At 65.1% G+C, this 57671-nt stretch carries 51 protein-coding genes (1 of these 51 running past the window's edge); 28 read left to right on the forward strand and 23 right to left on the reverse strand.

Going from position 1 to position 57671, the window contains the following annotated elements:
- Positions 1-193 precede the first annotated feature (193 nt).
- Positions 194-1138: an aldo/keto reductase gene (locus VNN77_19090; GenBank protein HXG53510.1), complete on the forward strand. Its 945-nt coding sequence runs from the start codon at positions 194-196 to the stop codon at positions 1136-1138.
- A 32-nt stretch (positions 1139-1170) separates the two neighbouring features.
- On the opposite strand, the gene VNN77_19095 is transcribed toward VNN77_19090, so the two are convergent.
- A complete protein-coding gene (locus VNN77_19095) occupies positions 1171-1698 on the reverse strand; it encodes a 6-carboxytetrahydropterin synthase (protein ID HXG53511.1) in 528 nt (175 codons plus the stop codon).
- Positions 1699-1991: 293 nt separating this feature from the next.
- Between VNN77_19095 and yqeC the strand changes: the two genes are divergently transcribed.
- A complete protein-coding gene (yqeC, locus tag VNN77_19100; GenBank protein HXG53512.1) occupies positions 1992-2750 on the forward strand; it encodes a selenium cofactor biosynthesis protein YqeC in 759 nt (252 codons plus the stop codon).
- A 16-nt stretch (positions 2751-2766) separates the two neighbouring features.
- On the forward strand, positions 2767-3354 hold the full coding sequence (locus tag VNN77_19105) for a nucleotidyltransferase family protein (protein HXG53513.1): 588 nt from the start codon (positions 2767-2769) through the stop codon (positions 3352-3354).
- A gap of 94 nt (positions 3355-3448) precedes the next feature.
- Here the strand turns inward: VNN77_19105 and VNN77_19110 are convergent, their stop codons facing one another.
- From VNN77_19110 to VNN77_19120, 3 genes are all read right to left on the reverse strand, one after another.
- Positions 3449-4558: a quinone-dependent dihydroorotate dehydrogenase gene (locus tag VNN77_19110; GenBank protein HXG53514.1), complete on the reverse strand. Its 1110-nt coding sequence runs from the start codon at positions 4556-4558 to the stop codon at positions 3449-3451.
- Positions 4559-4581: 23 nt separating this feature from the next.
- On the reverse strand, positions 4582-5559 hold the full coding sequence (locus VNN77_19115) for an ABC transporter substrate-binding protein (protein ID HXG53515.1): 978 nt from the start codon (positions 5557-5559) through the stop codon (positions 4582-4584).
- 115 nt (positions 5560-5674) lie between these two features.
- Positions 5675-6292 (reverse strand): NIPSNAP family protein, encoded by a 618-nt coding sequence (locus VNN77_19120; GenBank protein ID HXG53516.1) that lies wholly within the window; start codon positions 6290-6292, stop codon positions 5675-5677.
- A gap of 257 nt (positions 6293-6549) precedes the next feature.
- On the opposite strand from VNN77_19120, the gene VNN77_19125 reads away from it, so the two are divergent.
- The gene (locus VNN77_19125) at positions 6550-7995 is read left to right on the forward strand and encodes a glycosyltransferase family 2 protein (protein HXG53517.1); all 1446 of its coding nucleotides are present in this window, start codon (positions 6550-6552) and stop codon (positions 7993-7995) included.
- Positions 7996-8090: 95 nt separating this feature from the next.
- The gene (locus VNN77_19130) at positions 8091-9677 is read left to right on the forward strand and encodes a hypothetical protein (protein ID HXG53518.1); all 1587 of its coding nucleotides are present in this window, start codon (positions 8091-8093) and stop codon (positions 9675-9677) included.
- A gap of 61 nt (positions 9678-9738) precedes the next feature.
- On the opposite strand, the gene VNN77_19135 is transcribed toward VNN77_19130, so the two are convergent.
- The 7 genes from VNN77_19135 to VNN77_19165 form a co-directional block, all read right to left on the reverse strand.
- A complete protein-coding gene (locus tag VNN77_19135) occupies positions 9739-10599 on the reverse strand; it encodes a xanthine dehydrogenase family protein subunit M (GenBank protein ID HXG53519.1) in 861 nt (286 codons plus the stop codon).
- A gap of 50 nt (positions 10600-10649) precedes the next feature.
- The gene (locus VNN77_19140; GenBank protein ID HXG53520.1) at positions 10650-12947 is read right to left on the reverse strand and encodes a xanthine dehydrogenase family protein molybdopterin-binding subunit; all 2298 of its coding nucleotides are present in this window, start codon (positions 12945-12947) and stop codon (positions 10650-10652) included.
- The gene (locus VNN77_19145) at positions 12944-13411 is read right to left on the reverse strand and encodes a (2Fe-2S)-binding protein (GenBank protein HXG53521.1); all 468 of its coding nucleotides are present in this window, start codon (positions 13409-13411) and stop codon (positions 12944-12946) included. Before VNN77_19145 ends, VNN77_19140 begins: the two co-directional genes overlap by 4 nt.
- A gap of 41 nt (positions 13412-13452) precedes the next feature.
- Positions 13453-14475, reverse strand: coding sequence for an LLM class F420-dependent oxidoreductase (locus VNN77_19150; protein ID HXG53522.1), 1023 nt, complete (start codon positions 14473-14475; stop codon positions 13453-13455).
- A gap of 9 nt (positions 14476-14484) precedes the next feature.
- Positions 14485-15402, reverse strand: coding sequence for an alpha/beta hydrolase (locus VNN77_19155; protein ID HXG53523.1), 918 nt, complete (start codon positions 15400-15402; stop codon positions 14485-14487).
- 85 nt (positions 15403-15487) lie between these two features.
- Positions 15488-16477, reverse strand: a complete 990-nt coding sequence (locus VNN77_19160) for an LLM class flavin-dependent oxidoreductase (protein ID HXG53524.1) — start codon at positions 16475-16477, stop codon at positions 15488-15490.
- Positions 16478-16496: 19 nt separating this feature from the next.
- A complete protein-coding gene (locus VNN77_19165) occupies positions 16497-17360 on the reverse strand; it encodes a MurR/RpiR family transcriptional regulator (protein ID HXG53525.1) in 864 nt (287 codons plus the stop codon).
- Between the two features lie 126 nt (positions 17361-17486).
- Between VNN77_19165 and VNN77_19170 the strand changes: the two genes are divergently transcribed.
- Positions 17487-18542 carry a cupin domain-containing protein gene (locus VNN77_19170; protein ID HXG53526.1) on the forward strand — a complete coding sequence of 352 codons (1056 nt, stop codon included), beginning with the start codon at positions 17487-17489 and terminating at the stop codon, positions 18540-18542.
- A 28-nt stretch (positions 18543-18570) separates the two neighbouring features.
- Here the strand turns inward: VNN77_19170 and VNN77_19175 are convergent, their stop codons facing one another.
- From VNN77_19175 to VNN77_19200, 6 genes are all read right to left on the reverse strand, one after another.
- Positions 18571-20910: a xanthine dehydrogenase family protein molybdopterin-binding subunit gene (locus VNN77_19175; GenBank protein HXG53527.1), complete on the reverse strand. Its 2340-nt coding sequence runs from the start codon at positions 20908-20910 to the stop codon at positions 18571-18573.
- A 105-nt stretch (positions 20911-21015) separates the two neighbouring features.
- Positions 21016-22026 carry an ornithine cyclodeaminase family protein gene (locus tag VNN77_19180; GenBank protein HXG53528.1) on the reverse strand — a complete coding sequence of 337 codons (1011 nt, stop codon included), beginning with the start codon at positions 22024-22026 and terminating at the stop codon, positions 21016-21018.
- A gap of 19 nt (positions 22027-22045) precedes the next feature.
- Positions 22046-23182, reverse strand: a complete 1137-nt coding sequence (locus tag VNN77_19185) for a Xaa-Pro peptidase family protein (GenBank protein ID HXG53529.1) — start codon at positions 23180-23182, stop codon at positions 22046-22048.
- Positions 23183-23234: 52 nt separating this feature from the next.
- The gene (locus VNN77_19190) at positions 23235-23942 is read right to left on the reverse strand and encodes an isochorismatase family protein (protein ID HXG53530.1); all 708 of its coding nucleotides are present in this window, start codon (positions 23940-23942) and stop codon (positions 23235-23237) included.
- Between the two features lie 34 nt (positions 23943-23976).
- Entirely contained in the window at positions 23977-25044 is a 1068-nt protein-coding gene (locus VNN77_19195; protein HXG53531.1) for an ornithine cyclodeaminase family protein, read from the reverse strand.
- A gap of 170 nt (positions 25045-25214) precedes the next feature.
- Positions 25215-25487, reverse strand: coding sequence for a ferredoxin family protein (locus tag VNN77_19200; GenBank protein ID HXG53532.1), 273 nt, complete (start codon positions 25485-25487; stop codon positions 25215-25217).
- A 164-nt stretch (positions 25488-25651) separates the two neighbouring features.
- On the opposite strand from VNN77_19200, the gene ybeY reads away from it, so the two are divergent.
- From ybeY to pgl, 14 genes are all read left to right on the forward strand, one after another.
- Complete coding sequence (ybeY, locus tag VNN77_19205; protein HXG53533.1) at positions 25652-26098, forward strand: rRNA maturation RNase YbeY; 447 nt, start codon at positions 25652-25654, stop codon at positions 26096-26098.
- A 16-nt stretch (positions 26099-26114) separates the two neighbouring features.
- Positions 26115-27225, forward strand: a protein-coding gene (gene prfB / locus VNN77_19210; protein ID HXG53534.1) for a peptide chain release factor 2 whose coding sequence is annotated in 2 segments (ribosomal slippage) — positions 26115-26183 and positions 26185-27225 — 1110 coding nt in all. Because the reading frame shifts where the segments join, the coding sequence is not laid out codon by codon here.
- 167 nt (positions 27226-27392) lie between these two features.
- Positions 27393-28586, forward strand: coding sequence for a methyltransferase domain-containing protein (locus VNN77_19215; GenBank protein ID HXG53535.1), 1194 nt, complete (start codon positions 27393-27395; stop codon positions 28584-28586).
- A gap of 80 nt (positions 28587-28666) precedes the next feature.
- On the forward strand, positions 28667-29629 hold the full coding sequence (arsS, locus tag VNN77_19220) for an arsenosugar biosynthesis radical SAM (seleno)protein ArsS (GenBank protein HXG53536.1): 963 nt from the start codon (positions 28667-28669) through the stop codon (positions 29627-29629).
- Positions 29630-29704: 75 nt separating this feature from the next.
- On the forward strand, positions 29705-31960 hold the full coding sequence (locus tag VNN77_19225) for an FAD-containing oxidoreductase (GenBank protein ID HXG53537.1): 2256 nt from the start codon (positions 29705-29707) through the stop codon (positions 31958-31960).
- A gap of 76 nt (positions 31961-32036) precedes the next feature.
- Positions 32037-32714 carry a TIGR04283 family arsenosugar biosynthesis glycosyltransferase gene (locus tag VNN77_19230; GenBank protein HXG53538.1) on the forward strand — a complete coding sequence of 226 codons (678 nt, stop codon included), beginning with the start codon at positions 32037-32039 and terminating at the stop codon, positions 32712-32714.
- Positions 32698-33381, forward strand: coding sequence for a TIGR04282 family arsenosugar biosynthesis glycosyltransferase (locus tag VNN77_19235; GenBank protein ID HXG53539.1), 684 nt, complete (start codon positions 32698-32700; stop codon positions 33379-33381). The genes VNN77_19230 and VNN77_19235 overlap by 17 nt, the downstream gene beginning before the upstream one ends.
- Before the next feature lie 127 nt (positions 33382-33508).
- Positions 33509-35554, forward strand: a complete 2046-nt coding sequence (gene tkt, locus VNN77_19240; GenBank protein HXG53540.1) for a transketolase — start codon at positions 33509-33511, stop codon at positions 35552-35554.
- Positions 35555-35677: 123 nt separating this feature from the next.
- Positions 35678-36151: a ribose 5-phosphate isomerase B gene (rpiB, locus tag VNN77_19245; GenBank protein HXG53541.1), complete on the forward strand. Its 474-nt coding sequence runs from the start codon at positions 35678-35680 to the stop codon at positions 36149-36151.
- Positions 36148-38907, forward strand: coding sequence for a bifunctional transaldolase/phosoglucose isomerase (locus tag VNN77_19250; GenBank protein HXG53542.1), 2760 nt, complete (start codon positions 36148-36150; stop codon positions 38905-38907). Before rpiB ends, VNN77_19250 begins: the two co-directional genes overlap by 4 nt.
- Positions 38908-38929: 22 nt before the next feature.
- Entirely contained in the window at positions 38930-39826 is an 897-nt protein-coding gene (gnd, locus tag VNN77_19255) for a decarboxylating 6-phosphogluconate dehydrogenase (GenBank protein ID HXG53543.1), read from the forward strand.
- A gap of 5 nt (positions 39827-39831) precedes the next feature.
- Positions 39832-41376, forward strand: coding sequence for a glucose-6-phosphate dehydrogenase (gene zwf / locus VNN77_19260; protein HXG53544.1), 1545 nt, complete (start codon positions 39832-39834; stop codon positions 41374-41376).
- Between the two features lie 42 nt (positions 41377-41418).
- Positions 41419-42420 carry a glucokinase gene (gene glk / locus VNN77_19265; protein ID HXG53545.1) on the forward strand — a complete coding sequence of 334 codons (1002 nt, stop codon included), beginning with the start codon at positions 41419-41421 and terminating at the stop codon, positions 42418-42420.
- Positions 42413-43153, forward strand: a complete 741-nt coding sequence (gene pgl, locus VNN77_19270; protein ID HXG53546.1) for a 6-phosphogluconolactonase — start codon at positions 42413-42415, stop codon at positions 43151-43153. Before glk ends, pgl begins: the two co-directional genes overlap by 8 nt.
- Positions 43154-43170: 17 nt before the next feature.
- Here the strand turns inward: pgl and VNN77_19275 are convergent, their stop codons facing one another.
- The 3 genes from VNN77_19275 to VNN77_19285 all read right to left on the reverse strand — a co-directional run bounded on the left by VNN77_19275 (position 43171) and on the right by VNN77_19285 (position 46010).
- Positions 43171-44169 (reverse strand): ABC transporter substrate-binding protein, encoded by a 999-nt coding sequence (locus VNN77_19275; GenBank protein ID HXG53547.1) that lies wholly within the window; start codon positions 44167-44169, stop codon positions 43171-43173.
- Entirely contained in the window at positions 44166-44969 is an 804-nt protein-coding gene (locus tag VNN77_19280; GenBank protein ID HXG53548.1) for an SDR family oxidoreductase, read from the reverse strand. The genes VNN77_19275 and VNN77_19280 overlap by 4 nt, the downstream gene beginning before the upstream one ends.
- 135 nt (positions 44970-45104) lie before the next feature.
- Positions 45105-46010 (reverse strand): TIGR01777 family oxidoreductase, encoded by a 906-nt coding sequence (locus VNN77_19285; protein ID HXG53549.1) that lies wholly within the window; start codon positions 46008-46010, stop codon positions 45105-45107.
- Between the two features lie 112 nt (positions 46011-46122).
- Between VNN77_19285 and VNN77_19290 the strand changes: the two genes are divergently transcribed.
- From VNN77_19290 to VNN77_19315, 6 genes are all read left to right on the forward strand, one after another.
- Positions 46123-47400 (forward strand): beta-ketoacyl-[acyl-carrier-protein] synthase family protein, encoded by a 1278-nt coding sequence (locus VNN77_19290; protein ID HXG53550.1) that lies wholly within the window; start codon positions 46123-46125, stop codon positions 47398-47400.
- A 94-nt stretch (positions 47401-47494) separates the two neighbouring features.
- Entirely contained in the window at positions 47495-49153 is a 1659-nt protein-coding gene (locus VNN77_19295) for an FAD-dependent thymidylate synthase (GenBank protein HXG53551.1), read from the forward strand.
- Entirely contained in the window at positions 49150-49395 is a 246-nt protein-coding gene (locus VNN77_19300; GenBank protein HXG53552.1) for a hypothetical protein, read from the forward strand. The genes VNN77_19295 and VNN77_19300 overlap by 4 nt, the downstream gene beginning before the upstream one ends.
- A 49-nt stretch (positions 49396-49444) precedes the next feature.
- On the forward strand, positions 49445-50530 hold the full coding sequence (locus tag VNN77_19305) for an amidohydrolase family protein (GenBank protein HXG53553.1): 1086 nt from the start codon (positions 49445-49447) through the stop codon (positions 50528-50530).
- A gap of 160 nt (positions 50531-50690) precedes the next feature.
- Positions 50691-52439, forward strand: coding sequence for a thiamine pyrophosphate-binding protein (locus VNN77_19310; GenBank protein ID HXG53554.1), 1749 nt, complete (start codon positions 50691-50693; stop codon positions 52437-52439).
- Positions 52440-52500: 61 nt separating this feature from the next.
- The gene (locus VNN77_19315; protein HXG53555.1) at positions 52501-53502 is read left to right on the forward strand and encodes an ABC transporter substrate-binding protein; all 1002 of its coding nucleotides are present in this window, start codon (positions 52501-52503) and stop codon (positions 53500-53502) included.
- Positions 53503-53595: 93 nt separating this feature from the next.
- Here VNN77_19315 and VNN77_19320 read toward each other — a convergent pair whose 3' ends face one another.
- On the reverse strand, positions 53596-54243 hold the full coding sequence (locus VNN77_19320) for a hypothetical protein (GenBank protein ID HXG53556.1): 648 nt from the start codon (positions 54241-54243) through the stop codon (positions 53596-53598).
- Positions 54244-54381: 138 nt separating this feature from the next.
- Positions 54382-54804 (reverse strand): peptide chain release factor-like protein, encoded by a 423-nt coding sequence (locus VNN77_19325; GenBank protein ID HXG53557.1) that lies wholly within the window; start codon positions 54802-54804, stop codon positions 54382-54384.
- Positions 54805-54918: 114 nt separating this feature from the next.
- Here VNN77_19325 and VNN77_19330 point away from each other — a divergent pair, with 114 nt between their 5' ends.
- Entirely contained in the window at positions 54919-55959 is a 1041-nt protein-coding gene (locus tag VNN77_19330) for a DUF475 domain-containing protein (protein HXG53558.1), read from the forward strand.
- A 320-nt stretch (positions 55960-56279) separates the two neighbouring features.
- Positions 56280-56843 (forward strand): peptidoglycan-associated lipoprotein Pal, encoded by a 564-nt coding sequence (gene pal, locus VNN77_19335; protein ID HXG53559.1) that lies wholly within the window; start codon positions 56280-56282, stop codon positions 56841-56843.
- A gap of 76 nt (positions 56844-56919) precedes the next feature.
- Here the strand turns inward: pal and VNN77_19340 are convergent, their stop codons facing one another.
- On the reverse strand, positions 56920-57671 hold the 3' portion of the coding sequence (locus VNN77_19340; protein HXG53560.1) for a DNA topoisomerase IV subunit A. 355 nt of this gene lie beyond the right edge of the window; only the last 752 of its 1107 coding nucleotides appear in the window; its start codon lies beyond the right edge, outside the window; its stop codon occupies positions 56920-56922.

Genomic DNA, 57671 nt, shown 5'->3' on the forward strand with positions numbered 1-57671 from the left:
GACGTCCAGCTTGGGAAGCTGGCATTCTACCGCTGAATTACGCCCGCCCGGAACGCGGCAGCTAGGGGAATCTATATGGAATCGCTGGCGGGTTGTCAATGCGGGGCTCGATGCGGCGCGGGGCAGATCTTCGGGTGAAACCTTGCATCCACCCTTTTGATTGTCCTATGTTGGAGGCCGCAAAGGAGCGGTCATGCAATACAGGACACTGGGAAAGACCGGGCTGAGGGTGAGCGTCATCGGCCTCGGGACAATGGTTCACGCGGGCCACTTCGGGCCGATGGACGACGCGGAGTCGCTGGCTGCTATCGACACCGCGCTCGAGCTGGGCGTCAACTTCATCGATACCTCGGACGCCTACGGCGCGGGCTACGGGGAGACGCTGCTCGGCAAGGCGCTCAAGGGACGGCGGGACAAGGTCGTGATCGCAACCAAGGGCGGAAACGTCATGACGGGGCCGAACCGCGGCAAGCGCAATTTCGCTCCTGACTACATCGCGGGGGTGCTCGAGGGAAGCCTTCGACGGCTGCAGACCGATTATATCGATCTCTATCAGCTCCATAATCCAACGGTCGAGGTGATCGAGCGGGGCGAAGTGTGGGAGGTGCTGGAGCGCGCCAAGAAGGCCGGAAAAATCCTTCATTACGGCGTCTCGATCAACACGATGGAAGAGGGGATCGCGGCCGTCAAGGACGGGCGCGCCGAAACCATTCAGATCGAGTACAGCCTGCTGGCCCAAGAGCCTGCCGAGCAGGTCCTGCCACTCGCGCGCGAAGCGAACGTCGGAGTGATCGCGCGCGTGCCGCTGCGCCGGGGCGTTCTCACGGGCAAGCTTACGCAAGCCGATGAGCACCGGTTTCAGGGAGAGGACGTGAGGGCGCGGAGCTTCAAGGGCGAGGCCTTTGCGAAGGAGCTGGCCAAGGCGGAAAAGCTCCGCTTCCTCGTCCATGGGCCGGTCCGCACTCTGGGGCAGGCCGCGCTTGCCTTCTGCCTGGCTCACCCGGCGGTGAGCGTCACGATCCCCGGCGCGCGCAACGAGCAGCAGATGAGGGAGAACGCGTCAGCGGGCGACCTGGAGCTCCCGCAAGAAGACCTCGAGCGCGTCCGTGAGCTGTGGCGCAGGGGCTTCGATCTGTAGCGCTTGCAGAGCTGTAAGCCGAACCCCGGGCCTTAGAATTCTCCCCGAAAGATGCCGCGCTGTCCCCGAGCCTCCTCGACCGCAACCTCTATGAAGCGGATCCGGCTCGCGGCAAACTGACGGCGGACCTCGGCGCGGATCCGGTCGGCCACGTATTCCGCCAGAAGCTCCGTGCTGGTATTGGCAAGCGGCAGCAGGATCACATCCCGCCGCGGCAGCAGGATCTTCTGCTTGCGGTAAAGAATCTCCACCGCCGACCCGCGGCGGCGCAAGGTCAGCGCCGGACTGCGGGTCTGGATGAGAGTGCGGTGGTCCAGGGCGTCGCAAATCCTCTTCACCAGGGGCTTGAAGGCGATGAAGTCGAGAACCACGCCGGCACGGTCCAGCTCCCCCTCGACGGCGGCCGAGACCTGATAGTTGTGGCCGTGCAGCGCTTCCCGCGAGCCGTTACTGAATATCAGGAAATGGGCGGAAGCGAAGTTGAGGTAATCCTTGGCGACCTCGACGCTGAAAGTTTTGGGCATGGAGCGGACGTTACCCAAAAGAGTCTCGTCGTTCAACCGGGTTCCACGGTTGCGACCGGCGCGGGACGCGACGGGAATGCCTCAGTAGCAAGGACAAGGGGTCGCCACCTCCGAGCGATGCTCGATCAGGATGCGTCAACGACTTCGTAACTACGCAGGCATCGTGCCATGGGGGCTCGTGGCCGAGACGACCGCGGTCAACAGGCCGGTGCTCGACGCCGCCGAACCCGGGCTAATCGCCTTGCATCTCGCGCCGGGAAATGCCAAAAAATCTCGTTTATCGTCAAAATTTGCTTGCAAGCGGCGAGCGAACAGGCTAGGGAAGGCCAATGCAGCTGAGCGACGCCATCGGGCTCCGGGCCGGCGAGATGGTGTCCTTGATCGGCGCTGGCGGCAAGACCAGCTGTCTGTTCCGGCTGGCGGCGGAAAGCCGCCAGGCCGGCCGCAGGGTTCTCGTCACCACGACAACGAAAATTTTAAAGCCGGCCAGGCCGCACGTGGACCGGCTTTTTCTCGTGCAGGAGCCACAGGCGCTTCTGGCGCGCGCGCGACAGATTTCGCCGCCGCAGATCATCGGGGCGGGCTACGGCGTGGACGAGGAGGGGAAGCTCATCGGGTTGCCGGCCAAATGGGTCGACGAGTACCGGGCGAGCGGGATTTTCGATCAGCTCCTGGTCGAAGCGGACGGCGCGGCTTCCCGGCTCTTCAAGGTGCCCTCCGAAATCGAGCCCGTGGTTCCCGCCACGTGCGATTTGACCGTGTGGGTTATGTCGGTGAAGGTCCTCGGCAAGCCGCTTCGGCCGGAATGGGTGCACCGGGCCGAGCGCGCTCTTTCCCTGCTAGGGCTTCAGAGGGATGTCCCGGTCACCAGGGAAGTCATCCTGCGGCTGGTACGGGATCCGAACGGTTGCCTCAAAGGGATCCCGGGATCCAGTCGCAAGGTCGCCCTGCTCAACCAGGCGGATAGCGCCGAGGAGATCGAAAACGCCAGGGAGGTTGCGCGCGACCTGATCCGGGCCGGGATCACGCGCGTGGTGATCACGAGCTTCGCGGGCGGCGAGCCGGTCAAAGCCAGCATCGCTCCGTAGCGCATCTTCGACCTTTATGGTATCCGCCGTCGTTCTCGCCGCCGGGCGCTCCCAGAGGATGGGGGAACAAAAGCTGCTCCTCCCGCTCCGCGGAAAACCGGTGCTGCAGTGGGTCCTGGAAAGCGCGCTCGCGTCGGAGGTCCGCGAGGTCATTTGCGTGACCCGCGATCTCGGTTTCGTGCGCGAGCGGATCAGGCTCTCGGACAGGCGGCTGTGCTGGCTGGTGAACTCCGCCGCGGACCGCGGCCTGAGCACCTCGGTAATCGCCGGCCTGTGGGCGGTCGATCCCAACAGCGACGGCGCGCTGTTTCTGGTCGGGGATCAGCCCATGGTCCGGAGCCAGCTGATCGACGCTCTGGTCGACCGTTTCGAACACGGCGGCGCCTGGATCGTCGCCCCCACCTTCGGAGGGCAGACGCGCAACCCCGTGCTGTTCCGCCGAAACCTTTTCCCCGAGCTTCTGGCGCTGAAAGGCGACCAAGGCGGCCGGGTGCTGGTCCAGAAGTACAAGGATCGGGCCGAGCTCGTAGCCTGGCACGACGAGGTTCCCTTCATGGATCTCGACGTGCGCGAAGACTACGAGCGGCTGAAAGAGCTGGCGTGAGCGGTGGGCAAGAGCGCTTCGCGCCGGTCCAATCGTTCAAAGGCTGCCAGCGTAGAAGGCCGGAAGACGGGAACCAAGAACCGGAAAACCGTCTTTAGCGGGCCTCCATTCCGACCGCGTCCGCGATAGAGCCGAGCCCGTCGCGCTCAAGGAGCCGCAGCAGGCCCAGGTTGATGCGCTTGACCGCGGCCGGCCCTTCGTAGACGAAGCCCGTGTAGATCTGGACCGCGCTTGCGCCCGCCTTGATCTTCTCGTAGGCATCGGCCGCGGTAAAGACGCCGCCGACGCCGATGATAGGCAGCCGGCCGCCGACGCGACTGTAGAGGTGGCGGACGAATGAGGTCGAAAGGGCGCGCAGCGGCCTTCCGCTCAGCCCGCCCGGCTCGCGACAGCGCGAAACCAGGGACTCGCGCAGGAACGCGGTGGCGTTGGTCGCGACGATGCCGCCGATCTTCTCTTCCAGCGCCACCTCGACGATGTCGTCGGCCTGGGAGAATTCCATGTCCGGCGCGATCTTGACGAGAACGGGCCTGGTCGGACCGCCGGTCCGGCTCGCCAGCTCCAGGTTTTTTTCCTGCACCGCGCGCAGCAGCGCCCGGAGCAGCCGCTTTTCCTGGAGGTCGCGGAGCTTGGGGGTGTTCGGGGAGCTCACGTTCAGCGTGAAAAAGTCGCCGTACGGGTAGAGCTGCTCGAAAGCCGATAGAAAGTCGGCCACCGCGTCCCTGGTCTCGACGACCTTGCTTCGCCCGATGTTGACGCCGAGCGGAATCCTGAGCGGTGCGCCGTTTCCCCGCAGCGCCGCAAGACGGCGGGCGATGACCGCGGCGCCGTCGTTGTTGAACCCGAGGCGGTTGATGAGCGCCTCATCCTCGGGCAGCCGGTAGAGGCGCGGCTTGGGGTTGCCGGGCTGGGCGAGCGCGGTTACGGCTCCAATCTCAATGAACCCGAAGCCGAAGCCGGCGATCGTCCGCACCGCGACGGCGTTCTTGTCGAAACCACCGGCCAGCCCGATCGGGTTCGGAAAGGTAAGCGGCCCGAGGCGTACCTCCAGGCGCCGGTCCCGGACCCCGAACCACCGTTCCAGCAGCCCTTCGAAGCGTTCGATTTTCGAAAGCAGAGCCAGGATCGTTTCGTGAGTCTTTTCCGGGTCGCCCAGGAAGAGAACAGGACGCACGACATGCTTGTACAGCGAAGGGACTTCCATTCAGCGGGCGGGCGGGGTTCCTTTCAGCGATAGAGCTCCTCGAGCAATCCACTTTTTTCTAGCTTGTCGAGGAACCGCATGTCAATGAACTGCTCGGGCCTGGCATCGCGCGCCGCCGCAACCGTCTTGGCGAGATCGTTGAGCGCGTTTCTCATCCCCTCCATGTTGATGTAGGGCGCCTTCTCGAGCACCTTGCCGACGTAAAGATCGTAAGCCTTTTGCAGGATCGCGGGATCTTCGAGCTTGGTGTAGCGCGCGATGGTTTTGAGAGTCGACTCCCTGTCGGTCCGGGCCCGGTGAATGCCCCTGGCATAGGCCCGCAGGAACCGGTCGACGAGGCCCGGCTTCTTCCTCATGATCCCGCCCTGCACGACGAGGGAGGGATTGGGGAAAGCGAGATTCATGTCGGTTACGCTCACCAGCTCCTTGAAGCCGAGCTTCTCGACGGCGAAGAGCGTGGGCGGCGAGACCAGGCCGGCGTCGATCGAGCCACCCTGGAGACCTCCCATGATCGAGCTCATCGCCCCCATCTGCAGGATCGTAACGTCCTTCTGCGGGTCGAGGTTGTTCTTGCGCAGGGCGAAGCGGGCGGCGATATCCGTGGCCGAGCCGAAGCGCGTCACGCCGATCTTCCTGCCTTTCAAGCCTTCGACCGTCTTGATCTCGGGACGGGCGTAGATGGAAAAGATCAGCTTGTTGGTCGTGTTCCCGATGATCTTGATGTCGGCCCCCTGCATGGCGGCGGCCATCGTCGAGCTGCCGTTCAGCGCGGCGACGTCGACCTCGCCCGCCGTCACCACCTGGGCGAGCTGGCTGCCGCTCGGGATGAGGATCATCTGATCTTCGAGGCCTTCGCGCGCGAAGAAACCGGCGTCGTGCGCCACCCACAGGCCGAGGTACGATCCGCTGATCGAGCTGTAACCGATGCGGATCGGCTCCGCGGCAGCCGGGGAGAGCAGGGCGAACCCCCAAAGGATCCAAACGATTACCGCAGCAGCCATCTTTCCCTCCTTCTTCTTTCGCCTTTCGCCGCGTCGCTTTCGGAGACCGCCGCAACGCAATCAGGCGGAGAGCTTGGGCTCCGCTGCCCGCAACGGCGGTGCCGGACCTCCGGGATCACTTGAGCGGCGAGCATTCCGCCGGCACCAGCAGGGCATTTTCCTGCTTGACGAGAAATTCCCGGGTCGGAGGCGGCCAGCCGGCCACGGTCCTGGCGGCCTCGGCTCTCAGCCGCTCCCGCTCGCCCGCGTCCTTGTACGCCCAGACGTGCACGTACTGATTCAACGGCCCCAGGATCGTATGGCCCGCAAAGGCCAGCGGCGAGATCCGCGTCCGATCCGGCATGACCTTGCCGAATCGCTCCAGCACCGTCGGCATCGTCCCGGGCAGATAGGTATAGGTGCGAAACTCGTAGAGGCCGCCCAGGCGCCGCGGTTCGAGAGGCGGCGAAAACGGGGCCGGCTGGAGGATCTTGCTCTCCTGCAGCAGGATGAACTCGTGGGTCTTCGGCGGCCATTTTCCGGTCTTGCGGGCTTCCTGGCCGATTCGCTCCCGCTCCTCGAAGCTCTCGTAGGGCCAGACGTGGACGACCTGATTCAGGCCGCCGACTTCCGAGCGCCAGAGCCCTCCCAACGGGGAAAACTGCAGGCGCGCGGAGAGCCCCTCGACGAACCGCTCCTCGAACGCCGCCGCCGTTCCGGGCCGCAGCGTGTACGTGCGCATCTCGATGATCATGGCTTGCCTCCTCTCGCCTACTCCTTCCCACAATTCGGTGACCGAATGCAACAGCTTCGAAACGACGGAATAGGTTAAACGCAATGTCCGTTATTGTCACTTTTGGCCTGGCATTGGTAGGCGACGCTCTCTCACGGTCCAGCAGCTTCCCTGAGTTCGCCAAAAATCCTTTTCCGTCCCTGGTATGTAACTTGCTCTTACAGTTTGCAAATTCATCCGCTGGAAAATTCGCCGGGAAACGGAAGGTCTGTCAACAAATGGAACGAGTGTCGGACAATAACGAAAAAGAGAACCCATCAAGGGAGGGCGAGCCGACCGAGCGGTCGGCAAGGCCGCTCCAGGAGCCGGAATCCGCGGCGCGGCTGGAGTTGCGCGATAAAAAGGTCGTCACGGTCCCACAGCGCGAGAAGCGGCGTTTTTACATCCCCGTCCGGACCAAGTTCGTAATGGCGACGGCCTTCGCCACGCTCTGGTTCGGCCTGTCCGTAGTTCTCGCGCAACCCTGGTTACAGGATCTTTCAGAGGTGATCGGGGGAGTGCCGGCGTTTCTCGTGGTTCTCTTCATCGCGCTGATTCCGGGCTTTCTCAACGCTCATATTCTCGCGAGCGTGCTGCTCGACTCGCCGCCGCCGCTGCGGTTCGATCTCGACTTCCCGCCCGTCAGCCTGCTGATCGCCGCCTACAACGAGGCGGAGAATCTTCCGGAAACCTTCCGCGGCATCAAGCACCAGGACTATCCGGGAAAGATCGAGGTCATCCTCGTCGATGACGGCTCCACGGACGGCACGGCCGAGGTCGCGAGGTCTCTCGGCCTCCCCAACCTGAAGATCATCCAGGGCGCACACGAAGGCAAGGCGTCGGCCCTGAATCGAGGTCTCGAGCACGTCACCAGCGAGTTCGTGGTTTGCATGGACGCCGATACCTTTCTCCACCCTCAGGCGTTGAAGCGGATCATGGCCCGCTTCCTCACCGATCCGGAGAATACCGCGGCCGTCGCCGGATGTGTGCTCGTCAAGAATTCCCGGGAGACATTCATGGCGCGACTGCAGGAATGGGACTATTTTACCGGCATAGCGTCGGCGAAACGCCAGCAGTCGCTCTACCAGGGAACTCTGGTGGCGCAGGGAGCCTTCAGCGCCTTTCGCACCCGCGTGGTGCGGCAATACCAGGGTTGGCCCTCCGTGATCGGCGAGGACATCGTGCTCACCTGGGCTCTCCTGAAAGACGGCTGGCGCATCGGCTTCGAGCCGACGGCGATCGGCTTCACCGTGGTGCCGGAGACGTTGCGCGGCTTTTATCGCCAGCGCAAGCGCTGGGCGCGCGGCATGATCGAAGGTCTCAAGCGGTACGGCCACATGGCGTGGACGCGCTCGCGGCTCTCGGGGTTTTTCGTCGGGATCGATTTCATCATCCCGTTCATCGACTTCTTCTACGCCTTCGCGTTCCTTCCCGGCGTGGCGCTCGCCCTTGCCGGCCACTACTATATCGTCGGCCCGCTCACCCTGCTGGTGATCCCGCTCGCCTTTCTGATCTTCTCGGCGATGTATCGCAAGCAAAAAAAGGTGTTCGATGCCGTCGGGTTGAAGGTCAGGCGCAATTTCGCCGGCTTTCTGGTCTATATGCTCGTCTATCAGGCCGTTATGTCGCCCATATGCGTGATCGGCTATCTCCAGGAATTTTTCGGCATGACCAAACGCTGGTAGGCGGCTCCCGGCGGATTCGGCCCGTCCCTTTTCCGCGAGCCGATCTATTTCTGGCAAACGCACGTAAATTCTGATATCTTTGGATGGCTTTGGCCATGAAAAGCGCACCGTCACGGCCGAACGGAGGCGAATCGGGGCTGCTCGCACTGCTGTGTCTGTTCGCAGCCATATGGGCCGTCGGGATTCCTTCGCGTGCTGCGGCGGCAGAGAGCCCGGAGAACCTGCAGAAAAAACTCGCCGGCGCCAACGAGCCGAAGCAGCGGGCGAGGATTCTCAAAGACCTCGGCGACGCCTACATCGCCGGGGACAAAGTCGACCTTGCCGCCGGCTCGTACCTTCAAGCGCTGGAGACCGCACGCGAAAGCTTCACCCTTGGCGAACGGCTCCAGATGGCGATCCGGATTTCGTGGGCGGACCGCCTCGCAGAGTCGACCAGGGAGTTGAAGCTCATCCTGGCGGAGGACTCCAAAAATCTCGCCGCGCGAACCCATCTCGCCCGTGTGCTGTCCTGGTCGGGAGACCTCTCGGAGGCGATCGTTCAGGCCGACCTCGTGCTGCGCGAGTCTCCGGATCACCAGGACGCGCTGCTCGTCAAGGCGGACGCGCTCCAGTGGCAGGGGCGATTCGGCGAGGCCATTCCAATCTATCGGAAACTTCTCGGAAGGAACGGCGATTTCGACGCGCGAATCGGGCTGGCGTACGCCTATCTCGGCGGCGGCAACCGCACCGGCGCAATCGAGACCGCCCGCGGCCTCAAGCCCGCCAACTCCCGGCAGGAGCGGGCCCTGGCCCGGCTGACCGCGGCCATGCAGCGCGAGACCAGCCCCGCGCTCGACGCGCGCTACAACCACTACGGCGACTCGGACGAGAACAAGCTCAACCGCTACGCCTTGCTTTACAGCTTTTGGGCGGGCAACGTGAACCTGGCGGCCAGCTTTCGCCACACCAACGCGCGCGACGACGTGCGCTCGAACCGGGCCGAGGATTTCGTGGTGAGCGCCTACACCAGGCTTACCGACGTCCTCGGGGTGGGCGGCGGACTCGGCTTCTCGCAGCTCCACGACGGCGACAGCTCGACCTTCGGGACGGGGCACGTGAAAGCGGACCTGCGGGTGTTGCGCGGCAGCGCCGGGCTAAGCGTGACGCGCGAGCTTCTCAGCGACACCGCCGAGCTGATAAAGAACCGCATCCGGCTCACCAACGTCGCCCTTTATCTGTCGCATCCGCTGACGGAGAGGGTGAATTTCCATGGAGGCTACAGCTACAAGCACTTCTCCGACGGCAACCACGCGAACGATCTGCAGCTGGTGACGCGCTACACGTTTTACCGCAACCCCGACATATCCATCGGCCACCGTTTCCGCCTGCTCGACTACCACACGCAGCGGCGCAACGGGTACTTCGATCCCAACAACTACATCGCCAACCGGATTTTCGGCGCGTACTACATCGAGCGCGACTGGTTCTACACCTATATGGACATCTTCGTCGGCCATCAGACCTTCCGCCGAAACGAGGTGGCGAGCGACGACTTCATTCACGGAGGCACCGCGGCCCTCGGCCTCAAGCCGTTGCCCAACCTCGCGATCGAGGTCAATGTCGAGGGGGGAACTTTCGCCGCGGGCTCCGCGTCGGGTTTCAACTACCTGAACATCGGGCCGCGCATCCTGTTCAGGTTCTAGTTCTCTTTTTCCGCTGGAGTCCGGCGACGCCAGGACGGACGGACAAAGGACTTTTCCGACGTCAGGCAAGCGCCCTGGCGAAGGCGCGCTTGAGAAAGACTCCCACGAGGTGGCGCTTGTATTCGGCGCTCCCCTGCAGGTCGTCCACGGGGTCGGCGGCGTCGGCCAGCGCCCGGGCCGCGTCGGGAAGGCGCTTTTCGACCTCGTGGCGGGGCCCCTGGAGGAGGGACTCCGCAGCCGGCGAGCGGCTCGGCCGGGCCCCGACGCTGCCGGCGGCCGCGCGTGCTCGCTTGATGATCCGGTCGTCGTCTTCCAGCTCCAGAACCAGCGCCAGGCTCAGGGTGGGGCGCTCGTGCGTCTGGAACTTGACGTAGGCGGCGCGACGACGGTCTTGGGACAGCGGAATCTCCACGCACGCCAGGAGCTCGTCGGGGGCGAGGGCGGTCTCGTAGGCGCCCGTGATCAGACGGTCGAGCGGCAGCGATCTCGTCCCGCGGCCGCCTTCAATCCGGGCGGTCGCCTCGAGCGCGAGCAAGAGCGTCGCCGGGTCGGAGTGCGGCTCGGCGAAGCAGAGGTTTCCTCCGAGCGTTCCCGTCGCGCGCACGCGAACGTTGGCCACCTGGGACTCCATTTCCGCCATCACGGGGAGCCGCTCGCGAACGAGGCTCGACCGCTCGATCGAGCGATGCGTGGCGCCGCTGCCGATGCGCAGCGCCGAGCCGTTCGCCTCGATGCGATCGAGGCCGGGAATGGTCTTGACGTCGACGAGATGCTCGTAGCGCAGCAGGTCGTGCTTCATGGCGAGGAGCAGCTCGGTGCCGCCTGCGTAGAGCCGCGCTTTGTCCCCGTAGTGGGCGAGCATCTGGGCCGCTTCGGCAACGCTTTTCGGCTGATGGATCGTGAATCGTCGCAAGGGCATCATGGCATGGTCTCGTTCAACGGCTCGAAAGCTCGCGGTTCAAGGCCCCGGAGCTATTGAGCTTTTGGCGCCCGGCGTTTTTTCTCTTCGAGCGCGCGCCAGACTCTTTCCGGCGTCAGCGGCGCCTGGCGGATCCTCACGCCGACCGCGCGGTCGACGGCGTTGGCGATGTTGGCGGCCATCGAGTTGAGCGACGCTTCGCCGCCGCCCTTGGCGCCGTAAGGGCCGGCGCCATCCTGGTTTTGCACCAAGCGCATCTCGATCCGCTTCGGCAGGTCGGAAAAGCGCGGCACGCGATAATCGAGGATCGAGCCGTTGACGAGCTGCGGTCCCTCGTAGACGAGCTCCTCGAACAGCCCGATACCCATTCCCATCGTGGCGGCCCCCAGGTCCTGGCCTTCAGCGAGCGCGGGGTTGATGGCGAGCCCCACGTCCCCCACCGTCGCGAGCTTCTCCACGCGAATCTCGCCGGTCTCCTCGTCCACCGCCACCTCGACCGCGGTGCAGGCGGTCTCCCAGAAGACCGGAAGCTTGGCGAATTTCCCTTCCTTGCGGATGTAGGCGCGGCCGATCACCTCGCCGTCCGGAAGCCCGTAGTACTTGCTGATCACCTCCGCCCAGCTGAGCTGCACCTCGCCGCAACGCACGCCCCCGCAGACCGCCTGGATCTCCTCCGGCCTGACCTTGAGCACGTCGGCCGCCATGACCGTCATCTGCCGGATCGCCTCGCGGCTCGCCTCGAGGACCGCCGTGCCCATGAGCGTGGTCGTCCGGCTCGCCCCGGTGGAGCGGTCATAGGGCGTGATCGCAGTATCGGAGGAGACCACGTGGACCTTTTCGAAGGGCACGCCCAGCTCCTCGGCCGCAATCTGGGCCAGGACCGTGTGGCTTCCCTGCCCGAGCTCGGTGCTCCCCGTAAGAATCGTCACCGACCCGTCGGCGTGAACCCGAATGGCGGTGGAAGTCAACGGGTAAGCGCCCGCATCGCTGCCGGAGCAGGCGATGGTGCGTCCGTGGTTTTCGGGCAGGGGCTCGCTCCAGCCGATCGCCTCGGCTGCGGTCTCGAGATCCTCCTGGAGCGTGCCGTCGAACGGCCGCAGCCCAGGGAAAAATTCCTCGCCAGGCCTCGCGGCGTTTTCCAGGCGAAAGCGATAAGGATCCTTTCCGAGCTTGGCCGCGAGCTCGTCGATCTGGGATTCGCCGGGCAGCGTGACCTGGGCGCAGCCGAACCCCCGGTAAGAGCTCGCCGGCACGGTGTTGGTGTAATAGGAGGTGTTTTCGATCAGCACGTTGGGAATGGCGTAAGGACCCACGCACCGGTTGGTCGATTTCTCGACGACCAGCGGGCTGTTCTCGGCATAGGCGCCGGTGTTCATCAGGATCTTCGCCTGGCGCGCGATGATCCTGCCGCCGGCGTCGACGGCCGTGCGCATCCAGGTGTAGGCGTCGTCGCTGCGCGTGGTCAGCATCGCCTCTTCGACCGTGAGCTGGAGCTTGACCGGCCGCTTGGCTTTCCAGGAGCAGGCGGCCACCAGCGGCTCGATCTTGGTGTAGGACTTGCTTCCGTAGCCGCCCCCCACGAACGGAACGACCAGGCGGACCTGGCTCACCGGCAGATTGAAAATGGACTTGAGGTCGTGGCGTACCATGAAAGGATGCTGCGCCGAGGAGTAGATGGTCACGCCCTGCTCGTTGACGTCCGCGATCGCGACGTACGGCTCCATCGCGTAGGCGTAGGTCATCGGAAAATAGTACTCGCCCTCGACCACCACCGCCGCTTCTCTGAACGCCTTCTCGACGTCGCCCCACTGGATCCTGTGCGTCTGGCAGATGTTGGTACCCTTGCCGGCGGCGACATCGCCCTCGAAGCCGCGCAGCGCACCGGCCTCGAACTTGCGCTCGTGCAGCAGCGGCGCGTCCGGGGCCATCGCCTCCTGCGGCGTGAAGACCGCCTTCAGCTCCTCGTACCGGACCTCGATGAACTCGAGCGCCTCGAAAGCGGTGCGCTCGTCGACCGCGACGACCGCGGCCACCGGCTCGCCGGCGTAGCGCACCTTGTCGATGGCGAGCAGCGGGTGGTCTTTGACCGCATGGCCGTAGTACGGGTTGAGCCCTTCGAGATCGTAACCGGTGACGACGCAGTAGACCCCCGGGTGCGCCTCCGCCCGGCTCTTGTCGATCGAGAGAATCCTGGCGTGGGCGTAGGGACTGCGCAGCACCTTGGCATGGGCCATACCGGGGAGCTTCACGTCGCTCACGTAAGTCGCCCGGCCGGTGACCTTGACGCGGCCGTCGCGGCGCGGGACGGAATGGTTGACGACGCGGAACCCGGTTCGTTTCTCGGCGCTCACTTGACGCTCTCCTTGGCGGCGCGCTCGATCGCCTTGACGATGGGGAGATAGCCGGTGCAGCGGCAGATGTTGCCGTTCATGTAGCGGATGATCTCGTCCCGTGACGGGCGCGGATTCTCGCGCAGCAGCCCGAGGGCCGCCATGATCATCCCGGGGGTGCAGAAGCCGCACTGAAAAGCGAACTCGTCGATGAACGCCTGCTGGAGCGGGTGGAGCGCGCCGTCGGGACGCTCGAGCCCCTCGATGGTGGTCACCTGCTTGCCGCGCACCTCATAGGCGAGCAGCGTGCAGGCGCTTACCGGCAGGTCGTCGACCAGCACCGTGCAGGCGCCGCAGACCTGGACCTCACAGGAAACCTTCGTTCCGGTGAGGTTGAGCCGATCGCGCAACACCTCGGCGAGGGTCTCCTGCGGCTCGCACTCGACCTCTCGGGCCTTGCCGTTCAGTACGAATTGGATGTTCAACGCTAACTCCTGGCAACGATTCCGATCGGCGCAAGACCGGATTACTGATAACGCGGCAGAATGTTCTCCGCCCACAACTCCATCTGGCGCTGCAAGCTGTCCATCGTCGGGTAGATGATCTTCAGCTCGAAGTGCTGCACGCCGTTCTCGATGAACTCGTCACAGCGCCGCTTGACATCATCCACGGAGCCGAAGATGTGCCGGTCGAGGGCGAACTGGAGGCTGTTGATGTCGCGCTCGTAGCTCTCGCTGCTGGTTTTCAGGGTCGGAAGCGCGAGGTTCAGCCCTTCGTCGCGGGTTTTGGCGATCGTCGCGAGCTTTTCCACCGCGATGGTGATCTTTTCGGGGTCGCGGCCGCTCTCGCGGGCCGTCCGGCGCAGGATATCGCAGCCGGCCTTCATCTCCTTCGGCGAGAGCCAGCCTGGAATCCAGCCCTCGCCGTGCTTGCCGGCCCGTTTGGCGGCGAGCTTCATCCAGCCGCCGACCCAGACGGGCGGATGGGGCTTTTGCACCGGCTTGGGAAAGATCTCGGCGTTCTTGAACTGGATGAACTCCCCCTGGTAGGACGCCAGCGGCTGGGTCCAGACGGCTTTCATCGCCTGGATGTATTCGTCGGTCCGGTCGCCGCGCCTCTCGTAGGGCACGCCGAAGACCCCGAACTCGTCGGATTCCCTGGTCGCCTTGGAGCCGAGCCCCACGCCCACGATCAGCCTCCCCTGCGCCAGATGGTCGACCGTCGCGTACTGCTTGGCCGCGTAGATCGGATTGCGGCACGGCATGACCAGGCAGGCGACGCCGAGCGTGATCTTCCGGGTTTCCGCCGCCAGATAGGACAGGACCGTGGTCGCCTCGTAGAAGTTGGCCTCCTGGGAGTCGCTCAGGGCCTCGGCCGCCCCCGAAGAGATGTGGTGGCGGTGCATTTCCGAGCTCCAGACGACGTGGTCGTGAACCCAGATCGAATCGAAGCCGAGATCCTCGGCGGTCCTGGCGGCTTTGACGATGTTCTCGATGCTCGAGAGCGGGCCGGAATTGGGAACCCTGACGCCGAAGGCGATTTTGCTCATGCTGCGCTCCTATTTCTTTTCGGTGATCGCGATCCTGTCGTATTTCAGGTGGCGGTTGTACCAGTCGATCACGTTGGCGGCGACGTCGTCGAAGTAATCGTTGTAGACGCCGTAATGCGTCGTCTGGCGATAAAGCACGAGCTTCTTCGGCTCGCCGGCCTTCTCGTACAGGCGTATCGATTGCTCTTCGGGCGTGACCGCGTCGTTCTCGACCGCGATGAACAGCACGCCGCGGGGCGCGATCTTGTGAACGACGTCTTCCGGACTGTACTCCATGATGGCCTCCGCGCACTGGAGCGGCATCGCGTCGGGAATCTTCGATTCGACCTCCTTCTTGATCGTGGTCGCCTTGCGCTCCGGCGTCGCCACCATGATCTCCTCGCGGGCGCTGACGATCTCGCTGGCTCCCGTGAGCACGCGCTTCTTTCGGTCCTCCTCCAGCCGCTTGCGGTACTCCACCCACTCGTATTCGCGCCGCATCGAATGCAGCCAGTCGCGCCCGTTGCTGATCCCGAGGTAGGAGACCGCGCACTTCACCCGGTCGTCGACCGCGGCCACGTAAACCGCATTGCCGCCGCCGGTGCCGCCGGACCCGTAGGTCGCAATGCGGTTGGGGTCGATCTCGGAGCGGGTCTGCATATACGTGATCGCGTTTCGAATGTCCTCGACCTGCCACCCGGGCATCACCCAGCCCCGGTGCTTGCCCTCGCTGTCGCCCCAGCCGCGGTAGTCGAAGCACAGGCAGGCGTAGCCGGCGGCGCAGAGCTTCTCGAACATCATGATGTAGTGCTTGGCGTCTTTCAGGCCGAGGAACCCCGGACCCTGGACGATGCCGGGGTAGGGCCTTCCCTGATCCGAATCGGGCAGATAGAGCACCCCGGCCAGCCTGTCGCCCTCGCTGTAGAAATTGACCTTCTCGGTACGCATACGACCCTCGGGTTTTGGTTTGCAGTTTCCGGTTTTCCCGTTCGCGGAACGCGAACCGGGAAAACAAAGAACCGCCGACCGTTGTTTAAGCGCGCAGCGCGGGCAAGACCTCCTTGCCCAAATAGTCGATCTGCTGGTACCAGTCGGCGAAGCGGAACCGCAGATCGTAAACGATATGGTTCAGGCCGTTTCTTTCGTACTCCTGCGTGTCACGGACCACGTCTTCCGGCCTGCCCGCGAGCAGGAGGCCGCGGATGTCCTCGAAGGTCTTGAATTTTCCGTAGTTGACCCACGTCTTCTTGCTCGGGCTGTTGCCCTCGTTGATCAGCCCCGGGGTGTTGACCTTGCTGAGCGCGGTATCGAGGTCCTTGTCGATGCTGACGATCGGGATCGCGCCGACGGTTCCCATCGGCCGGCCGGCTTTCTCGTACTGCTCGCGCAGGTAGCCCACCATCTTGATGAAGGTCAGCATCGGGATCCGCCCGGGCATCCACCCGTCGCAATACTCGGCGGCGCGGCGCGCGGCGGCGGGCGTGCCGCCGCCGTACCAGATGGGAATCGGCGCCACCGGCGTGGGCTTCAACGAGACGTTCTCGAAATTGAAATACTGGTCCTTGTAGGAGACCTTTTCGCCCGACCAGAGCCGCCGGCAGAGATGAGCGTTGATGCGGGCGAGGTTGGCGCGGTCCTCGAGACTGTTCGGATAACCGGCCGCGGCAAACTCGTGCTTGAACGTTCCCAGCCCGAGCCCCATGATCACCTTGCCGCCGCTGATGACGCTGAGCGCCGCCATCACCTGGGCGAGGTGGATCGGATGGCGGTGCGCGATCACGGTGCCGGTACCGAGCGTGAGCTTCTTGCAGACGGAGGCGATCGACGCGAGCACGAGCAGGCCTTCGATGTGCGTGTTGTCCTCGCCCTCCATACCGTGCGGCTCGAACACCAGATGGTCTCTGACCCAGACCGAGTCGAATCCGTACTCCTCGGCTTTTTTCGCTCCCTCGATGCATTTTTCGATCGAAGCGTGTTCGCCGAAGTGCGGCAGCAACAAACCAAATTTCAACTTTGTCGGCATAGCAGGCTCCTTTTGCAGCTTAAACGGTCTGTTCTTCGAGCAAGGCGTCGAGCTCGGCCAACGCCTTGATGGAATCGGCCTTTTTCGTCCAGACGACGGCGATCGCCAGCGCGTTCACGAGCGCGAAGGCGGGGGTGAGAGAATTGACGGTGCTGTGCAGCCCCCGTTTGGCATATAGACAGACATCAGCCGCCTTCGCAATGGCGGAAGTCGGAAAGTCCGTGATGCCCAGGATCGGCGCGCCGGCCTTCCTGGCGTGCTGCAGCGCGGCCTGGACCTCCCGGGGCGCCTGGAGGAAATCGATCGCGATGAGCACGTCCTCGCGCCCCATGAACGCCAGCTGCTCGACCAGGGCGCTGCCGCCGGTGAGGAAGATCCAGCGCGCGTCCTTTTTCACGCGCACCAGCCGGAAGTGGAGCAGGTGGGCGAGCGCCATGGAGGCGTTGAGACCGATGATGAACACTTGCCGTGCCCGCCAGATGATCTCGACGGCGCGCTGAAAGTCGGAAAACGAGAGCGCCTGGAGCGTCTCCTGGAGAAGCTGGATATCGCGCTTGATCAGCTTGGCCACGATGTTCTCGTCGTTGCCGAGCTCGGCGAAAGTTTCCTCCATGCGCGCGGCGGAACGCAGCTTGCGCCGCATCTCCCGCTGGATCTCCCGTTTGAACTCGGGAAAACCCCGGTAGCCCAGGCTCCTGGCGAAACGGACGACGGTCGATCGGCTGACCCCCGCCGCCTGAGCGAGATCGTCCACGTTGGAAAAAAGCAGGGCGGAGCGGTCGTGCTTCAGATAATGGCCGATCCGCTTTTGCGCCCCGTTGAGGCCGTTGACCTTCGTGAAAATCTCGTTGATGAGATCCATCGGGTGAAACTTTTGTGTCACGTATCTTACTGAAATCTTATTGTCAAGAAGGCCGCGGGGAGCAACCCGGTGCCGGAACGCGGTGAGGGGTCGTTGACAGTCGTTCTCGCGTCGCTGTAGGTTCACTTGGACAGGAGGTGGCTCTCTATGGCAAAGCCGGTAAAGGAATTCGAAGTTCATCCGTATGTCCAGTTCATGGCGGACAAGTACAACGCCTACAAGAAATGGATCGCCTCGGAAGGCGTGCCGATCATCAGCGGCGCCTTCGTTCAGGACGTGCGCACCGAGCCGCTGGCTTACTGGAAGCGCAAAGGGTGCAAAGGGGCGATCTGCACGTTCTCGGATCAGATGGTGGCCGACGCCTACATCGCGGAGATCGACCCGGGGAAAAGCACCACGCCGCAGCGCCAGCTCTACGAGGAGATCATCACGATCGCTTCGGGGCGAGGGGCGACCACGGTCTGGTACGACGGCACGCCGAAACGAACCTTCGAATGGGAGCGGGGCAGTACCTTCGCGATCCCGCTCAACGCCTGGCATCAGCATTTCAACGCCAGCGGCACCGAGCCGTGCCGCTATTTCGCGCTGACGAGCCAGCCGGTGGCCTTCGAGCTGTTCCGCGACCCCGAGTTCATCTACAACACCCCCTACATGTTCAAGGACCGTTTCGATCCCGGCGACGATGAGTTCTTTTCGCGCGAGGGAAAGTACTTTACGGAATACTACGGCGGGATCCTCCACACGAACTTCGTCCCCGACATCCGCAAGATCAACCTGGTTCCGCGGGAAAAGCGCGGCAAGGGAACGCGCAACATGTACATCCACATGGCGGGCAGCGCGATGCTCGCGCACGTCTCCCAGTTTCCCGTCGGCCGCTACAAGAAAGCGCACCGCCACGGGCCGGGCGCCCACGTCTTCCTGCTCGACTCGACCGGCTACACCCTGATGTGGAACGAGGGGGAAAAGCCGCAGAGGTACGACTGGCACGAAGGCACGGTGATCTCGCCCCCGGCCGGAACCTGGCACCAGCACTACAACACCGGCACGGAGCCGTGTAAGTTCGTCGCGCTCCACGCCAACACCGCGGTGCAGCGCGAAGAGAAGGGCGTCGAGCAGATCGAGTTCGAGGACGAGGACGAGTCCCTGCGCAGGCTTTACGCCGAGGAGTGCGCCAAGAACGGCGTCAAGGTCGACATGGACTGAAGCCGGCCTCGCGCCGAAGGGCGGCCTTTCAGCTCCGGTGGGGCGTCCGTTCCGTCCCGCCCTTTCGGGTCGCCTCTTGTATCGCGGCCCAGAGCCTGGGCGCCGTGTAGGGCATGTCGATGTGATCGATGCCCAGCGGAGCGAGCGCATCCATGACGGCGTTGGCGACGGCCGGCGGTGCGCCGTTGCATCCGGCTTCCCCGACGCCCTTGACTCCGAGCGGGTTGAACGGGTTGGGCGTGACGGTCTCTCCGAGCGTGAGCTCCGGGATGTCGGCGGCCCTCGGCGCGGCATAGTGCATCAGCGAGCCGGTGAGAACCTCCCCGTTCTCGCCGAAGAGCATTTGCTCGCAGAGCGCCTCGCCCAGCCCCTGCGCCACGCCGCCGTGGATCTGCCCGTTGACGATCAGCGGGTTGAGCACCACGCCGCAGTCGTCAACCAGAACGAGCTTCTCGATCGTGAGCGCCCCCGTGTCGCGATCGATTCGCACGACCGCGAGATGCGCGCCGAAGCCCCACGCTTCGCGCCTGGGGTCGAAGAAGACGGTTTCGTGAAGGCCGGGCTCCATCCCGCGGGGAAGATTCCCCCCGTGCGCGGCGGCCGCGACCTGACGCCAGGTAACCGTCCTGCCAGGCACGCCGGCGACGGCGAAGCCGCCGTCGGCCTGGACGATGTCGTCCGCGGCCGCTTCCATCAGGTGGGCGGCGATCCGTCGCGCTTTCTCCACCACGCGGTCGGTGGCCAGGGCCAGCGCGCCGCCGCCGAGGATGGCACTCCGGCTCCCGAACGTGCCGACGCCCTGCTGGACGGCGAAAGTGTCGCCGTGGCGGACGACGACATGTTCCATGGAAACGCGCATCTTCTCCGCGACCACCTGGGCGAAGACCGTCTCATGGCCCTGGCCGTGGGAGCTCGAGCCGGTGAGCACCGTGATCTCGCCGGTGCGCTCGACGCGGACCGTCGCGCTCTCGAATCCTGCGCCCCCGCTGGGCTCGACAAAAGTCGAGAGACCCACGCCGACCAGCTCGCCGCGCCGCCGCGCCTCGTCCCGGTAGCGGAGCAGGTTCTCGTAGCCGGAAAGACGCAGCGCCTCGGCGAGGGATTTTTCATAGTCTCCCGAGTCGTACTCGACGTTAACCCCGGTGCGGTAGGGAAACTCCTCCGGGCGAATGAAATTCTTTCGCCGGATCTCGATTCGATCGATGCCGAGATCGCGCGCCGCCTTGTCGACCAGCCGCTCGATGTTCAGGACCGACTCCGGCCGCCCGGCGCCGCGGTACGGGCCGGTCGGGACCGTGTTGGTGAAGACCGCCACCACCTCGACCTGGCAGTTCCGGATGCGGTAGCAGCCCGGCGCCATCGCCATCATGCGCAGCGGCGGGATCGCCGAAAGGGAGTTCAGATACGCGCCCAGGTTTCCAACCACGCGCACCTTCAACCCGAGCATGGTGCCGTCGCGCTTAAGCGCCAGCTCGGAGGTCATGACTTGATCGCGCCCCTGGTTGGTCGTGACGAAGTCTTCGCTGCGCGTCGCAATCCATTTGACGGGGCGGCGAAGCTCGAGAGCGAGATGGCAGGCGAGAGCGTCCTCCCGGTAGAGCAGCCCCTTGCTGCCGAATCCGCCGCCGACGTCGGGCGCGACGATGCGAATGCGGTGCTCGGGAAAGCCGATCGCGGCGGCGAGATCGGGGCGGACGCGGTGCGGGCTCTGGGTCGAAAGCCAGACCGTCAGATCCCCGGTCGGTTCGGGTCTCGCCACCACCCCGCGGGGCTCCAGCGCGAGCGCCACCAGGCGCGGGCTGGCGATGCGCATTCGCACGACGTGCTCGGCCTCGGCAAAGGCTCGCTCGACGTCGCCGCCCTTCTTGGTCGCGACGTAACACACGTTGCTGTCCAGCTCCTCGCGCGCGAGCGGCGCACCGGGCTCGAGCGCCTTTTCGGCGCTCACGACGGCGGGCAGCGGATCGTATTCGACCGCCACGGCGCCCGCCGCGTCCTCGGCCGCGGCGCGACTCTCGGCGACCACCGCCGCAATCGGCGTCCCAACCGCGTGCACGGCTCCCCGGGCCAGCAGGGGATTCGGCGGCACCTTCATTCCGGGAACCATCGGTGCCACGGGGATGTGGAGGTGCGCGGGAAGGTCGTCGCCGGTCACCACCGCCAGCACACCGGGAATGGCTCCGGCCGCGCTGGTGTCGATCGAGGTGATCCTCGCGTGGGGGTAGGGGCTTCTGGCGAAGGCGAGGTGAAGCATGCCGGGCAGCTTGATGTCCTCGACAAAGCATCCCTTGCCGGTGATCAGCGCGGCGTCCTCGACGCGCCGCACGGGTGCTCCGATCAGTCCGATCGCCGTATGCTCGGTCGTCATGGGATCTCTAATCTAGCACACCCGGGAAGCACGAATACAACAGTCGCCAGCGGCCGCGCGACGTCCGCCGTGCCGGGCCACGGGTGGCTCCCTGCCTCCTTCGGGTCAGTAGGGGAGTCGCGTGCCGACTCCCGTTTCGAGCGCGCGGCGGTAGATGTGGTCCGCCAGGGCGATGTCCTGGTTGACCAGGCCGATGGCGCGGACGAAGATTCGCTCGCGATCGGACTCGCGCCCCGGTTTTTTCCCCGCAAGCACGTCGGGCAGCTCGGCATAGAGGTTGTTTTCGCTGAGGTAGTCTTCACGCAGCATGCGTTGCAGGTCGGATTTGTTCCTGCAGTGCGCCCAGCTGTCGACGAGAAACTTGTCGGCGTTCCTGTAAAATTCGCTCTCCATCTCCTGGTTCTTACCGATCGAGTAAACCGTTATTCCCGCGCCGAGCCAGCGGTCCTTGACGAACGGGGCGGTGGCGGTCGTCGCCGAAACGACCAGGTCCGCTCCTGTAAGCGCCTCTTCCGTCGATTCGACCGCGCGGACGCAGAGCCCGTAGCGCCGGCCGATCTCCTCTGCGTAGAGGGCGCGCGATCGGGGGGTGCGCGAGGTCACGCGGATCTCTTGCAGCGGGAAAACCCGCGCCATTACCGGCGCCACGGCGCGGGCGGTGTCGCCGGCGCCCAGCATCGCCATCACTCGGGCTTCCCTGCGCGCGAGCAGGCGCAGCGCCACGGCCGCGGCGGCGGCCGTCCGTACGGCGTGACACCAGTCCTCGTCCATGATTGCGAGGATCTCGCCCCCGTCGCGGTCGGCCAGAACCAGGATTCGCCGCGGGGCGCGAGGCGGGCGGCCAGGGTCGCGGCTGCCGCCCGCGGCCTTGATGGAACGGATGCGAAAGCCGGCCACGGGTGACGTCGAAAGCGCGCAGCCGGTCACCCACGACTGCCAGCCTTCGTGCGGCCTGATCGCGAGATCCTCGGGAGACGACCAGGTCACACGGCCCTCGCTGTGGTCGCGCAAGGCCCGTTCCGTGATCTCGATGGCGCGGCCGAGGTCGAGGACCTTCTCGACGTCGCCGTTGGAGAGATAGAGAATTCCTTTTTGTGTCGGGTCCGGCAGAGCCACAGTGACACCTGCGCGGTCGTCAGTCGATGATGTCCAGGCGCCGGCAGCCGCCGGTCAGGAATTCCGGACCGTTCTCGGTGATCAACACGTCCTCCTCGAGGTGAACCGCGCTTTTCTCCGAGCGCACCTTGGGCTCCAGCGCCAGAACCATACCCGGGCGGTAGAGCTGCTTTTCCACTTCGTTGAGCGACGGCGGCTCGGCGCGCGACATGCCGATTCCGTGGCCGATCCGCTTCGGGCTCTCGACCGCCTGATAACCGCGCTTGACCAGCTCCCGATTGGCGATCCGGGATACTTCAGCGACGGGCGTTCCGGGCCGCATCGACTCGAAGCACAGCTCGATCACGTCGCAGGCGGTCTCGTGGTCCTTCTTGTGCTCTTCGGTCGGCCGGCCGAAGATCGCCATGCGCGTCACGTCCCCGTAGTACCCTTCGTAGCAGGCCCCGAAGTCGGCGATCATACGATCGCCCCGATCGTAGCGCCGGTCGTCGTAGCGCGTCGAGGCGTTGAGCATCAGAAACCCCGGATGGCGCGGGTGCGCCCCCTCCTGGATCATGGCGATGTACAGACGCTCCGCCACCTCGCGGCGGGTGATCCCGGGCCTGAGCTGCGGCAGACAGCGCTCGTAGGCTTTGACCGAGATCGCGCACGCCTTGCGCATGAGCTCGATTTCACGGGCGCTCTTGGTCAGGCGCATCTCCGTCAGCGCCGCAGTTCCGTCCTCGATCTCGGCCTTCGGCAAAGCTTCGGCCAGCCGGGAGAGATAATTGACCGGGAACCCGAGCCGCTGATCGTCGCCCAGCTCGAACCCCAGCCTGGACTCGCCGAGGCCCATCTCGAGGATGCAGGCCGCGATCATCGCCTGGGGAAAGGGAACGTCGGTGTACGAGCGCACCTCCCCGACCCAGGGCAGCGCTCTCGCTTTCGCCTTGTCGTTGCCGTACACGAGCAGCAGCGGCTTGCCGGATTTTGGGAGAATGCAGATCTGAGGTCGCTGGATGTGGTCGAGCTGGTAAGTGATGAGCCCGGTGAAATACCAGTAGTTGTTCTTCTCCGAGATCACCAGCGCGTCGAGCCCGTCGCGCGCCATCAGCGCCTGCGCCCGCCGGTAGCGTTCCTGGTATTCCTCTTCGGGAAAGGGAGCTTCGGTCGCCATGATCACCTCTTCCGTTCCCTGCGGGATCGTCCGGGCGCGGAGTATCGCTTTCTCACCCGGCGACCGCTCGCCGGCCTTCCGTTCGCTCGAGCCGGTGAACGTAGTCCAGGGCTTCGGCGAGCTGAATGACCGAGGCGTACTTCGCGTTCATCTCGAAGAGATTGACCAGGTGCGAGGTCCGGGAGCGGTCGAAGACGCACTCCTCGACGACGAAGACCGGATAGCCGAACGAATAGCCGTCGAGCACGGTGCCGCGCACGCAGCCGCAGGTGCTGGTGCCGGTCACGAGCAGGCAGTCGACGTTCTTGCGCACGAGATAAGTGATCAGGTGGGTGCCGAAGAAAGCGCTGGCCCGCGCCTTGCGGACGATGAACTCACCGTCGCGCGGCCTGATCATCTCGGGGAACTCCATCGCCCGTCGCTCGAAGTCGGTCCTGTCGACGCCCCGCTTGGTGGCGTTGCCGAAGGCGGCCTTGAAGTCGGGATCGCTCGTGGAATAGACGACCGGCACGCCGGCGCCGCGACAGGCGTGGAGCAGCTCGCGGATCTTCGGCAAGGCCTGCCACGCCGCCTCGCCGCAGCTCGTCGGGAACTCCTCGATGGCCTCCATGACCGGCATCGGCCTGGTGCCGGTGAAGCCGATGATGACGTCGATGATCAGGAGCGCCGGATTGACTCCGAAGGGCTGCTTCCCTTTATAGCCGGCCTTCTCGTAGATCTTTCGCTCTTGCTCGGGAAAAAAAGCTTCCCACTCGCGCATGAGGCACCTCCTGTGGCGCTGGGTTCAACGGCCGTCACGGGGAATAGACCCTGTCCCCGCGCCGGGTCATGAACAAGTCCGACGGCAGCTCCGTGCCGATTCCTTTCTCCCTGGCCTTCTCGTACATCTTTCGCGCCGTGGCGGCGAACTGAATTCCCATGCCGGTGTTGTTCTTGAAGAAGGTGATTTCCCGGTCGTCTCTGCGCCCGCGACACTTGCCGACGAGCAGATCGGCGAGCTCGTGGAGGTCGTCGGCCTTGACGAGGCCGCGCTCGAGCCGGTCGTGAAGTTCGGCCTGCTTGTCGAGGAAGATCTGCGGCTTGTAGCCGACGACGATGAGGTCGGCCTTCATGACCGCCTCGTCGTCGAGCTCTTTCCGCGGCAGGAAGCCGTCGCCGCCGACGATGCTGTTCAGGTGCATCCCGGGTTCCACCCATTTGCCCAGAATCACCGGATCCACCGTGTTGGTCGCCGCAGTAACGATGTCGCTCCCCCGGACGGCCTCCTCCGCCGAGGCAACCGCCACGACGTCGATGCCGGTCCGCTCACTCATGGTCCGGGCAAAGCGTTCCCGGTTCTCCCGTGTCGGACTGTAGACCTTCACTTTCCGCAGCGGGCGCACCACGGCGTGGGCGGTGAGCTGGGTTCTGGCCTGCTCGCCGGCGCCGAGAAGCCCCATCACGGAGGCATCCTTGCGGGCGAGATATTTGCCCGCGACAGCGCTCGTCGCGCCGACGCGCATGGTGGAGATGTGGTGGTCGTCCATGACGGCGAGCAGCTCGCACGTATCCATGTCGAAGAGCATCACGAGACCGACGAAATCACCGGGATAGACGCGCCGCCGGCCGCCGCCGACCTGAATCTCTTTGGAGAAACTGGAGTCGATCCGCAGGGCCATCGACTTCAGCCCCGGGACGAGCCCCATGATATTGTTGAAATAGTACTGCCCGCCTTCCTCCTTCCAGGGCGTCCGCAAGCGCGCCCGCGGGGCGTTCATCGCCTTCCCCTCTCCCAGCTCGCGGAAGGCTTGCTCGATGGCCTCGATCTCCTCCGCCATCGGGAGAAGATCCTCCATCTGTTCGTTCTTGAGCACGAGGACCATGCGCGCGTCTCCGTTCGCGAACGCTCGCGAACAGCCTGCCTATATCAGAGCCCCGCGCCGAGTCAAGGAAGGAGGATCGAGGCGCCGCTCGAAGACGCGCCGTCAAAAAGAAAAAGGCCGGGGAACAAATCCCGGCCTCTCGTGATGGGGAGCGAAGAAACGGCCGGCCGTTAGCCTTTTCTTTTCTTGTACCAGTCGGCGTTGATCTGCGTGAAATGCTTCCATTTGTCCGGCAGGGCAGCTTCCTCGAAAATCGCCTCTACCGGGCAAACAGGCTCGCACGCGCCGCAATCGATACATTCTTCCGGATCGATGTAAAGCTGTTGCTCCTTGGCGAACTCCTCGGCTTCGTTCTTGGTGGGATGGATGCAGTCGACCGGACAGACGTCGACGCAGGCGGTATCTTTGACATTGATGCAGGGCTCGGCAATAACGTACGTCATCGGCTCCTCCTGACCGTTTTTTGTCTCCTAGCAGAACAATCATCTCAAGTCAAATATCCTCCGGCTTGTAACTAACGGCAAAACCGTGCATTTTTTGATTTCTGTTGCGGGACGAGCGCGCGCGCCGAGAGAGGACGGCCTTTTGTATTAAAGCAGGAGCCACAATGGGCGTCGATGTAGTTTGCCGCACGAGCACCAGAGGCGTTTCACGGCGGGCCCTGGTTGCGGTCGGGCGCCGCGTCCTCGAGCTCCTGGGCCGGGAGCGCTCCGAGCTGAGCATAGCGCTGGTCGGAAACCCCGAGATCCGCAGACTCAACGCGCGCTACCGCGGCCAGGATCGTCCGACGGATGTCCTCGCTTTTCCGCTCGAGGAGCGGGCGCCGGGCTGCGAACTTCTGGGCGACGTCGTCATTTCCGTACCGAAGGCCCGCGAGCAGGCACGCGAGCGCGGCCGATCGCTCGCGGAAGAGATGGCGACCTTGCTGATCCACGGCATCCTGCACCTCGTCGGATACGACCACGAGCGCTCGCCGCGGGAAGCACGGGCGATGCGCCGGCTGGAAAGGAAGCTCTACCGCGAGCTTTGTGAGTCGCGGGTTTTAAAGGTATAATTATTTCGCAGGTTTTATGTTGGAAGAGACCAGAGAACAGTTGACCCGCCTGGAGGAACGGCTCGAGCTCCTGCGGAGGCGTCTTTGACGTCGACGGCAAGCGGAAGCGAGTAGCCGAGCTCGAGCAGCTCACCTCGAAACCCGATTTCTGGAGTGACGGCGAAAAAGCCCAGGCCATCCTCAAAGAACAGGCTTCGCTGAAGGACCTGATCCAGGCCTGGGAAAGGCACCGGGCGGGCCTGGAGGAGGCACGGTTTTTCCTGGAGGTCGCCAGGGAAGAGAAAAGCGAGGAGGCGCTCGCCGAAGCGGCGGCCAAGGTCCAGGAGGTCGGCAAGGGCATGGCCGAGACCGAGCTGTCCCAGATACTCGGCGGGCCCGACGATCGCAGAAACGCCATCGTGGAACTGCATCCGGGAGCCGGCGGCACCGAGGCTCAAGACTGGGCCGAAATGCTGCTGCGCATGTATCTGCGCTGGGCGGACCGGCACGGCTACCGGAAGGAAATTCTCGAATATCAGCCCGGCGAGGAAGCGGGCGTGAAAAGCGTGACCTTCAGGGTCGAGGGCGATTACGCCTACGGGTACCTCAAGGCCGAAGCGGGGATTCACCGGCTGGTGCGGATCTCGCCGTTTGACGCCAACTCCCGGCGCCACACCTCGTTCGCCTCGGTGTTTGTCTATCCTGAGGTCGACGACACGATCAAGGTCGAGATCAACGAGGCCGACCTGCGCATCGACACCTATCGTTCGAGCGGCGCCGGAGGGCAGCACGTCAACAAGACCGACTCGGCGGTCCGCATCACGCACCTTCCCACGGGGATCGTGGTTGCCTGCCAGAACGAGCGGTCGCAGCACAAGAATCGGGCGATGGCGATGAAGATACTCCGTTCCCGCCTCTACGAGCTCGAGCTCGAAAAGCAGCGGGAAAAGATGGAGACCTTCCACAAGACCAAGAAGGATATCGCCTGGGGCAGCCAGATCCGCTCCTACGTATTGCACCCCTATCGCATGGTGAAGGATCACCGCACGGGGGTGGAAATCGGCAACGCCGACGGGGTCCTCGACGGCGATATCGATCCCTTCATCCGGGCTTATCTGCTGCAGGCGGCCGACGGGCTGCCGGCCTGACGCGCGGCTGTCGACCCGGAGCGCGTTGATGATGCGCGAGTAAGCCGGTATACAGGCGTGCAGCTGGGGGCGACGGGCGGGAGCTCCTGCCGGTCGCTTGAATGCATCCCGCCCGGGCCCCGCGGCATCCAATAACCGGTAACGAACCATACTGAAAGGCGGCGGTCATGGAAGTTCACGGCAAAAACGGGCTGGGCGCAAGCGAGCTTTTCGACCACGAAGCGGCGGTGCTGCAGCGCTATGCTCGGGCGGCCCGCGACGGGGAGGCCGGCCTGTGTGTTCCGGTCGATTACGACCCGGCGCTGCTCGAGTTCATCCCCGAGGAAATCCTCGCGAAAGACTACGGCTGCGGCAATCCGTCGCGCTACGCGCGGGCGGGAGAGACGGTGCTGGATCTCGGCTCGGGCAGCGGCAAAGCCTGCTACATCCTCGCCCGGATCGTCGGCCCCGCGGGGAAGGTGATCGGGGTCGACTTCAATCCGGCCATGCTGGAGCTGGCGCGCAAATACCGAAGGGACGTGGGCGATCGGCTGGGGTACCACAACGTCGAGTTTCGGCGCGCCAGAATCCAGGATCTGAGGACCGATCTGGAGCTGGTCGACCGATACCTCGCATCCCACCCGGTCCGCAGCGTGGAGGACCTGGCGCGCCTGGAGGAGTACGAGGCCAGGATCCGCCGCGAGCAGCCCCTCGTGTCCGACGACTCGATCGACCTGGTGGTCTCCAACTGTGTGCTCAACCTGGTCCGTCCGGAGGACAAGAAACGGCTCTTCGCCGAGATGTACCGCGTGCTCCGCCGAGGCGGCCGGGCGGTCATTTCGGATATCGTGAGCGACGAGCCGGTGCCGCCCGAAATGATGGGCGACGCCGAGCTCTGGAGCGGTTGCGTCTCCGGGGCGCTGGTGGAGGAGGATTTCCTGCGTGCGTTCGAGGAAGCGGGCTTTTACGGCATCCGCGTCGAGGAGCTCGGCAGCCAACCCTACCGCACGGTGGAGGGCATCGAGTTCCGCTCGATCACCGTGAGCGCGCACAAGGGCAAGGAGGGTCCTTGCATCGAGCGAAACCAGGCCGTGATCTATCGTGGTCCGTGGAAACAGGTCGTCGACGACGACGGTCACGTGCTGCCGCGAGGCACGCGGATCGCGGTGTGCGAAAAGACCTACGAGCTCTACTCCCGGCCGCCGTACGAAGGCCAGTTCATCCTCGTGCCGCCGCGGCTGGAGGTGCCGCGGGAGCAGGCCGCCACGTTCGACTGCTCTCGCGACCGCCGACGCGATCCGCGGGAAACGAAGGGATTGGACTACAAGGTCACCAAGTTCGCCGGAAGCCTTTGCGGCCCGCAATCGAACTGTTGCACGTAAGCGCTTTGACGCACCTGGGAGACGATCGTGCGAAGCGCGAGCTTTTTCGGGTGAGGGGCTGATACCGAGCGCTCAGCGCCATGCAACCGTTTGTCGAAAAGCTTCGTCTGAGTCACCGCTGCCTGGCGCGGCACCGGTTCGAGGTGCTGCAAGTGAACATGGGGCGGCTCTGCAATCTCGCCTGCGTCCATTGCCACGTCGAATCGAGCCCCGCGCGAAAGGAAACGATGGACCGAAAGACCGTGGACGCGGTGCTGCGGTTTCTGGCGGTCAGCCGCGTTCAGACGCTCGATATCACCGGAGGCGCTCCGGAGCTGAACGAGAATTTCGACTACCTCGTGGAGTCGGCCCGGAGCCTCGACCGTCACGTCATCGACCGCTGCAACCTTACGGTGATCTTCGAGCCGGGAAAAGAGTACCTGCCCGAATTCTTCAAGCGGCAGCGGGTGGAGCTGATCTGCTCGCTTCCGTGCTATTCCGAGGCGAACGTCGACAAGCAAAGGGGGAAAGGAACCTTCGAGCTCAGTATACAGGCGCTCAAGTTGCTCAACCGGCTCGGCTACGGTCTGCCGGGCTCCGGGCTGGTTCTCAACCTGGTTTACAATCCCGTCGGGCCCCATCTTCCGCCGCGCCAGGACGAGCTGGAAAAGGACTACAAACGGGAGCTGTCCCGAAACTTCGGCATCGAGTTCAACCGGCTGTACTGCCTCGCCAACATGCCGATCACACGCTACGAGACGCATCTGAGGCTCCGCGGCGAATACGAGGGCTACGTCCGGCTGCTCGCAGCAAATTTCAACCCGGAAACCCTGGAACAGGTGATGTGCCGCAGCCTCATCAGCGTGGGATGGGAGGGCTGGATCTACGATTGCGACTTCAATCAAATGCTCGGCCTTCCGCTTCGCGCCGCGGACGGACGGCCGCTTCACATTTCCTCGCTGGCCGAAGCCGACGTCGTCGGCCGGCCGATCACGGTGGGTAATCACTGCTACGCCTGCACGGCCGGCTCGGGGAGCAGCTGCGGCGGCGCGCTGGTGCCCTAGACGGCGGCGGGCTCTGCCGGAGGTATCGAGCCGACCGCGAGCGATCGTGCAGCGAGCGCTTGAGCCGATGGAGCCATGAGGACCGCGAGGGTCGTTTTCTTCATCGCTTTCCTGAGCGCGTCGATCGCGGGACTGCTGTCCCTTCCGGTCCGGGACTGGTTCGTCCAGCTCGAAAACCATGTGCGGTCGCTCGGAGCGCTCGGACCTGTCGTGGTGGCCCTGGCCTACATCCTGTGCACGGTTCTTTTCATACCGGGGAGCGCGATTACCGTCGGCTCCGGCGCTCTATTCGGGCTGAAGACCGGCCTGGCGGTCGTGGTCGCCGGAGCCAATCTGGGCGCTCTCTGCTCCTTTCTCCTCGCGCGAACGCTGCTGCGCGAGAAAGTCGCCCGGTGGGCTGACGGAAATCCGAAATTTCGCTCGCTCGACCGCGCGATCGGAAAGCAAGGGTTCAAGATGGTCCTGCTCGCGCGCCTGAGCCCGGTGTTTCCGTTCGTCCTGCTGAACTATTTTTTGGGACTGACGGCGGTGCGCACGGGAGCGTACGCCCTCGCGAACCTGATCGGTATGCTGCCGGCGACTTTTCTTTTCGTTTATATCGGCGCCGCCGCACGGGACGCGATCGCCGGGGAGATCGATCCCGCGGCAGGCTTTTATCAGCAGGTTCTGAAGTACATCGGCTTGCTGGCGACCGCGGCCGTGGTGGCAACGGTCACGCGAAAGGCGCGCCAGGCGCTGCGCGAAGCGGAGCCGGCTCCGGGCGACGCCAGCCCGGGAGGGACGCGCCTCAATCCGAATCACAAACCCGCCGCCGTCGAGGACATGATGCTCGTCGACGATCCGCACGACCGGCGGCTGATTCAAAATTGCCGTCCGCCGCGCTGGGTGAATCCGGTACCGCCCGGGAAATACAATCTGGTCGTGGTGGGCGGGGGGACCGCGGGACTGGTGAGCGCTGCCGGGGCCGCCGGCCTGGGCGCCAGGGTCGCGCTGATCGAGCGTAATCTCCTGGGCGGAGACTGTCTGAACGTCGGCTGTGTGCCTTCCAAGGGGCTGGTCCGTGCGGCGCGAGCCGCGTACGACGCACGCAACGGAAAACTGTTCGGGGTCGAGCTGTCCTGCGAGCCCGGAATCGCTTTTGCCGCCGCGATGGAAAGGATGCGCCGGCTGCGGGCCGACATCAGCGCCCATGACTCCGCCGAGCGGCTTCGGGCGGCGGGGGTCGACGTCTACATCGGTCACGGCCGGTTCGTGGGGCCGTCGGCGGTGGAAATCGACGGCCGGCGATTGGAGTTTGATCGAGCCGTCATTGCCACCGGCGCCAGAGCGGCCGAGCTCCCGATTCCCGGACTGGCCCAAGCCGGCTACTACACCAACGAAACCGTCTTTACCTTGACCGAGCTGCCGCGTCGCATCGCCGTGATCGGCGCGGGACCGATCGGCTGCGAGCTGGCGCAATCCTTTGCCCGTTTCGGCAGTCAAGTGTATTTGATCGAGGCCCTGCACGGGGTTTTGCCAAACGAAGACCCGGATGCCGCCGAGGTGGTCCGCAGGTCCATGGTCGACCGCGACGGCGTGCGGCTCGTGTGCTGCAGCAAAGAGTTGAGAGTCAGCCAGGCGGAACGGGGCGGCAAATGCCTGACGGTTGACTCGCACGGGAAGCGCCACGATCTGTGGGCGGACGCCATCGTGGTCGGGGGCGGTCGTACGCCGAACCTCGAAGGCTTGGGACTGGAGGAGGCCGGAGTGAAGTACACGCAGCACGGCGTCGAGGTCGACGATCGGCTGCGGACGGCGAATCCGCGAATCTATGCGGCGGGCGATGTCTGCTCCAGATACAAGTTTACCCACGCCGCCGACGCAATGGCGCGAATCGTGATCGCCAACGCGCTCTTCTCCGCCCGGCGCAAGGTCAGCCGTCTTATCATCCCGTGGTGTACCTATACCGACCCGGAAGTGGCCCATGTGGGCTATTATGAGAGAGACGCTCGGGAAGCGGGATTCGACGTCGCCACGATCACGCAGCCGCTCAACCTCGTCGACCGAGCGGTTCTCGACGGGGAGGACGAGGGCTTCGCCCGGGTCCACTACGACAGGAAGACCGGGAAAATCCTCGGAGGAACGATCGTGGCCCGGCGCGCCGGGGAGATGATCAGCGAGCTGACGCTGGCGATGGTCGCAAGGCAAAAGGTTGGAACGCTATCTTCGACCCTTCACCCCTATCCGACGCAGGCCGAGGCACTGCGCAAGATCGGCGATGCCTACATGCGTACCAGGCTCACGCCGGTGATGAAAAAGGTGTTAACGACGTGGCTTCAATGGAGGCTCTGAGAGCGGAAACATCCCGACGGTGGGCTTTGCCGCGCAGGACACGAAGAGCACGAGAACGTTCGCGAGGGAGCCGCACATGCGCGTTTCGGTGATCGTTCCGGTCCTGAACGAGGCGGCGACGATCGGCACGACCATCGATGACCTCAAGGGGCGGGGTTTTCACGAGCTGATCGTCGTGGACGGCGGAAGCGAGGACGGCACCCGGCGGATCTGCAGGCAGCACGGGATCGAGCCGGTGGGCTCCCGGCGCGGCCGGGGGGCGCAGATGAACGAAGGGGCGCGCCGGGCAACCGGCGACGTCCTGCTGTTCCTCCACGCCGACACGCGGCTACCGGAGACCGCCGCCGCCGATATCCACCGTGCCATGAGCGACCCGACGGTGGCGGGCGGGCGTTTCGATATCCGGCTGGATGCGAGCGGTTTTCTCATGAAGCTTATCGGAGCCATGATCAGCTGGCGGTCGCGCCTGACTCGGGTGAGCACCGGCGACCAGGCCATCTTCGTCCGGCGCGAGGTGTTCGCCGCGCTCGGAGGCTATCCGGACTATCCGCTCATGGAAGACATCGCGTTTTCGCGCGCGCTCAAACGGACCGGGCGGATCGCCTGCCTGAAAAGCCGCGTGATCACGTCGGCCCGCCGCTGGGAGCGGGAAGGGGTGTGGCGGACGATCGTGAAGATGTGGGCATTGAAGTTGCTCTACCTGTCGGGTTCTTCCCCGTTCCGCCTCAAGCGTTACTATGAGGACGTCCGCTAACGCTCTGGTGTTGATGAGCAAGGCGCCGGAGCCGGGCTGCAGCAAGACCCGGCTCGTGCCGCCGCTGTCGGCCGAGGAAGCGGCGGCCGTCGCGGGTGCTCTGCTTCGCGATCAGCTGGAGAACATCGGACGGTTCTCCACGGCGCGCCTGTTCGTCAACTTCAGCGCGCCGTCGTCGCCCGAGGAGTTCGTCCGCAGCTTCGTTCCCCCGGGCTTTTCGAGCTTCGCGCAACGCGGAAACGGCCTGGGTGAGCGCATGCGGTTCGCGTTCGAGCGGCTCCTGCGCCGGGGGTTCGAGCGCGTGGTGCTGATCGGCGCGGACCTGCCGCCGGTCCCCCTGGAGTTCCTGGAGCGGGCCTACGCGCTCCTCGAGCGGCCGGCGATCGACGTCGTTCTCGGGCCCAGCACCGACGGCGGCTACTATCTCGTAGGAATGAAACGGGAAGTTCCCGGGATTTTCGAGGGGATCGCCTGGAGCCGCTCCGACGTGCTCGCCCGGACGCTGGAGAGGCTGGAAACCGCGGGAATTTCCTGGGGGCTCCTGCCTTTCTGGTACGACATCGACACCGCGGAGGACCTCCGCGGCCTGGCCTCGCTTCCCGACGCTGGCGTCATGAAAAACACGTCAAATCTGTTGCATGCCTTGAAGCGGAAAGGCAGACTGTAGTTCGAGAGGCGACCGGAGGCGATCCCACATGCCGACGAAGGTCGCGATCGGCTGCAACCCTGCCGGCTCTCAAACTGGTCTGTCCGTCACCCGGGTCGATTTTCCTCGAGGGCGGCAAGGAGAACCCATGCGCGAGTCAGTCGACGAGCTGTGCGTCAACGCGATACGGATGCTTTGCGTGGACGCCGTGGAAAAGGCGAGATCCGGCCACCCTGGCGCGCCGATGGGGCTTGCGGCCGCCGCGTATGTGCTGTGGACTCGCTTCCTCAAGCACAACCCGAAAAATCCCGCGTGGCCGGACCGCGACCGCTTCGTGCTTTCCGCCGGCCACGCCTCCATGTTGCTCTACAGCATGCTCCATCTCACCGGGTACGATCTCTCGCTCGACGACATCAAGCAGTTCCGCCAGTGGGAGAGCAAAACGCCCGGCCATCCCGAGCGCGAAGCCACTCCCGGCGTCGAGACCACGACCGGCCCGCTCGGGCAGGGGTTCGGCAACGGGGTCGGCATGGCGATTGCCGAAGCGTTCCTGGCCGCGCGCTACAACCGGCCGGGACACGAGGTGATCAATCATTTCACCTACGCTATCGTCAGCGACGGCGATCTGATGGAAGGCGTGGCCGCGGAGGCGGCGAGCCTCGCCGGCCACTTGAAGCTCGGCAAGCTCATCTACATCTACGACGACAACCGGGTGTCGCTGGCGGCCTCGACGGATCTCACCTTCACCGAGGACTGCGCGAAGCGATTCGAGGCCTACGGCTGGCACACCCGGACGGTCGACGACGGCAACGATCTGGAGGCGATCGATCGGGCGCTGCGGGAGGCGCGCGCGGAAACCTCGCGCCCGTCGCTGATCCTGCTGCGCACGCACATCGGCTACGGCTCGCCCGGCAAGCAGGACAGCTTCGAGGCGCACGGCGCTCCTCTCGGGGAAAAGGAGACCAGGCTCACCAAGGAAAGGCTCGGCTGGCCGCTCGAACCCGCCTTTCATCTCCCGGCGGAGGCGCTGGCGCGCTTTCGCGAGGCGGTTCCGCGCGGGCAGCGGGCGGAGGAGGAATGGCGCGGGCGGTTTTCGGACTACGCCAGGAGTTTCCCCGATCTCGCGGTCGAGCTGGAGCGCGCGCTTCGCGGCGAGTTGCCGCCGGGCTGGGACGTGGCGATTCCCGCCTTTCCGCCGGACCCCAAGGGGCTGGCGACCCGCGCTGCTTCGGGGAAGGTCTTGAACGCCGTCGCGCCGAGGATTCCGACGCTGATCGGCGGTTCAGCGGATCTCAACCCGTCGACCTTCACCGCGATGCAGAACCTCGGAGATTTCCAGAGCCCGGCTCGGGTTTTCACCGACGGCCAGGGGGCGGCCGGCGGGGGCTGGAGCTACGCGGGGCGGAACATTCACTTCGGCGTGCGCGAGCACGCCATGGGAGCGTCTCTCAACGGGATGGCGGCTCACGGCGGCATCATCCCGTTCGGCTCGACCTTCCTGATCTTTTCCGATTACCTGAGACCGTCGATTCGTCTCGCGGCGCTGATGGGGCTCGGAGTGATTTACGTTTTCACGCACGACAGCATCGGGGTCGGCGAAGACGGGCCGACGCACCAGCCGGTCGAGCAACTGGCGGCGTTGCGCGCAATTCCCCGCCTGGTGGTGATCCGGCCGTGCGACGCGAACGAGACGGCCGCGGCCTGGCGGGTCGCGATCGAAACCCGCGACCGGCCGGTCGCCCTGGTGCTGTCCCGGCAGAACGTACCGACGCTCGACCGTACGGGCCTGGCGCCGGCCGAAGAGCTCCGCCGCGGAGCCTACGTGATCGCCGAAGCGCCGGGAGGCAACCCCGACTTGCTTTTGATCGGCACCGGTTCGGAGGTCGCGCTCGCCCTGCAGGCGAGGTCGAAGCTTGCCGAGCGCGGCGTCCGCACGCGGGTCGTCTCGATGCCGAGCTGGGAGCTGTTCGACGAGCAGCCGCAAGACTACCGCAACGCCGTGTTTCCGCCGGCGCTGCGCGCGCGCCTGGCGGTCGAGGCCGGCCTCCCTATGGGCTGGCATCGCTACGTCGGGGACCGCGGCGACGTGCTCGGCGTGGAGCGCTTCGGGGTATCCGCTCCCGGCCAGATCGTGATGGAGAAGTTCGGTTTCACCGTCGAGCGGGTCGTCGAGCGGGCGCTGGCGCTGCTGTGAAGCGGCTCGAAAAGTCGCCGGAGGGCGGGCGGTGACAAAGGCGCTTGTAGCGGCCGGATGTCGAAGCCGGGGAATTCGATTCCCGGGTGACGGACGCCCCCGGGCCGGGCGCGAGGTTCATCGATGCGCGTAGCCATCGCCGCGGATCATGCCGGGTTCGATCTGAAACAGGTCATCCGGGACTACCTGCGCCACCGGGGCCACGAGGTGATCGATCTCGGAACCGGGAACGACGATCCGGTCGACTATCCCGATTTCGCCGAAGCCGTCGCGAAGGCGATTCTGCGCGGCGAGGCGGACCGCGGCGTGCTCATCTGCGGGAGCGGCGTCGGAGCCTCGGTCGCGGCGAACAAGATCCCGGGCATTCGCGCCGGCCTCTGCCACAATACGTATGCGGCGCGCCAGGGGGTGGAGCACGACGACATGAACGTGCTGGTCCTCGGGGCTCGCGTCATCGGCGTCGAGCTGGCACGCGAGCTGGTCGACCAGTTTCTCAGCGCGAAATTCTGCGGTGAAGAGCGCCACAGGCGGCGCATCGAGAAAATCAAGGATCTGGAAAGGCGCTACGGCGGATCGAAGCCGGGGGAGAGAGCATGAACCCGTTGAAGCAGCTGCTCGCTCAGGGCCAGTCCGTGTGGCTGGACTACATCGATCGTAAGCTCGTCCGCACCGGACAGCTCAAGGAGATGGTGGAGGAGAACGGGATTCGCGGCCTGACCAGCAACCCGACCATTTTCGAGAAGGCGATCACCGGCGGGCACGATTACGACGAAAGCCTGCGCGAGCTGTTGAAGGCCGACCCCAACGTTCCGGCAAGCCAGCTCTACGAGCTGATGGCGATCGAGGATATCCGCATGGCCGCCGACGCGCTGCGTTCGGTCTACGACGAGAGTGACGGGGGCGACGGCTACGTGAGCCTCGAGGTCTCGCCGCATCTCGCGCACGACACCGCCGCCACGATCGCCGAGGCGAGGCGCTTGAAAGCGGCCGTCGGCCGACCCAATGTCATGATCAAGGTGCCGGCGACGCCGGAGGGAATTCCCGCGATCGAGGAGCTGATCGCCGAAGGGGTCAACGTCAACGTCACCTTGATGTTCTCGATGAGGCATTACGAGGCGGTGGCGCGCGCCTATATCAAGGGACTGGAGCGTTGCGTCGCTCCTTCGAGGGTCGCCTCGGTAGCTTCGTTTTTCGTCAGCCGCGTCGATACGATGGTGGACCGGGCGCTGGAGAGTCTCGGCACCGATCCGGCGAAGGCGCTGCGCGGCAAGATCGCCATCGCGAACTCCAAGATCGTCTATCACCGCTTTCGCGAGATCTTCCACGGCGAGGGGTTCGTCGCTCTGCGCCGGCGCGGGGCGCGCGTGCAGCGGCCGCTCTGGGCGAGCACGAGCACCAAGAATCCCGCGTACTCCGACGTCCTCTACGTCGAAAACCTGATCGGTCCCGATACCGTCAACACGATGCCGCTGGAGACGCTGCGCGCCTTCAAGGATCACGGCCGCGTGGAGGGCGAGACCGTGACGGACAGCCTGGACGAAGCGGCGGCGGCGCTCAGGCGGCTCGCGGCTCTGGGCATCGATCTCAACGCCATCGCCGAGAGGCTGCAGCACGACGGCGTGGCCGCCTTTGCCGCCTCGTTCGATCAGATGACGGCGGCGCTGGACCGCAAGCGCCAAACGATGATCGGCAACGAGGCCGAGCGCCAGGAGCTTCACCTCGGCGCCTACCGGGTCGCGGTCACGCGGCGGATCAGGGATTGGGAGCGCCGGCAATTCGCCAGGAGGCTCTGGAGCAAGGATCCCACACTCTGGTCGGAGGAGCCGCAACCGGAGCTCGCCGATCGACTGGGCTGGCTCGACCTGCCTCGGACAATGGCCCGGCGGGTTGCCGAGCTGGAAGCGTTCGCGGCCGGCGTGAAGGACGAGGGCGTCCGCGACGTCGTCCTGCTGGGAATGGGGGGCTCCAGTCTCGCGCCCGAAGTGTTTCGAAGGACGTTCGGCAGCCGGTCGGGATATCCCCAGCTCACCGTGCTCGACAGCACGCATCCGCGGGCGGTAAGAGCCGTGGAAGCGAAGATCGATCCCGGCCGCACGCTCTTCCTCGTGTCGAGCAAGTCCGGCACGACCACGGAAACGGAGTCGTTGTTTTTTTATTTCTGGAACGTCGCGAAGCAGGCGCAGGCCGGTCCCGGCAGATGCTTCGTTGCCATCACCGATCCCGGGACGCCGCTCGAAGCGCTCGCCCGGGAGCGCGGTTTCCGGGCGGTTTTCGCCGCGCCCCCGGACGTCGGGGGACGCTATTCGGCGCTCTCGGAGTTCGGGCTGGTCCCGGCGGCGCTCATCGGGGTGGATGCGGGAGAGCTGCTCCGCCGGGCGCAACGGATGGCCGAAGCGTGCGGCGCCGCCGTGATCGAGCCGGAAAACCCGGGGCTGCTGCTCGGCGCGGCTCTGGGCGAGCTGGCTCTGGCCCGGCGCGACAAGGCGACCTTCATCGCGTCGCCGTCGGTCGCCGCATTTCCCGTCTGGGTCGAGCAATTGATCGCCGAGAGCACGGGGAAGGACCGTAAGGGAATCATCCCGGTGGTCGACGAGCCCGCCGACTCCCCCACCGGATACGGCGATGACCGCCTGTTCATTTACCTGCGCTGCGAAGGCGACGAGAACCACGAGACCGACCGCCGCGTGGCCGCGCTCGAGGCCAACGGCCATCCGGTGGTCCGGATCGACGTGGCCGACAAGAGCGACCTCGGACAGGAATTCTTCCGCTGGGAGGTCGCCGTCGCCTCGGCCGGAGCAGTGCTCGGCGTCCATCCCTTCAACCAGCCCGATGTGCAGCTCGCCAAGGATCTGGCCAAAAAGGCCATCGGTCAGGCGACGGAGAAAAAGGGCCGCGGCGGTGCCGGAGACGCGGTTTCGGCCCACGATCCCGCAGCGCTGCGCGCCGCGCTTCATGCCTGGATGGAAAAAAAGAAGGCGCGCGACTACGTGGCTCTTCAGGCCTATCTCGAGCCGGACCCGCAGCACGACGCGGCGCTTCAGGCGATCCGCCGGGCGTTGCGGGAGCGTTTGGGTCTCGCTACGACGTCGGGGTATGGGCCGCGCTTCCTCCATTCGACGGGCCAGCTCCACAAGGGAGGCCCGAACTCCGCGCTCGTGCTGCAGATCATCGACGAGCCGGCGGACGACCTGCCGATCCCCGAGACCGGCTACAGCTTCGGCCGGCTGATCCGGGCCCAGGCAGCGGGTGACTTCAGCGCGCTCAAGCAGCGCCGCCGCCGGGTGCTGCGTGTGAATCTCGGTGCCGATGCCCGCGGCGGGCTGAGAAGGCTCGCAGAGGCGCTGACGTCGTAGCAGTGCGGTCAGGAGGTCCGCCATGGAGCTCGGGATGATCGGATTGGGCCGCATGGGAGCCAACATGACCGAGCGACTGGCGCGGGGCGGCCACCGGGTCGTCGGGTACGACCGAAGCCCCGAGGCCATTCAGCGGGTCGTCGAGAAAGGCGGCGTGGGGGCACGATCACTCGCCGACCTGATCAGGCAGCTCGCGGCGCCGCGCGCGGTCTGGATGATGGTTCCCGCGGGTGACCCGGTCGACGCTACGATCGAGCAGCTCCTGCCCCACCTGACGGGCGGCGACATTCTCGTCGACGGCGGCAACTCGAACTACAAGGATTCGATCCGCCGCGCCGAGCGGCTGAAATCGCGGGGAATCTACTTCGTCGACGCGGGAACCAGCGGCGGTATCCGGGGGCTCGAAGCCGGTTACTGCATGATGGTCGGCGGCGACGCGGACGCGGTGGCGTGCCTGGAGCCGGCGCTTCGGACGCTTGCGCCGCCGGAAGGATGGGCCCACGTCGGCCCGCATGGAGCCGGTCATTTCGCCAAGATGGTCCACAACGGGATCGAGTACGGGCTGCTCCAGGCCTACGGAGAAGGCTTCGAGCTGCTCAAGAGCGCGCCGTTCGCCTTCGATCTGCAGAAAATGGCGCGTCTCTGGAATCATGGCGGAGTGGTCCGCTCGTGGCTCCTCGAGCTGGCCGAGGAAGCGTTCAAGAAGGACCCGGAGCTCGCTTCGGTCCGCGGCTACGTCGAGGACACGGGCGAGGGTCGCTGGGCCGTGATCGAAGCGATCGAGAGAAACGTCCCGGCCACTGCGCTGGCGCATTCGCTCTTCGCCCGTTTCGCCTCGCGGCAGGACGAATCGTTCGCGGCCAGGGTGATTGCCGCGCTGCGGCGCGAATTCGGCGGCCATCCTGTAAAGACCACGTAGCGCCCATGGTCAGCGACCCCCACGCCTACGCCGGAAGCGCCTTCGGCCAGGGGAAGCGACCGCACGCGGCGCTCGTCGTCATCTTCGGCGCCTCGGGCGATCTCGCGCAGCGCAAGCTGGTGCCGGCGCTCTACAATCTCTCACTGGAGCGGCGACTCCCTGAACGGTTCGCCGTAGTGGGCTATGGTCGAAGCCCGCTCGCCGATCAGGACTTTCGCCAGAAGATGCGGGCGGCGGTCGAACGGTTCTCGCGCAACGGGCTGGGAGACGAGAACTCCTGGCACCGCTTTGCGGCCAACGTCTATTACGTCAGAGGCGGTTACGAGGAGTTCGACGGATACCGGCGTCTTGCCGAGCTCGTCGCCGGCTTCGACCGCGGCAGCCGGCTTCTCCCGGTCCGGGTGTTGTATCTGGCCACGCCGCCGGAGGTCTATGGAACCGTTCTCGAGCGCATGTCCGCGGCCGGGCTCGCGCCGCGCGAAAGCGACGGGAACTGCCGGAGCCGTGTGGTCGTCGAGAAGCCGTTCGGGATCGACCTCTCGAGCGCCCGCGACCTCAACCGCCGGGCGCACGAAGTGCTCGACGAACGCCAGCTTTACCGCATCGATCACTACCTCGGCAAGGAGACCGTGCAGAACATCATGGTCTTCCGCTTCGCCAACGCGGTCTTCGAGCCGATCTGGAACCGCCGCTACGTCGATCACGTGCAGATCACCGCTGCGGAAGCGGTCGGAGTCGAGAATCGCGGCGGCTATTACGATCGAGCGGGCGTGGTGAGGGACATGTTTCAAAATCACCTGCTGCAGCTGCTCTGTCTCACCGCCATGGAGCCGCCCGTAAGCTTTTCCGCCGACGCCGTGCGCGACGAGAAGGTCAAGCTGCTGCGCGCGGTTCGGCCGATCGCGCCCCGGGACGTGACGCGATGGGCCGTGCGCGGTCAATACGGACCGGGAAGCATCTCCGGGAGGGAGGTCGCGGGCTATCGCGAGGAGGCGGGAGTGGCCCGGGACTCGACGACGGAGACCTACGCGGTTCTCAAGCTGCTGGTGGACAACTGGCGCTGGGAGGGCGTGCCGTTCTATCTGCGTTCGGGCAAGCGCCTGGCCAGGCGCGTCACGGAAATCGCCATCCAGTTCAAACGGCCGCCGCTGCTGTTGTTTCGGGCCTGCGCCGTCGAGGAGGTGAGCCCCAACGTTCTGGTGCTGCGAATCCAGCCCGACGAGGGAATTTCCCTCACCTTCGAGGTCAAGCCGCCGGGACCGGACCTGTGCGTAAGGCCCCTCAGCCTCGATTTCAAATACGAGCAATCCTTCGGCAGCGCTCCGCCGGAAGCGTACGAAACGCTGCTCGAGGATTGCATCGAAGGCGATTCGACTCTTTTTACGAGGCACGATTGGGTGGAGCTTGCCTGGTCGCTGGTGGACCCGGTCATCGAGGCCTGGCACAACGCGCCGCCGGCAAATTTTCCCAACTACGAAGCCGGAAGCTGGGGGCCGAAGGAAGCGGATGAATTCATCGAGCGCGACGGGCGGCGCTGGCGGCGGCCGTGATCAGGCCGGGCTTGGCACGGGCGCGGCCCGGGGATGATCGGCGTGGCTCGGAAAAAACTCATTCTCGCGGGCGACATCGGCGGCACCAAGACCCACCTCGCGTTTTTCGCCGGGTCGAGGCGCCGGCTGCGGATCGAAGCCGAAGCGACGTTCGCGAGCGCACGTTACCCGGGTCTCGAGGCCGTCCTGCGGGAATTTCTCGCCGGCCACGACGCGGCGCTCCGGGCGGCCTGCTTCGGCGTGGCGGGTCCCGTGGTGGCGGGCACGGTGAAAACGCCCAACCTGCCATGGGTCGTCGATGCGGCGCAGATCGCGTCATTGCTCGGGCTGCGCGCGGTGACGCTACTCAACGATCTCGAGGCGGCGGCCTACGGAATTTTCACGCTCGCGCCCGAGGATCTGGCGTGCCTTAATGACCGGCCGGTGATGCGGCCGGCCAACCGGGCGCTGATCGCCGCCGGCACCGGCCTCGGCGAGGCGATCCTCTACGACGACGGCGCGGAGCTCCATCCGCTCGCGTCGGAAGGCGGGCACGCCGACTTCGCTCCGCGAAACGAAACCGAGATCGAGCTTCTGCGCTATCTCGCCGCGCGTTTCGGTCACGTGAGCTACGAGCGGGTGGTCTCCGGCCCGGGACTGTTCAACATTTATCGTTTCCTGCGCGACAGCGGTCGCTGCCCGGAGCCCGCGGAGTTCGCGGACAGGCTTGCCGCTGGAGAAGACCCCGGCGTCGCAATCACGCAAGCCGCGCTTTCGGGCGGGCCCGAGATCTGCGTCCAGGCGCTGGACCTCTTCATCTCGATCTACGGAGCGGAGGCGGGCAATCTCGCGCTCAAGGCCAAGGCGTTCGGCGGCGTCTACGTCGGCGGGGGAATCGCCCCGAGGATCGAGCGCAGGCTGCGCGAGGGAGAGTTCGTCCGCGCCTTCGCGGACAAGGGCCGCTACCGGGAGCTGCTGGCGGCGGTCCCGATTCACGTGATCATGAACGAGCGCGCGGCGCTGCAGGGAGCGGCGTACTTCGCGGCCCGGCGTCGCGATGGCTGAGCCGGAGATCGTCGTTTGCAAGGACTCCGCCGATCTCGCCGGTCGCGCCGCGGAGCGATTCGCCGGGGCGGCGGCCGCGGCCGCAGGCCGGTTTGCGGTCGCTCTTTCCGGAGGAACGACGCCGGCGGAGTTTTATGCGCGCCTGGGGATGGAGGGGAGCGGGCGGATCGCATGGCGCTCGGTTCACCTCTTTTGGGGCGACGAGCGATGCGTCCCGCCGGACCACCCGCAAAGCAACTACCGCACGGCGCGCGAGTCGTTGATCTCGAAAATCCCCGTCCCGCCGGCGAACGTCCACCGCATGGCGGGCGAAGAGGAGCCGTCCGCAGCGGCCGCCGCATACGAGCGCGAGCTACGGGGATTTTTCCGGCCGCCGCCGGGCCAGCCGCCGCGGTTCGATCTCATCTTCCTCGGAGTGGGGGAGGATGGTCACATCGCCTCCCTCTTTCCCGGCAGTGCCGCGTTGCGCGAAGCCGAGCGCTGGGTCCTCTCCACGTTCGTGGAGAGCGCCGGCGCGCACCGGCTCACGCTCACGCTGCCCGTGATCAACGGGGCGGCGCGCGTGATCTTTCTCGTGAAGGGAGCGAGCAAGGCGGAGATCGTCGGAAGAGTGCTGGGCGCCCGCAGAGGATCGCCTGACCTTCCGGCGGCGCTGGTGCGGCCGCGCCACGGCAGCGTGACGTGGCTCGTGACGCGGGACGCCGCCCGCAGGCTGGTCTGCGTCGGCGGGTAGGGGCCCGGCTACCGGGCTCAGCGCACGAGCAATTTGAGAAAGCCTTCCCGCTCGAGATCTCTCATCAAGCTCGAGTCGATGAACTGCTCCGGCCGCATCCCGCGGGCGCGCGGGTCCTTGGCGGCGATGTCGGTGAGCGCCTGCGCCATCGCCTCGGTCGACGGATAGGGGACCCTCGGAATATAGCGCTCCAGGTAAAGCTCGCGCACCGCCTCGAGAAAGGAAGCGTCCGGGTTCTTCAGATACTTCGCCAGGACGGCGACGGTCGGTTTCTTCTGGGTCCGGCCGTAGTACACCGCCTCGGTGTAGGCGCGCAGCACGCGCAGCGCCGTGTCGCGCCGGCCGCGGATGAAGGAGCGGGTGGTGTTGAGTCCCGAACCGGGAAACGCAAGCCCCATCGCCGCCACGTCCGCCAGGTCGCGGTAACCCTCGCGCCGGGCGAGGATCGTGAACTCGGCGTTCAGCATCGCGGCCTGGACGGCGCCGCTCTTGAGCGCCGCCATCATCTCGGGCTGCCCGCCCAGCTGAAACACGGTGAAGTCGCGGTCGGGCCTGGCCGGCCACTTCTCAGCCGCGAAGCGCAGGGCGAAATCGGTGGCGGAGGCGAAGCGGGTGATCGCGACCTTTTTGCCTTTGAGATCTTCGAGCTGCCTTACCTCCGGCCCCGCGACCAGGAAAAACGGCAGCACGTTCATTCCGGCTGCGATGTTCACCAGCTCCGCCCCGGCGAGGTTGGCGCCGATGACCGCGCCGCCGTTGAACATGGCGACCGGTGCCTCGCCGGCGACGGTCACCTGCGCGGCGCGCGAGCCTCCCGCGACATAGAGCAGCTCCACGTCCAGCCCGTGCTTCCTGAAAAGGCCCGCCTCGGTCGCGATCCAGAGGGGGCTCTGGGAGCTCCCGATGGCGCTGTAAATCACGCGGATCTTTTCGGCACGAGCCGTGTCGCGCCCCCATGGCGCGGCGAGCAGAACGGCGATAAGAACGAAGAGCAGACAACGCAGCGCTGTTTTCATGGCGACCTCCGGGAGCGAGATGCGTAAAGGCCGAATTGCCGGTGATAGACGACGCGGAAGAGGTTGGGCGCGATCCGTTTGAGCCAGCAGGCGACGGCGAGCCAGCGCGGCAGGACAAGCTCGGGCTTTCGCGTTTCCAGGGCCGCGATCACCGCCCGCGACACCGCTTCTACACCGATCACGAGCGCCGGAGGCGACCGCGGCGGTACGTCGGCGAATTCGCGGTTGAAGACGGTCCGGACCGGCCCCGGACATATCACGGAGACGGAGATCCCGAGCGGCCGCAGCTCGTGGCAGAGGCTCTCGCTCAGGCCGTTGACCGCGAATTTGGAGGCGCAGTAACCGGCCATGTTGAGAGCGCCGATCTTGCCGGCGACGGAGGAGATGTTGACGATGTGGCCGCGGCCGCGAGCGACCATCGACGGGAGTACCGCGCGTGTGCAGTAGACCGTTCCGAGGTAATTGGTCCGCATGATTTCCTCGATGGTCTCCAACGGCGTCTCGCTGAACGGCATGCGCATGCCGATGCCAGCGTTGTTGACGAGGACGTCGATCCTGCCGAAGCGGTCGAGGACCTCGCCGGCCATGCGCTCGACCTCTTCCCGGCGCCCCACGTCGCACGGGAAAACGGCCGAAGCGGGGCTTCGGTCCTTCACGGCGGCGAGCATCGACGCAAGCCGCTCCGGCGAGCGACCGCAGCCCGCGATGACGGCGCCGCGCTCCGCGAGGTCCTCGGCCAGACGCCGGCCGATCCCGCTCGAGGCTCCGGTAATCAGGATCACCTGATTGCGAAAATCCATGCTCGGGAATGCTTCGGTTCCCTTATCGTGCGAAACGCCTTCCCGGCCGCGAACAGATTCACGCCCGGAAGCGAGGCCGAGCAAGCGCCGCGACGGTCGCCCCGGCGCCGCCGGCCCTTTGTCGCCTTGCACCTTTCAGAACGGAAGGCAGGCACGCAGGGCGCCCTCCAAGTGGGGGTACCGGAAACGGTAGCCCAGCTTTTGCGCTACGGCGGGTAAAACCTTTTGACCCGTGAGAATCACGTCCGCCATCTCACCGAGCGCCAGACGGAGCACCAAGGCCGGCACAGGAAGCCAGCAAGGCCGGTGCAAAACCTTCGCGAGCGTCCGGCAGAAATCTTTCATGGTCACCGGGTTTGGCGCAGTGGCGTTCACCGGGCCGGAGACCTCGGGATGTTCGAGCACGTACATCATGAGGTCGATCTGGTCGTCCATATGGATCCAGGACACCCACTGTTTCCCTGTGCCCAGGGGACCACCAAGAAAGAATCTGAACGGAGGCAGCATCTTTGCCAGCACGCCGCCGCGCCCCAGCACGATCCCGATGCGCAGGTAGACGACCCGAACCCCCATCGGCTCGGCTTTCCGCGCCGCTTCTTCCCATTTGCGTGCCGTCTCGGCGAGAAATCCAACGCCCGGGGAGGATTGTTCGGTGATGGTTTCGTCGCCCCGGTCGCCGTAATAGCCGATCGCCGACGCGTTGAGCAGGAACGCCGGCTTGTTCTTCGCCTTGTCGATCGCCCTGACGATCGCCTCGGTGGTTTCGACGCGACTGGCGAGGATCTTTTGCTTTTGGGCTCTGGTCCAGCGCCTGGCCGCAATCGGTTCGCCGGCGAGATTGATGATTCCGTCGGCCCCGTCGACAAGGCTCTCCCACTCGCCGCCGGCGCCCGGGGTCCAGGTTATCCAGCGCCGGCCCGGCTGCACGGGCTGTTGGCGCGAGGAGCGCATGAGCAGCGTCAACGCGTGGCCCCGGGAGGCAAGACGGTCCGTCAGAACGGAGCCGATGAAACCCGTTGCTCCGGTCACCATCAAGTTCATATCGCTCCCTCCGGCGCCTCGCGGCCGTTGACCCTTTCCGGCCCGCTTAACCGGGTATCCGGCAGGTGATATGTTGAGCACGATGAAACAATTTCGCGGGTGAAGAGTCAAGATGAATCCGGCGCGAGAAAGGGGCCGCCGCGTGGCCGTGACCGGTCTCGGCGTCGTCAGCCCCTGCGGAATCGGAGCGGACGCCTACTGGGGCGCACTTCGCTCGGGTGTCTCCGGCGTCGACGCGATCACCTCGTTCGACGCCGACGGCCTTTGCTGCACGATCGCCGCCGAGGTCAGGAACTTTCGCGCCGCGAACCACGTTCCCGAAAAGGATCGCGGCCGGGTGGGCAGGGCGGCTTTGCTCGCCCTGGCGGCGGCAAAAGAAGCCCTGGGGCAGGCCGGCATCCGCCCCGAGGAGCTGACGCTCGAGGAGAAGCGGTCCTGGGGTGTGGTTCTCGGGAGCGGAGGCGGAGCGCCGGATTTCATCGAGGAACAGTATCGGCTCTATTTTTCGAACCGGCTGCGGCAGGTGAGCGCCTACAACGTGTCGAGCGCCACCATCGGGACGTTGTCGAGCGAGATCTCGATGCGGTTCGACCTGCGGGGGCCGAGCCACGTGATCTCGACCGGCTGCACCAGCTCCACCGACGCGCTCGGTTACGCCTTCAACCTGATCCGCTTCGGCCTCGCCGATCACCTGCTGAGCGGCGGCGTCGATGCCCCGGTTACCCGGTCGCTCATGCAGGGGTTCTGCATCATGCGGGTAGTGGCGACCGGCTACAACGACCAGCCCGCGCGCGCCTCGCGCCCCTTCGACCGTCGGCGCAACGGCTTCGTGCTGGGCGAGGGCGCATGGATCATGGTCCTGGAGGAACGCGAGCGGGCCGTGGCCCGCGGCGCGACGATTTACGCGGAGATTCTCGGCTACGGCTCGACCTGCGACGCCTATCACAGGGTTCGGCTCCACCCCGACGGCGACGAGCCGGCGCGGGCGATGGCGCTGGCGATCGAGGACGCGGGCGTGGCGAAGGACGAGATCGGCTACGTCGCGCTGCACGGCACGTCGACGGTGCTTAACGACGCGACGGAGACGAGGGCGATCAAGCGCTGCTTCGGGCGGCGCTCCTACGAAGTGCCGATGAGCTCGGTGAAATCGATGATCGGCCATCCCCAGGGCGCCTCCGGCGCCGCGGGCGCTGCGGCGGCGATCCTCGCCATGAACCACGGCGTGCTGCCGCCGACGATCAACCTCGAGGATCCCGACCCCGAATGCGATCTCGACTACATCCCCAACCGCGCGCGGCCGAAAGCAGCGGAGCTTTCGCTGTGCAATTGCATCGGCTTCGGCTCCAAGAACTCGGCGCTGGTGATCGCCCGCGGCGCCAGCGGCGGGTGAGCAGGGCCGCCGCGCGAACAGACGCGGGTCGGGTTTCGGCTTGTCATCGGACATGAAGCGAATACAATAGCGCGCGACTGGCCGAAGGAGCTCGATGAAATCCGAATTCACCCTCGAACAAGAAAAAATCCTGGCGCCGTTTTTCACCAATCTCGATCGGCCCGTCTTCGGTTTGAGGCTGCCGCAGGAGGTGGCGGGCGCGCTTTTCTCGCGCTACAGCCGGTCGACCAGGAGCCTGCGGCGGACGTTCCTCGAGGAATTCCTCGGCGATCCGAGGCTCGGGCTGAACGAGCTGCTGGGACGGGAGCCTTCCGGCGCCGGCGCCGCGCTCGAGAGAGCCCGGGCCTTCTACGATCGGGTGCTGATCGGGTACGGCGACGACTCGGTGGCCCAGCTCGGCGCGGCCCATATCGCGTGCGAGAATGTGTCGAACGTCGCGGCCAAGATCCTCGAGGATGCACGCATCGGAATCGCACCGCTGGAGAAGTCGACCCGCTACGTTCGCTTCGATCAGAAAGATTCGCACGGCCGGTACCTCTTCTACCGGGAGCCGAAGATCATGGCGTCGCCGCACCGCGACGTCTTCCTCGAGGTCATGAATCTCCTCTTCGACACCTACTCGCGTCAGATGGGGCCGATGCTGGAATTCGTCGCGCGGTCGCTGCCGATCGAGCAGGTGGAAGTCCGCCATCCGGCGACCGGCGCGCCTCTGAGCTACGCCGATGCCTGCAAGGAGGAGAAGCTCAAGCGCTGGGCGGAGAACGCTTACCGGGCGACGGTGCGCGCTCACGCCTGCGACGTCCTGCGGAGCTACCTGCCGGCGGCGACGCTCACGAACGTCGGCCTGTTCGGCGTCGGGCAGGCGTTCGAATATCTCCTCACCAAGCTCTATTCGCACGACCTGAGCGAGGCCAGGGAATTGGCGGTCGCGATGCACGGCGAGCTCAACCAGCTCATCCCGTCCTTCGTCAAGCGGGCCCGGGCCGACGAGTATCTCGCCGGGGCCGCTGCGGCGGCGAGGAAAGCGGCCACACGGGAAGCGGACGTGGCCGAAACCAAAGAGGCGGTGTCGCTGGTCGATTACGATCGCAACGCCGAGGAAAAGGTCATTGCGGCCATCCTCTATCCCCACGGGCGCCAGCCGCTGCAGCAGCTCCGCCAGCTAGCCGCGCGGATGAGCCCGGAGGAGCGCCGGCAGATCCTGAAGGACTGCTTCGAGCGGCGGCGCCACCGCCGCGACAAGCTCGGCCGCGCCTTCGAGAACGTCTATTACACGTTCGACATTCTCGGGAACCTTGGATTGTACCGCGACCTGCACCGCCACCGCATCCTCACCCAGGAGCGCCAGGACTTCACGACGGCGCACGGCTACGATACGCCGCCGGAGATCGAGGAGGCGGGATTCAAGGATGAATTCGACCGGTGCATGAGCCGCGCGGCGGAGCTCTACGAACGGATCTATCCGCAACTGCCCCGCGAGGCCCAGTACGCGGTGCCGTTCGCGTACCGGGTCCGCTGGTACATGAAGATGAATCTGCGGGAGGCGCTCCACATCGTCGAGCTGCGCACGATGCCGCAAGGCCATCCGGACTATCGCCTGATCTGTCAGGAGATCTGGCGCAAGATCGAGTCCGTCCACCCGGTGCTGGCCGAGTGCGGAAGATTCGTCGACTGGCGCCATTACCGGCTCGGCCGTTTGCAATCCGAGATGCGCACGGAGTACAAAAAGTCCGCGCTCGAGAACAAAGAATGAACTCACCTCAAACCTGCACTCCCAGGCAACTCGCCGAAAAGATTCTCGCGTCAAAGGGTGCGCTCGAAGGCGAGCGCAAGCAGGTGACGGTTCTTTTCGCGGACATGAAAGGGTCGATGGAATTGCCGGCGGGCCGTGACCCCGAAGAGGCAAGAACCCTCAGGCGGCATCATGGGGAGTGTTCGTCGAGCGTCGCCGAGATGGCCCGCCGCGGCCTTGACGACCAGTGCCCGCGGGTGTAGACCTCGTCCAGAACAAAACGCTACAGCCGGGTGGAAAGGAGAAGTAGTTATGAACGCCGACAGCGTTACTCCGGGCACGGAGGTCTTGATCTCGTCCGATTCTCACGTGATGGAGCCGCCGGACACTCTGGTCGAGCGCGTCGACGCACCGTACCGCGATCGTGCGCCGAGGTTTCCGCAACTGAAAGTCGGTGAGAGCTTTCAGACGCATCCCGGAGGATCGGATCCCAACCGCAGGATCCAGGAGATGGAAACCGACGGCGTGAGCGCCGAGGTGCTCTATCCGACCTACTTGCTGCCGCACTTCGCGATGGACGACGCCAAGTTGCAGGAAGCCTGTTTCCGCGCCTATAACAACTGGTTGATCGATTATTGCAAAGTTGCTCCCAAGCGTCTGATCGGGATCGCGGCGATCTCGGTCTACGACATCGACGAGGCGGTCAAGGAGCTCGAGCGGTGCGCCAAAGCAGGCCTGCGGGGGTCGATCATCTGGCAGGCGCCGCACCCGGACCTTCCGTTCAAGTCGGACCACTACAACAAGTTCTGGGCGGCATCCCAGGATCTGAACATGCCCGTGAACCTTCACATTCTCACGGGCCACGGCTATCACAAGGAGACCGTCTTCGGGAACCGGCGGTCTGGCGTCGAGCACTACCGGGGCAGCGTCAACCTGAAGCTCAGGGAGATCACCGATGCGTTGTTCGAGCTGATTTTCTACGGTGTGTTGGAGCGCTACCCGAAGCTCAAGCTCGTGAGCGTCGAGAACGAGGTGGGGTGGATGCCGTTCATGCTGCAGCAGTGGGATTACTACTACAACCGGTTCAAGGCCGCCAACCCGCCGCCGATTTCGAAGAATCCGAGCGAGTATTTCAGCCGCCAGATCTACGCGACCTTCTTCCGCGACAACGTGGCGGGCCACCATTACACATGGTGGGGACAGGACAACTGCATGTGGTCGAACGACTATCCGCACGGCAACTCCACCTGGCCGGAGTCGAGGAAATTCATCGATCGCGACCTCGGCCATTTGCCGGCGGAGGTTCGCCGAAAGCTCGTTTGCACGAACGTCGCCAGGCTCTACGGGATGGAGATTCCTCAGCCGGTCCGGAGCACGGCGGCGGCCGCGATCCAGTAGACGCCCTGCTCGGGCTTCCTTCCGCCTTCGGGGTGTCGAAGGGTCGCGAACGCCCGGCTGTCGGCTCGACCACTCCGGGCGGCTGCGCCCGGTTGCCGCGCGATCTCTTTGGCGTTAAAGAAAGGGGATTCGAAAAACCAGCCCGACCAAGGAGGTGCGCATGGCTGCTCGCTACGGTTCCGATCTGATCGTCGACCTGTTGAAGCTTCTCGGCATCGAGTACGTCGCCTTGAACCCCGGTTCCAGTTTCCGCGGCATCCACGATTCGCTCGTGAACTACGAGAGCGGCCGGCGGGCGAACCCGGAGATCGTTCTTTGCTGCCACGAGGAAATCGCGGTCGCAGTCGCGCACGGCTACGCCAAGGCCGCGGGAAAGCCGATGGCCGCCATCGTGCATGACGTGGTGGGGCTGCAGCATGCCTCGATGGCGATCTACAATGCCTGGTGTGACCGCACCCCGATCCTTGTCATGGGCGGCACGGGTCCGATGAACACGAGCAAGCGGCGGCCGTGGATCGACTGGATCCATACGGCCCTGGTCCAGGGAAATCTCGTTCGCGATTTCGTCAAATGGGACGACCAGCCCGTCGGTGTCGAGTCGATTCCGTTGTCGATGATGCGGGCGCACCGGATCGCGACCAGCGATCCACCGGGGCCCGTCTATATCTGCTTCGACGTAACCGATCAGGAAACGCTGCTGGAAAAGGAGATTGCCCTGCCCGACCCCGGGCGTCATCGCCCGCCGGCGCCGCTGCAGGCGGAAGCGGGCGCCATCCGCGAAGCCGCCCGCCTGCTGAGCCAGGCGCAGAAGCCGGTGATCCTCGCGGACTACGTCGGCAGGAACAACGATGCCGTGGTGAGCCTCGTGGAGCTTGCCGAGCTCCTCTCCATTCCGGTCGTCGATCTCGGCGCCCGGTTGAATTTTCCGAACACGCATCCGCTCAACCTGACCGGCCGCAACCGCGAGCTGGTCGCCGAGGCCGACGTGATCCTCGGGCTGGACGTCACGGACCTCTTCGGCGCGCTCGTGCGGCAGGACCCGGCCACGCGCGCGGCCGTCCCGGCCACGCGGCCCGGTTGTAAAGTGATTCACGTCACGCTGGCGGACATCTCGATGCGCGGCTGGACCAGCGACTTTCAAGAGCTGGCGCCGGTCGATCTTCCGATCGTAGCGAACACGGCCGTTTTTCTCCCCGCGCTGATCGAAGAGATCCACCGCGAAGGAAAATTTTCGAGGAGCGCGGTCGAGGAGCGCGGGAAAGCGCTGGCGGCCCAGCACCGCGAGATCCGCGCCCGCTGGCAGAGCGAGCTGAAACGACGCTGGGACGAGCGACCGATCTCGCCGCCGCGGCTCGCTCACGAGGTGTGGGAGGCGGTCAAGACGGAATCCTGGCTTCTCGTCGCAGGCGGTTTTCGGGGCTGGCCTCAACGGCTGTGGGACTGGAACAGGCCGGGCCTCTATCTCGGGGGCTACGGAGGCGGCGGGCTCGGGTACGGGCCCGGAGCCTCGGTGGGCGCGGCCATTCCCTATCGGGGAACCGATACCATCTGTGTCAACCTGCAACGCGACGGCGAGTTGCTCTACACGTCGAGCGCGCTCTGGACAGCGGCCAATGCAGGGGTCCCGCTCCTTACCGTGATGACCAACAACCGGACCTACTACAACGACGAGGAGCACCAGGAAAAGATCGCCATCGCGCGCGGGCGGCCGCCGGAAAACAAGGTCGTGGGCATGCGCATGGAAAAGCCGCCCGTCGACTTCGCGGGACTGGCGCGCTCCTTGGGCGTGGCGGGAGAGGGACCGGTCACGGAACCTGATCAGATCCGGCCCGCGCTCGACCGCGCCATCAGGATCATCAAAGAAGAAAAGCGGCCGGCGCTGGTGGATGTCTTCATTCAGAACGTATGACACCACGGCGCGTTAGCTCAAGCGCTTGAACGACAAGGTTCTGCCATGAAGGAGGCACCGCATGAAACGTAGCAGGTCGGCGATGGTCATCGTGCTCGTTCTCCTCGGACTGGCGCTGGCTCGGGCGGCTCATCCTCAAGCAAAGCCGCTCAAGAAGATTCGCGTCGGCGTTCCCTCGGTCAGCATGGGCAACATCATCATTTTCGTCACCAGGGAAGCGAAATTGTTTCAGAAGCACGGCCTGGACGCCGAGGTGATCACGATGAACGGTTCCGGCATCGCTTCCAAGGCGCTGATCAGCGGCAACATCGAGATTTCGCCGATTGCCACGCCGACGGTCATCAGCGCCGACCTGGCCGGCGCGGACCTGACGATCCTGGCCCATACGATGCCGGGTGTCGTGCACGCGCTCATGGTAAAGCCGGAGATCAAGCGACCGGAAGACCTCAAAGGAAGGAAGATCGCGGTGTCGAGCCTGGGTTCCTTGACCGACTTTCTGGTGCGGTACATCGCCAAGAAAAAAGGGCTCAACCCGGACCGAGACCTGACACTGATCCAGACCGGGGGCGACGCGGAGCGAATCGTGGCGCTCAAGACCGGCGTCGTCGACGGCGCGGCGATGTCGCACCCCGGTTACGGCAGGGCGAAGCGCATGGGCTTCTCGATGCTGTGGGATTCCGCCAAGGAGATGAACTACCCCTGGATGGAGATCAGCACGCGTCGAATGACCGTAAAGAACGACCGCGAGACCGTCATGAGCTACATGAAGGCCCACATCGAAGGGATTGCGCTTTTCAAGAGGGACGCGGAGTTCGGCAAGAAAGTCATCCGCAAGGTGCTGCGGCTTGACGACGAGGATCTGGTCAACGAGTCCTACGAAATCTTTTCCAAAGCTTTCATTGCGGCGCCGTATCCCAATCTGCCCGGGATGAAGACCAGCTTTGAATACGTCGCCCTCACGCGCCCGGACGTCTGGAAGCACAAGCCGGAGGAGTTCGCGGATCCGAGCTTTGTCGCGGAGCTGGACAAGGCCGGCTTCATCAAGCGACTCTACGAGAAATAGCGGCGGGATTTCCGCCGCGCCGAGCCCCCGCTCGGGGACCCGCCCGGCTCCTCGTTCTTCGCGCTCCGCCTCGCTCGGGGACGGCAGGGTCCTCTAGAACGCCCTGCCCTCGTACACCCAGCGGTCGAGATTGTCGAAATAGTGCCGCCGCAGGGCGAGGCTCATCTCGACCGCGCGCGCGGCGCGTTCCTGTTTCTCGGCGGTCGTGGCGTACTTGACCAGGATCTCGAACGGGTAGTTGCCGTGCTCTCTTTCGTCCTCGTGGATCTTGCGGTACGGGGCCGTGACCCATGACGGGACGCTCGCGGCCTCCAGGCTCCTGGCGATCAGATAGTCGGCGACGCCTTCACCGGCCATCGGAAACGCAGCAATTCGCTCCACGGTTTCGGTCAATCCTTCGAAGGCGTTGAACATCGCCATTTGCGCGGGCAAAGGGCGGTACTCGTGCGGCACCGCCCCTTTTTGCCGCAGCGCCTCCTCGAGGTAGGTCGCGTGCACGTACTCCTCGTGGACCGCTTCGGCGAGCGTCTTTTTCACGTCCAGCTCCGGTGTGCTCTTCAGCCATCCGCCGAAAATCTCGCCGGCGCGGATCTCGTTGAACAGCCGGCTCTGCATGACCTTGACGCGTTGCTCGTCGTTCGTGAGGGGAATGTAGCTGTAGGCCGGAAGCTTCGCGTCCAGAGTCCCGCAGAACTCGGCCACCCGTCTTTGCAGCGCCGCTGCGAATTCGCGACTGTCCATCGCCGCCTCCCGGCCCCTCCGCGGAGCCATCTCCTTGCTATCAAACGGTTCGGCTGATGGTCAAGCTGCGGGCAGCGAGCGCGCGCCCTATGCCGAGCGATCCGATCGGCGAAAACGCTTCGGTCGAGGGGAGCGACTTCAATCGAGACTCTCGGGGTGAACCGGGGCCCGGCGGGCTTTCTTTTCGGCTCTGTGCCGCTTGTTCTCCAGGAGCTTGACCCGAGCGCGGCGCGAGCGCCTTCTTTTTTGCCGCCGAATCCGCGCCATCTCCTGCTCGGCAGCCGCGCGCTCGCCCCGAAGCCTGCGCTCGATCTTGTCCAGCAGGATTCTTCTGGCCAGGAAACGGTTGAGCGCCTGGGATCGCTCCTGCTGGCATTTCACCCGGATCCCGGTGGGGCGGTGATGAAGCACCACGCAGGTCGAGGCCTTGTTCACCTTCTGGCCGCCCGCGCCGGAGGCGCGAACGAACGTTTCCTCGATCTCCTCCTCACGGACTCCCAGAGCTTCCATGCGATCGTGCAGGAGCCTTTGTTTCAACGGTGAAACCGGACTGGAAGCCATGCCTTAAGTTACCATACGCCTGCGCGTACGAGGAAGGGTTCGCGCCGCGGCGGTGCCCGCCCCTCCGGACAGGGCCTGGACAGGAAACCGCGATTGCGCTAATCGACTCGGTAGGTGCTCACCACGATCCGCTACTTTCGAAATTCGTTCCTTGTGACCGCTGCCGGGCTCGTTGCGGGCGGTTTTCTCGGGTGGCAGAAAAGCGGCACTCTCGTCGGCGCCCTCTCGACCATGTTCATCGTCGGCGTGCTTGCCATTCTCGAGGTTTCCCTCTCTTTCGACAACGCCGTCGTGAACGCGACCGTGCTGAGAAAGATGACCCCGGTATGGCGCCGCCGCTTCATCACATGGGGGATCGCGATCGCAGTTTTCGGCATGCGGATCGTTTTCCCCTTGCTCGTCGTGGCGGTCATCGCCTCGATCGATCCGTTATCGGCGCTCGTCATGGCCGCCACGGACCCGGATCGCTACTCCCGGGTCCTCGCCAGCGCGCACGTATCGGTCTCCGCTTTCGGAGGCGCTTTTCTCGCGATGGTGGGGCTCAAGCATTTTTTCAACCATGAAAAGGACGTGCACTGGATCGCGGTCATCGAGCGCCCGCTTGCACGCCTGGGACGCATCGAGGCGGTCGAGCTGGGACTGGTCTTGATCCTGCTTTGTCTCGTCTCCGCCGAGCTTTCCGCGGCCGAGCAGATGCGGTTTCTGATCGCGGGAATTTTCGGTCTGGTGACGTACATCGCGGTGGACGGGGGCGCAGCCGCGCTGAGCCATGATCCGGCGGTGGCCGGGGAGATGGCACGCTCGGGCGCGGCCGGCTTCCTATACCTGGAAATGCTCGATGCGAGCTTCAGCTTCGACGGCGTGATCGGTGCCTTCGCGCTTTCGAACAACCTTTTCGTCATCGCCATCGGGCTCGGCGTGGGCGCCATGTTCGTGCGCTGCCTGACCATCATGCTGGTGGAGCAAGAGGCGCTGACCTCCTACCGTTACCTTGAACACGGGGCGTTCTACGCCATTACCGCGCTGGCGGTGATCATGTTCCTCAACGCGGCCCGTCACATTCCCGAGGTAGTTACGGGGCTTATCGGGGCGGGTTTTATCGTCGGCGCCTTCGTGGACTCCGTCCGTTACAACCGGCGCGCTCGCGGCGCCTGAGCGGCGCAAGGGCAAGCGATACGGCCGGTCCATCGGGCCCGGGTTTTAGGGCTAAAATCCCCCTTTTCGGAGCCAGCGCTATCCTCCGGCCGGCGATGCGATTTTTTCCCAAATTCTAGAACGCTTTTCCCCTAGGTCAAGAGAGGCCTTCGGGGACGGCAGCCTTGACGCAGGAAACCAGAATGCTTAACGGAAACACGCTGCGCGATTTCACGCCTGAGATCGGCCGAGGGTTGAAAGCAGGAATTCAGTTAGCCCGCGCGCCCGACGAAAGCATCCGAAGAGAGGTCTCTAAAACTCAAAAAAGGAGGAATTCAGAGATGTTCAGTCGAAGACACGCTCTGTCTTTCGCTCTTTTTCCCGTCCTGGCTTTGGCCCTGACCGGGTGTGCGTCCGGCACGGCGAAGCCGGAGGCCGCCGCGGGAACGTCCGCCAGAGCGGCTGCTCCCAGCGCCCCGCAACCGGCAGCCAAAGCTACCACCGCCACCAGCGGGTCGAGTCTCGATGCGCTCCAGCGAGGGCAGGCGGCGACGGAAGGCCCGCTGAAGGAGATTTATTTCGATTTCGACAAATACGACCTGCGGCCGGATGCCCGTGCTACGCTAAAGGCCAATGCGGAATGGCTGAAGAACAACCCCTCGGCCCGGGTGCAGATCGAAGGCCACGCGGACGAGCGGGGAACCAACGAATACAATCTCGCTCTCGGCGCCAGGCGGGCGCAGAGCGCGAAGGACTATCTCGTCAGCCTTGGAATCGGCGCCGAACGGTTGTCGACCATCAGCTACGGGGAGGAGGTTCCGGTCTGCACCGAGAAGACCGAGGAGTGCTGGCAGAGAAACCGCCGCGCGCGGTTCGTGGTCCAGCCTGAGCGGCCCACGACCTAGGGGCGGTTCCTCCCGTTCGCGTGCCGTCGGGGCCCGGGCCGGCGCGTGGCTCCGGGCCCCGCGAAGGCGGCCTGCGCTAGTCCAGCCAGTCTTTCTCCTTGAGCTTGCGCGGAAGGTAGTTCTTCGTCAGGTACTGGAAGTCCTTGTTGGCGAGCGCGTCGAGCTCGTACTTGAGCCCGGAGGCGAGCATGCGCTTGATTTCCTCCTGCCACTCCTTCTTCTGGAACCACCGGTACTTCAACAGCTCCCGGGCGCGGTTGATGTCTTTCTCGTTGAGCTTGATCCCGACGTTTCGCGGTAACCCGTAACGGTCGGGATCCGAGCTCGAGAAACCGATGAATTTGGCCTTCGGGATCGCCATCCGCTGGCTCTCGAACGCCAGATTGATCGACCCCTGCTTGACGACCGAATAGATGTAGTAGCCCCAGGGGTCGTTGTCCACGAGCACGTAGACGGGAAGCTCGTGTTCCTCGTGCAGCCGGCGCGCGAGACGACGAACGCCGCGCGGCGGCTGGCCGTTTCCCGTGAGCAGGATGCAGTTGTAGCGCCGCCAGAACTTGTCTTCCGAAAGCCGGTTCCACTGGGTCCCTTTTTCGACGAGCAGCACGAAGTCCGCCGTGCATCTCGCGATCTGGATATATTCCGGCTCGACGATCGAGGGCACCGAGTATCCGCCTTTCCCGAGACGGGTGCAGTCCACCCGGTCGCCGTCGTCGATCAGGACCAGCGGACCCACCACCGTGCCGGCGTTCTCGGCGCGCACGTGGAGTTCCTCTCGCAGGGCGTCCAGCGTGACCTCGAGATCCTCGATGAGCGGGTCCGACTCGT

It is taken from the genome of Candidatus Zixiibacteriota bacterium (assembly GCA_035574315.1).
Taxonomy (GTDB): domain Bacteria; phylum Desulfobacterota; class Binatia; order UBA9968; family UBA9968; genus DATLYW01.

Excerpts from the sequence above, each read along its gene's own strand:
- VNN77_19105 (HXG53513.1), top strand. The coding sequence starts at position 2,767 with ATGGTATCCGCCGTCGTTCTCGCCGCCGGGCGCTCCCAGAGGATGGGG.
- VNN77_19150 (HXG53522.1), bottom strand. The coding sequence starts at position 14,475 with ATGAGCAAAATCGCCTTCGGCGTCAGGGTTCCCAATTCCGGCCCGCTC.
- VNN77_19230 (HXG53538.1), top strand. The coding sequence starts at position 32,037 with ATGCGCGTTTCGGTGATCGTTCCGGTCCTGAACGAGGCGGCGACGATC.
- VNN77_19325 (HXG53557.1), bottom strand. The coding sequence starts at position 54,804 with ATGGCTTCCAGTCCGGTTTCACCGTTGAAACAAAGGCTCCTGCACGAT.
- VNN77_19130 (HXG53518.1), top strand. The coding sequence starts at position 8,091 with ATGAAAAGCGCACCGTCACGGCCGAACGGAGGCGAATCGGGGCTGCTC.
- pal (HXG53559.1), top strand. The coding sequence starts at position 56,280 with ATGTTCAGTCGAAGACACGCTCTGTCTTTCGCTCTTTTTCCCGTCCTG.
- VNN77_19195 (HXG53531.1), bottom strand. The coding sequence starts at position 25,044 with ATGGTCCTCGTGCTCAAGAACGAACAGATGGAGGATCTTCTCCCGATG.
- VNN77_19295 (HXG53551.1), top strand. The coding sequence starts at position 47,495 with ATGAAATCCGAATTCACCCTCGAACAAGAAAAAATCCTGGCGCCGTTT.
- VNN77_19125 (HXG53517.1), top strand. The coding sequence starts at position 6,550 with ATGGAACGAGTGTCGGACAATAACGAAAAAGAGAACCCATCAAGGGAG.
- VNN77_19305 (HXG53553.1), top strand. The coding sequence starts at position 49,445 with ATGAACGCCGACAGCGTTACTCCGGGCACGGAGGTCTTGATCTCGTCC.
- gnd (HXG53543.1), top strand. The coding sequence starts at position 38,930 with ATGGAGCTCGGGATGATCGGATTGGGCCGCATGGGAGCCAACATGACC.
- VNN77_19155 (HXG53523.1), bottom strand. The coding sequence starts at position 15,402 with ATGCGTACCGAGAAGGTCAATTTCTACAGCGAGGGCGACAGGCTGGCC.
- VNN77_19310 (HXG53554.1), top strand. The coding sequence starts at position 50,691 with ATGGCTGCTCGCTACGGTTCCGATCTGATCGTCGACCTGTTGAAGCTT.
- VNN77_19170 (HXG53526.1), top strand. The coding sequence starts at position 17,487 with ATGGCAAAGCCGGTAAAGGAATTCGAAGTTCATCCGTATGTCCAGTTC.
- VNN77_19135 (HXG53519.1), bottom strand. The coding sequence starts at position 10,599 with ATGATGCCCTTGCGACGATTCACGATCCATCAGCCGAAAAGCGTTGCC.
- VNN77_19200 (HXG53532.1), bottom strand. The coding sequence starts at position 25,487 with ATGACGTACGTTATTGCCGAGCCCTGCATCAATGTCAAAGATACCGCC.
- pgl (HXG53546.1), top strand. The coding sequence starts at position 42,413 with ATGGCTGAGCCGGAGATCGTCGTTTGCAAGGACTCCGCCGATCTCGCC.
- VNN77_19280 (HXG53548.1), bottom strand. The coding sequence starts at position 44,969 with ATGGATTTTCGCAATCAGGTGATCCTGATTACCGGAGCCTCGAGCGGG.
- VNN77_19110 (HXG53514.1), bottom strand. The coding sequence starts at position 4,558 with ATGGAAGTCCCTTCGCTGTACAAGCATGTCGTGCGTCCTGTTCTCTTC.
- VNN77_19185 (HXG53529.1), bottom strand. The coding sequence starts at position 23,182 with ATGGCGACCGAAGCTCCCTTTCCCGAAGAGGAATACCAGGAACGCTAC.
- VNN77_19285 (HXG53549.1), bottom strand. The coding sequence starts at position 46,010 with ATGAACTTGATGGTGACCGGAGCAACGGGTTTCATCGGCTCCGTTCTG.
- VNN77_19115 (HXG53515.1), bottom strand. The coding sequence starts at position 5,559 with ATGGCTGCTGCGGTAATCGTTTGGATCCTTTGGGGGTTCGCCCTGCTC.
- VNN77_19090 (HXG53510.1), top strand. The coding sequence starts at position 194 with ATGCAATACAGGACACTGGGAAAGACCGGGCTGAGGGTGAGCGTCATC.
- rpiB (HXG53541.1), top strand. The coding sequence starts at position 35,678 with ATGCGCGTAGCCATCGCCGCGGATCATGCCGGGTTCGATCTGAAACAG.
- VNN77_19225 (HXG53537.1), top strand. The coding sequence starts at position 29,705 with ATGAGGACCGCGAGGGTCGTTTTCTTCATCGCTTTCCTGAGCGCGTCG.
- VNN77_19275 (HXG53547.1), bottom strand. The coding sequence starts at position 44,169 with ATGAAAACAGCGCTGCGTTGTCTGCTCTTCGTTCTTATCGCCGTTCTG.
- VNN77_19175 (HXG53527.1), bottom strand. The coding sequence starts at position 20,910 with ATGACGACCGAGCATACGGCGATCGGACTGATCGGAGCACCCGTGCGG.
- VNN77_19120 (HXG53516.1), bottom strand. The coding sequence starts at position 6,292 with ATGATCATCGAGATGCGCACGTACACGCTGCGGCCCGGAACGGCGGCG.
- VNN77_19160 (HXG53524.1), bottom strand. The coding sequence starts at position 16,477 with ATGCCGACAAAGTTGAAATTTGGTTTGTTGCTGCCGCACTTCGGCGAA.
- tkt (HXG53540.1), top strand. The coding sequence starts at position 33,509 with ATGCGCGAGTCAGTCGACGAGCTGTGCGTCAACGCGATACGGATGCTT.
- ybeY (HXG53533.1), top strand. The coding sequence starts at position 25,652 with ATGGGCGTCGATGTAGTTTGCCGCACGAGCACCAGAGGCGTTTCACGG.
- VNN77_19235 (HXG53539.1), top strand. The coding sequence starts at position 32,698 with ATGAGGACGTCCGCTAACGCTCTGGTGTTGATGAGCAAGGCGCCGGAG.
- VNN77_19190 (HXG53530.1), bottom strand. The coding sequence starts at position 23,942 with ATGCGCGAGTGGGAAGCTTTTTTTCCCGAGCAAGAGCGAAAGATCTAC.
- VNN77_19215 (HXG53535.1), top strand. The coding sequence starts at position 27,393 with ATGGAAGTTCACGGCAAAAACGGGCTGGGCGCAAGCGAGCTTTTCGAC.
- VNN77_19290 (HXG53550.1), top strand. The coding sequence starts at position 46,123 with ATGAATCCGGCGCGAGAAAGGGGCCGCCGCGTGGCCGTGACCGGTCTC.
- arsS (HXG53536.1), top strand. The coding sequence starts at position 28,667 with ATGCAACCGTTTGTCGAAAAGCTTCGTCTGAGTCACCGCTGCCTGGCG.
- yqeC (HXG53512.1), top strand. The coding sequence starts at position 1,992 with ATGCAGCTGAGCGACGCCATCGGGCTCCGGGCCGGCGAGATGGTGTCC.
- VNN77_19315 (HXG53555.1), top strand. The coding sequence starts at position 52,501 with ATGAAACGTAGCAGGTCGGCGATGGTCATCGTGCTCGTTCTCCTCGGA.
- VNN77_19250 (HXG53542.1), top strand. The coding sequence starts at position 36,148 with ATGAACCCGTTGAAGCAGCTGCTCGCTCAGGGCCAGTCCGTGTGGCTG.
- VNN77_19320 (HXG53556.1), bottom strand. The coding sequence starts at position 54,243 with ATGGACAGTCGCGAATTCGCAGCGGCGCTGCAAAGACGGGTGGCCGAG.
- VNN77_19300 (HXG53552.1), top strand. The coding sequence starts at position 49,150 with ATGAACTCACCTCAAACCTGCACTCCCAGGCAACTCGCCGAAAAGATT.
- zwf (HXG53544.1), top strand. The coding sequence starts at position 39,832 with ATGGTCAGCGACCCCCACGCCTACGCCGGAAGCGCCTTCGGCCAGGGG.